At 46.6% G+C, this 41,214-nt stretch carries 37 protein-coding genes and 1 pseudogene; 22 read left to right on the plus strand and 16 right to left on the minus strand.

All coding sequences use genetic code 11. The features are described 5' to 3' along the window. Positions 1-225 precede the first annotated feature (225 nt). Entirely contained in the window at positions 226-768 is a 543-nt protein-coding gene (locus ACSTTG_RS23695; RefSeq protein ID WP_438476565.1) for a nuclear transport factor 2 family protein, read from the minus strand. Positions 769-902: 134 nt separating this feature from the next. Here ACSTTG_RS23695 and ACSTTG_RS23700 point away from each other — a divergent pair, with 134 nt between their 5' ends. Further along, complete coding sequence (locus ACSTTG_RS23700; protein ID WP_438460862.1) at positions 903-1,283, plus strand: winged helix-turn-helix transcriptional regulator; 381 nt, start codon at positions 903-905, stop codon at positions 1,281-1,283. Positions 1,284-1,584: 301 nt separating this feature from the next. On the opposite strand, the gene tkt is transcribed toward ACSTTG_RS23700, so the two are convergent. Both tkt and tal read right to left on the minus strand, forming a co-directional pair. Further along, entirely contained in the window at positions 1,585-3,576 is a 1,992-nt protein-coding gene (tkt, locus tag ACSTTG_RS23705; protein WP_438476566.1) for a transketolase, read from the minus strand. Positions 3,577-3,715: 139 nt separating this feature from the next. Then, entirely contained in the window at positions 3,716-4,666 is a 951-nt protein-coding gene (gene tal / locus ACSTTG_RS23710; protein ID WP_438476567.1) for a transaldolase, read from the minus strand. Positions 4,667-5,115: 449 nt separating this feature from the next. On the opposite strand from tal, the gene ACSTTG_RS23715 reads away from it, so the two are divergent. Further along, entirely contained in the window at positions 5,116-6,087 is a 972-nt protein-coding gene (locus tag ACSTTG_RS23715) for a sugar-binding transcriptional regulator (protein WP_438476568.1), read from the plus strand. A 242-nt stretch (positions 6,088-6,329) separates the two neighbouring features. On the opposite strand, the gene ACSTTG_RS23720 is transcribed toward ACSTTG_RS23715, so the two are convergent. From ACSTTG_RS23720 to moeA, 9 genes are all read right to left on the minus strand, one after another. Continuing rightward, on the minus strand, positions 6,330-7,850 hold the full coding sequence (locus ACSTTG_RS23720; protein WP_438476569.1) for a trypsin-like serine protease: 1,521 nt from the start codon (positions 7,848-7,850) through the stop codon (positions 6,330-6,332). A gap of 659 nt (positions 7,851-8,509) precedes the next feature. Further along, positions 8,510-8,755, minus strand: coding sequence for a hypothetical protein (locus ACSTTG_RS23725; protein WP_438476570.1), 246 nt, complete (start codon positions 8,753-8,755; stop codon positions 8,510-8,512). A gap of 289 nt (positions 8,756-9,044) precedes the next feature. Further along, a complete protein-coding gene (locus tag ACSTTG_RS23730; protein ID WP_438476571.1) occupies positions 9,045-9,821 on the minus strand; it encodes a carbon-nitrogen hydrolase family protein in 777 nt (258 codons plus the stop codon). A 378-nt stretch (positions 9,822-10,199) separates the two neighbouring features. After that, a complete protein-coding gene (locus ACSTTG_RS23735) occupies positions 10,200-10,676 on the minus strand; it encodes a hypothetical protein (protein WP_438476591.1) in 477 nt (158 codons plus the stop codon). A 189-nt stretch (positions 10,677-10,865) separates the two neighbouring features. Further along, complete coding sequence (locus ACSTTG_RS23740; protein ID WP_438476572.1) at positions 10,866-11,339, minus strand: GNAT family N-acetyltransferase; 474 nt, start codon at positions 11,337-11,339, stop codon at positions 10,866-10,868. 129 nt (positions 11,340-11,468) lie between these two features. Continuing rightward, on the minus strand, positions 11,469-11,894 hold the full coding sequence (locus tag ACSTTG_RS23745; protein ID WP_438476574.1) for an N-acetyltransferase: 426 nt from the start codon (positions 11,892-11,894) through the stop codon (positions 11,469-11,471). Between the two features lie 216 nt (positions 11,895-12,110). Beyond that, the gene (locus ACSTTG_RS23750; RefSeq protein ID WP_438476575.1) at positions 12,111-12,938 is read right to left on the minus strand and encodes a sulfurtransferase; all 828 of its coding nucleotides are present in this window, start codon (positions 12,936-12,938) and stop codon (positions 12,111-12,113) included. Positions 12,939-12,967: 29 nt separating this feature from the next. Then, on the minus strand, positions 12,968-13,726 hold the full coding sequence (gene moeB, locus ACSTTG_RS23755; protein ID WP_438476576.1) for a molybdopterin-synthase adenylyltransferase MoeB: 759 nt from the start codon (positions 13,724-13,726) through the stop codon (positions 12,968-12,970). Between the two features lie 9 nt (positions 13,727-13,735). Next, positions 13,736-14,971 (minus strand): molybdopterin molybdotransferase MoeA, encoded by a 1,236-nt coding sequence (gene moeA / locus ACSTTG_RS23760; protein ID WP_438476577.1) that lies wholly within the window; start codon positions 14,969-14,971, stop codon positions 13,736-13,738. Positions 14,972-15,205: 234 nt separating this feature from the next. Between moeA and folE the strand changes: the two genes are divergently transcribed. From folE to ACSTTG_RS23800, 8 genes are all read left to right on the plus strand, one after another. Continuing rightward, positions 15,206-15,859 carry a GTP cyclohydrolase I FolE gene (gene folE, locus ACSTTG_RS23765; RefSeq protein ID WP_438460872.1) on the plus strand — a complete coding sequence of 218 codons (654 nt, stop codon included), beginning with the start codon at positions 15,206-15,208 and terminating at the stop codon, positions 15,857-15,859. Positions 15,860-15,976: 117 nt separating this feature from the next. Further along, positions 15,977-17,362 carry an ATP-dependent RNA helicase DbpA gene (gene dbpA, locus ACSTTG_RS23770; protein ID WP_438476578.1) on the plus strand — a complete coding sequence of 462 codons (1,386 nt, stop codon included), beginning with the start codon at positions 15,977-15,979 and terminating at the stop codon, positions 17,360-17,362. 342 nt (positions 17,363-17,704) lie between these two features. Beyond that, entirely contained in the window at positions 17,705-18,970 is a 1,266-nt protein-coding gene (locus ACSTTG_RS23775) for a family 16 glycosylhydrolase (RefSeq protein WP_438476579.1), read from the plus strand. A gap of 159 nt (positions 18,971-19,129) precedes the next feature. Next, the gene (locus tag ACSTTG_RS23780) at positions 19,130-20,842 is read left to right on the plus strand and encodes a sodium:solute symporter family protein (protein ID WP_438476580.1); all 1,713 of its coding nucleotides are present in this window, start codon (positions 19,130-19,132) and stop codon (positions 20,840-20,842) included. Between the two features lie 433 nt (positions 20,843-21,275). Beyond that, positions 21,276-21,968, plus strand: coding sequence for an RNA polymerase sigma factor (locus tag ACSTTG_RS23785; protein WP_438476581.1), 693 nt, complete (start codon positions 21,276-21,278; stop codon positions 21,966-21,968). Beyond that, positions 21,965-23,542: a LamG-like jellyroll fold domain-containing protein gene (locus ACSTTG_RS23790; protein ID WP_438476582.1), complete on the plus strand. Its 1,578-nt coding sequence runs from the start codon at positions 21,965-21,967 to the stop codon at positions 23,540-23,542. The genes ACSTTG_RS23785 and ACSTTG_RS23790 overlap by 4 nt, the downstream gene beginning before the upstream one ends. 251 nt (positions 23,543-23,793) lie before the next feature. Beyond that, a complete protein-coding gene (locus ACSTTG_RS23795; protein ID WP_438476583.1) occupies positions 23,794-24,372 on the plus strand; it encodes a hypothetical protein in 579 nt (192 codons plus the stop codon). A gap of 284 nt (positions 24,373-24,656) precedes the next feature. Further along, positions 24,657-25,595 carry a DUF808 domain-containing protein gene (locus ACSTTG_RS23800; protein WP_438476584.1) on the plus strand — a complete coding sequence of 313 codons (939 nt, stop codon included), beginning with the start codon at positions 24,657-24,659 and terminating at the stop codon, positions 25,593-25,595. A 1-nt stretch (position 25,596) separates the two neighbouring features. Here the strand turns inward: ACSTTG_RS23800 and ACSTTG_RS23805 are convergent, their stop codons facing one another. Continuing rightward, a complete protein-coding gene (locus ACSTTG_RS23805; RefSeq protein WP_438460879.1) occupies positions 25,597-26,805 on the minus strand; it encodes a phosphoribosyltransferase family protein in 1,209 nt (402 codons plus the stop codon). 427 nt (positions 26,806-27,232) lie between these two features. Between ACSTTG_RS23805 and ACSTTG_RS23810 the strand changes: the two genes are divergently transcribed. From ACSTTG_RS23810 to ACSTTG_RS23825, 4 genes are all read left to right on the plus strand, one after another. Further along, positions 27,233-28,297, plus strand: a complete 1,065-nt coding sequence (locus ACSTTG_RS23810; RefSeq protein ID WP_438476585.1) for an extracellular solute-binding protein — start codon at positions 27,233-27,235, stop codon at positions 28,295-28,297. Positions 28,298-28,365: 68 nt separating this feature from the next. Next, complete coding sequence (locus ACSTTG_RS23815) at positions 28,366-29,436, plus strand: ABC transporter ATP-binding protein (RefSeq protein WP_438460881.1); 1,071 nt, start codon at positions 28,366-28,368, stop codon at positions 29,434-29,436. Further along, entirely contained in the window at positions 29,433-30,275 is an 843-nt protein-coding gene (locus tag ACSTTG_RS23820; protein ID WP_438460882.1) for an ABC transporter permease, read from the plus strand. The genes ACSTTG_RS23815 and ACSTTG_RS23820 overlap by 4 nt, the downstream gene beginning before the upstream one ends. Positions 30,276-30,279: 4 nt before the next feature. After that, positions 30,280-31,146: an ABC transporter permease gene (locus ACSTTG_RS23825; RefSeq protein ID WP_438460883.1), complete on the plus strand. Its 867-nt coding sequence runs from the start codon at positions 30,280-30,282 to the stop codon at positions 31,144-31,146. A 38-nt stretch (positions 31,147-31,184) separates the two neighbouring features. On the opposite strand, the gene ACSTTG_RS23830 is transcribed toward ACSTTG_RS23825, so the two are convergent. After that, positions 31,185-32,039: a tetratricopeptide repeat protein gene (locus ACSTTG_RS23830; protein ID WP_438460884.1), complete on the minus strand. Its 855-nt coding sequence runs from the start codon at positions 32,037-32,039 to the stop codon at positions 31,185-31,187. A gap of 229 nt (positions 32,040-32,268) precedes the next feature. Beyond that, entirely contained in the window at positions 32,269-33,306 is a 1,038-nt protein-coding gene (locus tag ACSTTG_RS23835) for a quinone oxidoreductase family protein (protein WP_438460886.1), read from the minus strand. A 119-nt stretch (positions 33,307-33,425) separates the two neighbouring features. Between ACSTTG_RS23835 and ACSTTG_RS23840 the strand changes: the two genes are divergently transcribed. Continuing rightward, entirely contained in the window at positions 33,426-34,301 is an 876-nt protein-coding gene (locus tag ACSTTG_RS23840; RefSeq protein WP_438460887.1) for a LysR family transcriptional regulator, read from the plus strand. A gap of 73 nt (positions 34,302-34,374) precedes the next feature. Here ACSTTG_RS23840 and gloA2 read toward each other — a convergent pair whose 3' ends face one another. Next, entirely contained in the window at positions 34,375-34,761 is a 387-nt protein-coding gene (gene gloA2, locus ACSTTG_RS23845; RefSeq protein WP_438476586.1) for an SMU1112c/YaeR family gloxylase I-like metalloprotein, read from the minus strand. Between the two features lie 228 nt (positions 34,762-34,989). Between gloA2 and ACSTTG_RS23850 the strand changes: the two genes are divergently transcribed. From ACSTTG_RS23850 to ACSTTG_RS23880, 7 genes and pseudogenes are all read left to right on the plus strand, one after another. Continuing rightward, a complete protein-coding gene (locus ACSTTG_RS23850; protein WP_438476587.1) occupies positions 34,990-35,523 on the plus strand; it encodes a P-loop NTPase family protein in 534 nt (177 codons plus the stop codon). A 109-nt stretch (positions 35,524-35,632) separates the two neighbouring features. Continuing rightward, positions 35,633-36,163, plus strand: coding sequence for a GNAT family N-acetyltransferase (locus tag ACSTTG_RS23855; protein ID WP_438460890.1), 531 nt, complete (start codon positions 35,633-35,635; stop codon positions 36,161-36,163). A 184-nt stretch (positions 36,164-36,347) separates the two neighbouring features. Then, a complete protein-coding gene (locus ACSTTG_RS23860) occupies positions 36,348-36,824 on the plus strand; it encodes a GyrI-like domain-containing protein (protein WP_438476588.1) in 477 nt (158 codons plus the stop codon). Between the two features lie 261 nt (positions 36,825-37,085). Beyond that, positions 37,086-38,063 (plus strand): serine hydrolase domain-containing protein, encoded by a 978-nt coding sequence (locus ACSTTG_RS23865; protein ID WP_438476589.1) that lies wholly within the window; start codon positions 37,086-37,088, stop codon positions 38,061-38,063. Positions 38,064-38,297: 234 nt separating this feature from the next. Continuing rightward, on the plus strand, positions 38,298-38,843 hold the full coding sequence (locus tag ACSTTG_RS23870; protein WP_438460893.1) for a chloramphenicol phosphotransferase CPT family protein: 546 nt from the start codon (positions 38,298-38,300) through the stop codon (positions 38,841-38,843). A gap of 92 nt (positions 38,844-38,935) precedes the next feature. Beyond that, complete coding sequence (locus ACSTTG_RS23875) at positions 38,936-39,733, plus strand: aminoglycoside phosphotransferase family protein (RefSeq protein WP_438476590.1); 798 nt, start codon at positions 38,936-38,938, stop codon at positions 39,731-39,733. A 936-nt stretch (positions 39,734-40,669) separates the two neighbouring features. Beyond that, positions 40,670-41,095 (plus strand): annotated as a pseudogene (locus tag ACSTTG_RS23880) (class I SAM-dependent methyltransferase); the annotation flags it as partial. Between the last annotated feature and the right edge of the window lie 119 nt (positions 41,096-41,214).

Raw genomic sequence — 41,214 nt, forward strand, 5'->3', positions numbered from 1 at the left:
GGTGGACAATGCCCATTAGAAACTGGCGACAAGCCCTGAACCGTTTTATGATTATGTTCGAAGAACGACTCTCTGAATATCAATAACCCCGTCAGTTACACAGAATTATTTACAGGGTCGGGTTGTGTGTACGTTTTAAACCTAATGAACCTACACCTTAAGGCTACTTGGGTGCCACTCCAACTCTATCATTAGTTGCCACTATCATATTTCGACTGAAATGAGTCAGAAAACGCCATTTGAATTGGCGATATTACCACCACTGATCAGAGAGTAGACTTTCATCGAGAAATCAAGAGCTTGGATTGAATCCCAGTGCTCTACGATTCTCCCTTCCTCGATACGCCAAACATCAATAATATTCATCCCTTTTTGATCATTTCCGCGGTCTTTCTTGTTAAGCGTTGCATGAGAATGAAAAATCACATAGTCGCCGTCGACTAGGATGTGTTTCACATCATAAGTGTAATCAGGATACTCCTCGACAAACTCCTTCAAAAAACCGACTAAGCCTGTCATTTTATCCGGTAGGTTACGGTTGTGTTGTAAATATGAACTGTCGTCATAGTTGTCCATGATGTAGTCAAAATTATGATCATTCATTAGGTTTTGAACGAAATCTGTTACCAACTCTGCATTACTTCGCTCTTGCTCTGTCCAGTTTTCCTTGGCCAGCGACAAGAAATCAATTCTCAATGTGTCTTCGGTTTGTGCATAGACTGCTTTGCTACATAGCAGAAGCATAGATAGCGCAATTGCTTTATACATAAGTCACTCCTTTGGTCGTCATACTTTCAAAGTATAGATTAATAACCTAAGTAATCAAAAGTAACTTGCAATTTAAAAGGGTACTAATATATTGGTAAGGCACATTGGGGTAACTGGGGCTTAGGAGAATTAAAATGGTGATAGCAAAGAAATCGGATAGACGGGTTTTTCACAATAGACAGGATTGCCCAGTTCGAAACATAGTGGCGCAGATCGGTGATAAGTGGTCACTACTCATTCTATTCGCCCTGGTCGACGGCTCTGATCGGTTCAATGCACTGAAATCAAGAATTGAGGGGATCTCTCAGCGTATGCTGACGCAAACCCTGCGTGATTTAGAACGAGAGGGTTATGTCACTCGGACGGTGTATCCTGAAGTACCGGTTCGAGTTGAATATGAACTAACGGAGTTGGGAAGAGACCTAGTTAAGCCCCTTTATCAGCTTGTTACATGGGCAGATGATCATCAGGAAGAAATCAAACAGGCACGCAAAGCCTACGATGAAAAAAGCTAGACAAGATTGTCTACAGGGCCTGACAGGTTACTAGTCGATACCAATAACGTGATCAAAGTTGTTGGTGCAGATCAATTCGGTTCAAGCCTTCAACCTGCTATCAGATTGGATTAGAGTCCCATCGAAGCAGCTAAGCGGACCCGATAAGTTATGGTTATCGCTGGCAGTATGTGATTAAGCAACATTGATCATCAGTGCAGCGGCCATTGCCACTTTGATGGCAAAAAAAAGCACACACTGTCAGGTGTGTGCTTTTTTAATACAATATTTGCTGGCGAGCGTTGCTACTAATAGATCAGCGCTAAGCTAACAGCTCTTGAGCAGTTTCAAGCACATTATCGACAGTAAAGCCAAACAGTTTAAACAGCTCGCCCGCTGGCGCCGACTCACCAAAGGTGGTCATGCCGATGATACGGCCATCGAAACCAACGTACTTATACCAGTAGTCAGCGATACCCGCTTCGACGGCAATACGGGCTGTCACGTCTGATGGCAGAACCTGTTCGCGGTAGGCGACATCTTGGGCATCAAAGGTATCGGTTGATGGCATGGATACGACGCGCACATTCTTGCCTTGAGCAGTTAGTTGTTCAGCGGCTTCAACCACCAGTGAGACCTCAGAGCCGGTTGCAATCAAGATAAGCTCTGGCTTGCCTGCGCAGTCTTTAAGTACATAACCACCTTTGGCAATATCAGCCACCTGCGCTTGATCACGCTCTTGTTGAGCCAGGTTTTGACGCGAGAAAATCAGAGCGGTAGGCGCATCTTTGCGCTCAATTGCTAGCTTCCATGCAACGGCAGATTCAACCTGATCACAAGGGCGCCACGTGCTCATATTTGGCGTTAGGCGCAGTGCGGCCATCTGCTCAACCGGCTGGTGGGTTGGACCATCTTCACCAAGACCTATGGAGTCGTGGGTGTAGACTTGAATGTTCTGCACCTTCATCAGCGCCGCCATACGCATCGCATTACGCGCGTATTCCATAAACATCAAGAAAGTCGCGCCGTAAGTGACAAAGCCACCGTGCAATGCGATACCGTTCATGATTGCGGTCATACCAAACTCACGCACACCGTAGTGGATATAGTTACCAGCAAAGTCATTGGCTTCGAGCGATTTTGAACCAGACCAAATCGTTAGGTTGGAAGGCGCAAGGTCAGCGGAGCCACCCATAAACTCAGGCAAAATTTTACCAAAGGCCTCTAGCGCATTTTGCGAGGCTTTACGCGAGGCGATGTTGGCTGGATTCGCTTGTAAGTCACTGATCACTTGGTCAGCATACTGTTGCCAGTTGTCAGGAAGCTCGCCATTGATGCGGCGTTTAAAGTCGGCGGCAAGTTCTGGGTAAGCAGCCTGATAAGCGGCCAACTTCTCTTCCCAAGCGGCTTCTTTTGCAGCGCCCGCTTCTTTTGCATCCCACTCAGCGTAAACATCCGCTGGGATCTCAAATGGACCATGCTCCCAACCAAGGAACTCGCGCGCGGCTGCCACCTCAGCATCACCTAATGGCGCGCCGTGACAGTCGTGTGAGCCAGATTTGTTCGGTGAGCCAAAGCCAATGATGGTTTTCGTACATACTAGAGTAGGGCGTGGGTCGGCTTTGGCCGCTTCAATCGCAGCGTGAACCGCTTGTGGATCGTGACCGTCTACCGCCGGGATCACATGCCATCCATAGGCTTCAAAGCGTTTTGGCGTATCGTCTGAGAACCAGCCTTCGACGTGACCATCAATCGAGATGCCGTTGTCATCCCAAAAGGCGATTAGCTTACCTAGTCCAAGAGTACCTGCCAGTGAACATGCTTCGTGAGAGATACCTTCCATTAAGCAGCCATCGCCTAAAAACGCATAGGTGTAGTGGTCGACGATATCGTGACCTGGCTGGTTGAACTGAGCGGCAAGGGCTTTCTCTGCGATGGCCATACCGACAGCGTTAGAGATCCCTTGACCGAGTGGGCCGGTGGTCGTCTCAATGCCCGGTGCATAGCCATACTCTGGGTGGCCCGGTGTTTTCGAGTGCAGCTGACGGAAGTTCTTCAGCTCTTCAATCGGCAGCTCATAGCCACTCAAATGCAGCAAAGAATAAAGCAGCATCGAGCCATGACCATTGGACAGCACAAAGCGGTCACGGTTAGCCCAATCAGGGTTTTGTGGGTTGTGATTGAGGTGCGAGCGCCACAGCACTTCGGCGATGTCCGCCATGCCCATTGGGGCACCTGGGTGACCAGAATTGGCCTTTTGTACGCCATCCATGCTCAGAGCGCGAATAGCATTTGCGAGATGTTTACGATCCATATTGTGATACCGATTTAGTAGAATAGGGGGAGTGCGGTTTGCTTATTGCAACTCTTGATAGCACTCTTTGTTATTCACCAAAGTGGTAGGCTTAAGTCATGCGTGCCTGCCACCTTGGTAGGTAATTTATGTAGCTGGCTTATAGCTTAGCCTCAATCATGGTTTCAAGCTTGCCTTGGTCAATCGCGAAGTTGCGGATACCTTCAGCCAATTTTTCAACAGCCATGGCGTCTTGGTTGTGCTCCCATAGGAACTCAGCATGCGTCATCGCAGCAGGGCGCGCTTGAGTGTCACCCGTTGGCGCAAGCTTGGTGTCGACCACACCCTCTGCCGCTTCTAGCTCCGCAAGCAGAGCCGGTGAGATAGTTAGGCGGTCACAGCCTGCTAGCTCAAGAATTTCGCCGATGTTACGGAAGCTAGCACCCATCACGACAGTGTTGTAGCCGTGCTGCTTGTAGTAGTTGTAGATGCTGGTTACAGACAGTACACCTGGGTCTTCTTGAGGCGCAAAATCACGGCCTTCTTTGGCTTTGTACCAGTCCATAATACGGCCAACGAATGGTGAGATAAGGAACACACCTGCTTCGGCACAAGCGCGCGCTTGAGCAAATGAGAACAGCAGCGTTAGATTACAGTTGATGCCTTCTTTCTCAAGGATCTCCGCCGCGCGAATACCTTCCCAGGTTGAGGCAAGCTTGATAAGGATGCGGTCGTTAGTGATGCCCGCGTCGTTGTACATTTTGATCAGTTGACGTGCTTTCGCCACGCTCGCGTCAGTATCATAAGACAAGCGTGCATCGACCTCGGTAGAAATGCGACCAGGGATAGTGGCAAGGATCTCTTTACCGATGTTGACGGCCAACATGTCACAGGCGGCTTCAACTTGCTGCGCCGTGTCACCGCCGATAGATTTAGCGTAGCTGATCGCTTGGTCAATCAGTGGGGCATACTCTTCTAGCTGCGCCGCTTTAAGGATCAATGAAGGGTTGGTGGTAGCATCTTGCGGTTGGTACTTCTTGATCGCGTCGATTTCACCCGTGTCCGCGACCACTGTTGTTAGTTTGCGTAGTTGCTCTAGCTTGTTCGTCATTTTCGTCATCCTATCTCTAATGCAGTTAACCACTTGCGGGCTTTAATTATTTTTATTGCAGCGGGCAGAAATTACTATGGTTAGCGCCCGTTTCTGCGATTACTTTCTCATTGTTCAATTGACTTTGAGCAATTGCTCGGTCAATGAGTATTTGATAAATCCATATTTATCCTAACCAGATTTAATGTCAATGCTTGACGTCGGAAACCAAAATAATTTTAGACTGAAACGAAAAAAAGTAAGCTGGCGTGATAAAAAGTGCGCAAAACTCAAGCGATCACAGTCGGTTGTCACTAAAAAGACATAAAATCCAGTCGTGAGCATTTGTAATGTCAGTGCGCAGATGTAATGATATCAACCCTGCGGGAACAAATGTATTCTTACTGAGCATTTGCTGCAGCACTAGGGAGTTTAAATAGAACAATGACGCGCTGAGGTTGAGAAATACTATGTCAACAATCGATTCCAATACGACTGACCTACTGACTGAGATTGCGGTGGCCTATTATCAAGATGGTGCAACGCAAGAAGAAATCTCTAAGAAGTTTTCTATTTCTAGAGCAAAAGTGGGTCGAATGCTCAAAATGGCGCGTGATGAAGGGATCGTCGAGATCACTGTTAAGTATCACCCGGTCTTCAGCGCCAAGATTGAGCAGCGCTTGATTGAACGATTTGGTATTAAACGTGCCTTGATTGCACTCGATCACCCACTGGAAGAGCAGCAACGAACGCTGGTGGCTGGTTTAGTGTCTGGTTATTTGGACGCGAGTTTGGCCAACGGCATGGTGGTAACCGTTGGGCAAGGGCGCAACGTGTCATCAATTGCTCATCATATTGGGGTGAACACCGAGAAAGACTGCAAGTTCGTCTGTGGTATTGGCGGTATTCACCCAAAAGGCGGGATGTATAATGCCGACCATATCTGTCGTCAATTTGCTAAGAAATATGGCGGCAGCTCAGAAACCCTTTATGCGCCAGCCTACGCTGAGAATCGAGAACAAAAAAATGCCTTTTTACAAAACTCGACCATCAAGCAAACACTAGACATCGCGCGCAGAGCCGATGTTGCCTTGGTGGGCATAGGTGATATGAGCGAAAACAGCTACATGGTGGACTTGGGCTGGTTTACGCCAGAAGAGGTAGTTCAGTCTCGCCTACACCAAGGTGTGGTGGGTGATTTTGCTGGCTATGACTTCTTTACTATCGATGGGCGAATTGCCGATACGGTGATGAACGATCGCGTGATTGGTTTGGGGATTGAGGAATATTCGGCAATCTCTGAGGTGATAGCGATTGCGGCGGAAAACAGCAAGCCTTTGGCGCTTCTTGGCGCTTTGCGAACAGGGGCGATCGATGTGATCGCCACCAGTGTGAGTAATGCGTTAACCGTGCTTAATCTAGACGAGCAAATGCCATCATAGTCTAATTAGGTGCAGTAATTCATACTCGAGCCTAAATGGCTCGCACAAAAAAAGCCACGGTGCAAGCCAGCAAAGTTTTGGACATAACCTTGTTAGGGCAAATACTTAATTCTGCGATTAACGAATTATCTATAGTATGGCAATGTGATGGATGATAGCGAAAATATCCGCTGAGAATGCTCTTTACCAGGGTGGAAACTGCCGCTAATAGAAGAAGGGAGTACAAGGCACTCCCTAACAAGTTATTTCTTAAACTTGAATCGTCTGATACTGAAAATTGCTAGCACAGTCAATAAACCGAATGACATAGAGCCACCTGATTTAGAACCGCTTGAGCTGCCACTGCTTCCGTTATTACCGTCACCAGGCGTGCCCGGCTTCAGATCTTCTTCTGGCTCTTCGTCGTCTTTGTCACTACCGTTATTAGCTCCATCGTCACCACCTTCTGGTGGAAGGATTGGCGTTCCAGGCTTACCTTGAACTGTACCAGTAAGATTAAGTTGAATGAAGTCACCATCGGTCAACTGAATAGCGTATGTTTGCATTGGATTATCAAGCTCAAAGTCACTTGAAACCTCAATTGTCACATGACAACCATCCTTTGAATTCAGGAAACCACAATCTTCAACAACTGTAAAAACACCACCAATACTCTCGCTATTTAGGTAAGTATCAACCGTCTCTTTGGTAAAGTTCTGCACAACAAAGGTCGCAGAATCAGCTTCATCGATGTCAATGTTAACAACAGAAGGAAACAAAAGACCATCAATTGCACGAACAAACCAATCAGTGTACGCATCGAAACTGATCACTTCACTACGAAGTTTTGTACCGTCTTGCGCGCCCATAGTGTTAGAACTAATCACACCGATAATCGCACCGTTGTGAACAAGTGGCGTACCAGAATCGCCAGGCTTAACAGAAACCTTTTCATTGTAGTAAAGGTTTTTGTGACCAGGGTTGTAGTAGCATTTTTCAGATTCAAGGGTGCATGGCTCAGGGACCTTTAATGGGTCACCCATAACATCCAAGTAACCGGTGTCCACCCACTCGTGGACAATATGAGGCTTCATTGTCAGTATTGAAGTGAACTCCATTAGTACATCAGGTGTCGTGCCGGTTGAATCCAGTGTGCCCCAACCACGGAAAGTGAACTCTTCGCCTAGTTGAAGATAATCTTCAACACCATCAAAGGTTCGGAACACAATGGCTGAATCTGAATGGTGAATAGACTCATCTAGTTTCAAAAGGCTAAGATCACGATGCACATCTTCACCCCAAGGCTCATCCCCGAAACTACGGTAATATTCGTAGTTAAAGTCGTTGTACATATTTGATTCGTTTGCATAGAAGTCACCAGTAAACTCGCCGTTCACCCATAACGGTTCAATGTCGGAATAGTAATAATCACCATGAAACTCTAAAGTATCCCCTACTGTATTTCCCGAATGTGAAGGGATATGAGTGATATCACGAACCCAAGTTCTAGTAGGGTTACTACGACTCAAGCCCTGAGTAATAGTGATAGCGTCACCAACCCAACCAGAACCAATACAATGTGTCGCAGTGAGAATGTAATTTTCACCTAACAACGCACCACCACAAGTTTTTGTACCATAACCTTGTTGCAATGGAATGCTCAAAGCGACCATAAAGTCCTTGTAGTCATCTTGACTAACAGGAGTACGAACTTCCTCAGCAACCACAGCGCCTGTGTAGAGTGTTGCCGCTGCAAATAGCGTAAATGTTGATTTAGTTTTCATAATCTTCACCTTTTATCCTTAAATTTGTTTCATCTCCGGCTGGAGCCTCGAACTCGCACCAGAGATGCAGTTCTCAGAGTTTCCCCAATGGGGTTTGTCTGATTTAAGGCGGCAAGGTGACTTAGCAAAGCGAGATGCACTTCATTTTTGCTGTTGTAGCCAGAATGGAGTGAGAGGTAGGTGATATCCCTTCAATACCATCTGCGCCTTCCTTGTCGCTTTGGGGCTCAAACATGAATACTACCAGTGGGATTAAAACCACCATTCCATGGCCTTCCTTGGTTACTACAACGAATAGTGTCTCACGACATCTTCTATCCACAACTAAACCCAACAGAAGGTCAGGTTAAGGAGATGTAATGATAACTTACAAACTTATACATTTGATTGCAGATAATATTATTGCGTATTAGTGATGTGACGCAGATCTACCTTTAAGACTAAAGCGCTTAAATATCAGTAAGTAACACATAATAGCCCCTCAATAATAGAGTTGTGAAAGATCTCAAGTCATATCGATTGGTGAGCGTCTTTTTGTGTGTTTTATCCATTAAAAAACCTTGGGCAAACACGACAGGCGCGTGCTAGTGATTTAAAGTCGATAAAACATAATGGGGCACTTCTGATTTATGAAGTGCCAACAGTGTAGTGCCTTTGTCTCACCCGCCCCATTCAATCCCGCCTTCATCCCCACCACCATAGGACGCAAAGACTTCGTCTAATACTTGGTGTAACTCTTTTTGTGTTGGGCTTTGCTGACAACACGCTTCAATTTGCGATATTAGCGCCTTGGCTTCGCTGCATTCTTTGGCGACTCGGCTTAACGTTTCTTTCGAACATGGTTCATTAGAGTTTAATTCGATATCTGTAATCTCTATCTTCATGAATTTATGTTTAGTATTCATAACTCCCCCTATGTGCTGAAACAATTAAAAATTGGAGTCCAACGGGAATAAGCAGAAGCATGCATCATCGATGCTACAAGCTCAATTCGACATGCTGAGTGGACGATCCATTGATTCGTGCAACCTAACAAGGCAAGCATATCCGTATGCGTAACTAAACACTGAGCCATCCTTCACGGATTAGAGAGGGTAAGGAAAAAGCAGGGTATCATCGCATGTAGAGCAATGAATCTAACGTATTTTGGGGCAAAGCCGTGGCATAGTCATTTGCAAGGTGAATAACCGTTTGTTATATGCCTAGCAACTCGTTTGAATATTTCCTAAGCCCTTGAGCACCAAAGCCTTGCTCTGGTTTTTCATAGTCATAGTAAGTTATCGATTTACTGTTTCGGTCAGCTTGAGCAATGAACTTCCCGTTTTGGTCAATTACAGCAGTAGGGGCAGTTTGCTCTAAGGTCGATGAGTTCACAGAGAACAACGTAACCACATTTTCAATAGCACGAGAGACTAGGTGAGACTTAATAATTGAAAGTCGGTTGTCATCTGCTTCGCGTTGAATGTCGCATAAACTTACGATAACAACATCGACCTTTTCCTTATACAGCTCTCGAAAGTATTCAGGAAAGCGAATTTCAAAGCAAATTCGAATACCTATCCTAACACCCTGAATGTCAACAACCCCATTATAATCACTATCTACAATGAAGTTATCAGTGTCCCACCCCCACAATGCCCTTTTATCATAAAACTGCACCTCACCTGTTGGTGCAATGACAGCGATGGAATTTGCAGCTTTTGTCGCTATCTTACGAATAAGACCAAGAAATAGGTAAATCTTCTTTTCCTTTACAAGTTCAATGATTTCATTGAAAACACTATCTTGTTGCGCAAAATCGATATCGGAAACTGAGTCAATTTCCACAGGTGGGTAGCCAGACAAAGCACATTCTTGAGTGACCAAAACCTGAGCATCATTATTTGCAGCTTCACAAATAGCCTCCTTTATCGCTTCGTAGTTACCTACCGGATCTTGGCTAAATGGAAACTGAAATAATGCAAACTTCATCGACTAATCTCCTATTTCGATATTGGCGTCTAATGCTAATTAGACGGCGAATAGCCGCCTGTAAGTCTCATATAATGTCATCGTTCGGTTGCTGGCTCAATTAACAATCAACAGCTTATCAACGATGCTAGGGAACTGTGCGGCATCAAAGGTGCATAGTTCCTAGCTGAGTAGAACTCGCATTACTTGTTGTAGTGAGAACTTACATTAACACAATGTGAGAGAGTATTTACCCTAAGTGGTTTTGGGGCAAAAGCTTGTTTTATGCGCGTCGTAACACCACTAGCTTTTTTTAATTTGAAATCTGCCCAATTTAGCGACCAACAGATCAGTCAGGTAAGGGGAAGTATCTGCCAAAGTCTGTTGTAATGTTCATTATCATTGGCCCTCCATTAACCCGAGTAACTCCAACACCTGCCTACCATCACTAGGCATACCCTCATAAGCACCGAAGAAGCTTGGGTAGTATATTGGTACGGATGTAAACAGAAACTGAAAGAGTGCAAAATACAGTCCGAAATTAACCAAGTAGTGGACTAGATAGGGTAGTTCATGACGGCTAATCATATATAAGGTGGCACATAAAACAAGAGATACAATAGGACCCATTAACAAAGAGGCAATTTGTAAATTTTTACTGACATCTCTTTTTATTGAAGCAAAGCCAATATTCATCGATAAAGGTGCTATTGAAATTTTCAGTTTGCCAGCCCGAAACTCTTTAAGATCACTTCCACTTCCCAAACGTATTTCTGCTGAATGGCCAGCGATTAATTGAGGTGTAACGTGACCTAACTCATGAAATAGCACAGCCAAAGGCATAACTAGCAAAAAACCTAGAGCTAAACCTATCATAGTTTTCAAAACCGACCTCCATACCATTGATATCACAGCAAAACAATCATATACCTAATTGATGCTTGTACCAAGGCCCGATTGGATTAGCGTGATTAGGGCAAACCCAGATTGAGGAGGAGTGAGTCAGCAAAGGTATAACGCATAAAGGGGCAGTTTTGATTTAGTCACCCTATACCTAATCGTTTGTTAGTCTTGCACGACCCAACGGAAGTACGGTCGTTTACCATCCATACGTTCGATCTTTGCGCCTAATTTCTTGTAGAACTCGTGTGCTTTAATGTTGTATGGGCTAGCAGTCCACGAAATGTGAGAAGTTAGAGTTTTTTTAGCTTCTATTTTGAGCGCCTGCATAAGCTCAGAACCATAACCTTTTGACTGATGTTGACCTATAACTAGCAGGTCATCAAGCCAAATAGACGGCTCTCCTCGAAAGGAGGAATAACGATAGTGAAATAAAGCAAACCCTTGAACTTCGCCATTGATTTCCAATAGCAAAGCATGAGCATATGGGTAATCTCCAAATAAGGTCTGTTCTATTTTCTCTTTAGTTGTTGAGAGTTCACCGTTAAACCCTTTCATAGATCGGTCGAAATCGGCTTTGTCTCCAATTAGCTCTAGCAGCTTACTTGAATCTTGTTTGATCGCCTTTCTTACGTTCACTTTGCTCGCTTAACTTACTAGTTTGTATACAGTTTTCTTAGATTACCCAAGTTAGCAAAATTTAGTCAAGTTTGAGGCAACTGAATGGAGGATTCTGCCTCGGCTTATGTGAAATGGGGTACTTCCAAGTTACTCAACTAAGCACATTGTGTACTCAGCTTGGCCGGTATGTTCATCAGCTTGCTCGCTTACGACCTCAAAACCCTGTGAAATATAGAAGCGGTGGCTTGATTCATTGGCTTTAAAGACATTTAGGGTTAGTGATGAACGACGCTGTTTTGCATCATTGATAAGCTGCTTACCAATACCTTTCCCTTGATCATTGGGGCTCACAAAAATTGCCGCTAGAAGGTTTTCGTAAAGTGAGTAAAAGCCGACTATTTTGGAGTCGACCTCATAAACAAAACTTTCTGACATTGGCAGGTAAACATTACGCATATTATCTACTTGAGACTGCCAAAAATCAGCAGCAACAAAATCATGTGCTCGAATAGATGCCTCTAGCCAAATGTCGAGAACACTTTCTATATCTTTTTCTGCGTATTTTCTGATCATTTAAAACTGTTAGCTCAAACTCTTCGGATTAAAGATAGTGTACCACCGAAGAAACTCATTGCCATATTAGGAATATCTATCGTAAGTAGTGACTAATACAAATCAGCGTTTAGTGCGAGACAATACAGCCTTGGGCAGAATCGATTTTGACGAACCTATCAGGTCCAGTCACATCAAGTTAACTGAACTGATAGGTTGCACTTAGACTCATTCAAATTAGGCGATAGGGCGGTTGTGGTCTTGTCCCCATTCGGTCCAAGAGCCATCGTAGACACGCAGGTCTTGATACCCGCATAACTGCGCGGCAACGGAAAGGATGCAGGCGGTGACGCCTGAGCCGCAGCTAAAGATGACCTGTTGATCGCGATCGGGCACCAAAGAGTGCAGCAAAGGTTCAATGTCACTCACAGGTTTGAACTTATAGCCATCAATAAGCTCAGCAAAGTGTAGGCAAATTGAATTGGGGATATGACCTGCGCGGACACCCTCGCGCGGCTCGGCCACGGTTCCCAAAAAGCGTGGCTTTCCTCGTGCATCGATGGTGGTACTGCTCTTAGAGTTAATCTGTTGTTCAACAAAGTCGGCATCAACGAACCACTGGTCCTGATATTGCCCCTCAAAGTCACCCGAAACGATATCAGAAGCATACGATTGAGTGACGGTGTAACCCTGCGCTTTCCATGCAGCCAAACCGCCATCAAGTATCACAACCTCTTGATGCCCCATAGCTTTAAACATCCAATAGGCGCGTGGCGAGGCAAAGGTGCCCGCGTTATCGTACACAACGATCAACGAGGAGTTATTGATTCCTAGCGCTTGTGCCAAAGTATTAAACCGCGCCTCGTTCGGCATCATATGAGGTAATGCTGACTTGGGGTCACAAAACTCACTGTCGTAGTCGAAGCGGCGAGAATTGGGGATTAGGTTGACCTTATCCTTTTCTGGCTCAGTCGGGATCTGAAAGTCAATGCTTGCATCAAGCAAGACTAGGTTAGGGTTATCGAGGTTATCCTTTAGCCATTTTGCACTAACCAGCGGGCTCATGGTGTCACTCCTTTGCTTTAAATTATTCGTTATTTTTGATTGCCACACACTGGGCAGTTGGGCATTTTATTTAGGTTAAGCTCGCGCCATGACATTGAAAGAGCATCGAGGATCAATAGTTTACCTTGCTTAACCTGCCCGTAATCGGCAATCACTTTGATTGCCTCCATCGCTTGCATTGCGCCAATGATGCCAACAACAGGCGCCATCACCCCCGTCTCGACACAGCTTAAGTTGGTGTCACCGAACAGCGCACTTAGACACTGATAGCAAGGCTGCTCATCATCTTGGTAGGTAAAGACGCTGATCTGACCTTCCATACGAATAGCCGCGCCTGATACTAGCGGTGTCTTGTTCGCATAACACAGCCGATTAAGCTGGTTACGCGTAGTTACGTTGTCACTGGCGTCAATCACCAGTTGGTGATGCTCGATAAGCTGTGCAAGCTCATCGTCATTTAGCCGCTTGGCAATAGTGGAGACTTGCGTGTGCGGGTTGAGTTGGGTCAACGACGCTTGAGCTGATTGGGTCTTAAGCACGCCAACATCTTGGTCTTGATGCAGTACTTGGCGCTGCAGGTTGGAGAGCTCAACCACATCATCGTCAACCAAAGTTAATTTGCCAACCCCTGCGGTGACCAAGTATTGGCTTGAGGCGCAGCCGAGGCCACCAGCGCCAATGATCAGGATACTGGCTTGTTTTAGCGCCTCTTGGCCATCAAAATCAAAATCACGCAGGATGATTTGACGGTTATAGCGGATAAGCTCTTGGTCAGACAGGATCTCCATTGCGTCTTCCTAATATAGGTTGGCGTTAAACAACTGAATTTGAACTGTCTCACCGGCCTCAACACGACCACGTTCGCGCTCTAACACCACAAAGCAGTTGGCGAGACTCATCGAGCGAAAGGCGCCGGAGCTTTGATTGCCAGTCGATTCAACCACAAACTGACCATCTTCAATCTTATAGATGCCGCGTTGGAACTCGGTACGCCCTGGGCTCTTTTTGAAGCCTTGTTTGGTGATCGCAGGAATAAATGGATCAGCCTGCCATTGGCTGTGACCTGACAATTTGGCGATCAGCGGCTGCACTAACACATAGAAGGTCAGCATCGCCGAGACTGGGTTGCCAGGTAGACCGCAAAATAGCGCATCGTCTATCTTACCGAACGCAAACGGCTTGCCGGGTTTCATCGCCAGTTTCCAAAAGTTGATCGTGCCCACTTGCTGGAGGATCTCCTTGGTATAGTCGGCTTCACCCACGCTCACACCGCCGGAGGTGACAACCAAGTCAGCTTGCGCTTGGGCTCGCTCAAAGGTGGCCTGAAGGGTTTGAGGGCAGTCTGGCACCACGCCAAGGTCAAGTGGCTCACAGCCAAACTTCTCAATCAAGGCCGCTAGACCATAGCGATTGCTGTCATAAATCTGGCCAGGCTCTAGGGGCTCACCGAGCGCGCGTAGCTCATCGCCAGTAGAGAAGAACGCGACCTTGGGTTTGCGTAGAACCTTGACTTCAGCAATCCCTAACGAGGCAATCATTGGAATATCTCGCGGGGTCAATCGAGCGCCTTTTGAGAGTACAATTGCGCCTTTCGCTATGTCTTCGCCAACGGGGCGAATATTTTGCTGTGCGCGGATATCTTGAGTGGTAAATACAATGCCTTGCTCAGTCACTTGCGTCTGTTCCTGCATCACAACCGCATCACATCCAGCCGGGATTTCACCGCCTGTCATGATCCTTACGCAAGAGCCCTTCGGCCACTCACCCTCAAAAGGCTGGCCGGCAAAGGATTTACCCGCCATTGGTAGGGTGTCGGTATCATTAAGGTCAGCAATACGTATCGCATAACCATCCATCGCCGAGTTGGCAAAAGGCGGCACAAAGATGGGCGAGAGGATATCCTCGGCGAGGACATAGCCGAGCGCTTGCGGGAGGGGCAGGCTCAGTGTGGTTGAGATTGGCGTAACCGCGTCGAGCATTTTGGTCACGGCTTCTTCGATAGGCATCAGGCCTGGTGCGTCACAGCATCCCATGAGACTTCCTATTTTTGTCGTTATTGTGGCACCAACTGTACCACTCGATAATACTTTGCACAAAGGCTGCATAATCCTTGCAAAACCTGCGTGACTTCAAGGGGCCATTTGCGCATGAATTACATGCAAGTCAGCATCTTGAGGTGGTTTGTCAATAAATAGTGGGTGTAATTGTGATTAAATGCGAGTATTCTTGTCAGCCATCCGCAATGGGCAACATCAGAAGGTAGTGGAATGACAGGTCTAAGTGAATCGGCAAAACTCGTAAAAGCAGCACTTGAGGAGCGAGGGCAAGAGACGCCAATGAACGCTAATTCGCTTGGCAGCGACGAAAAGAAAGAGCGCATTGAGCATCATATGCGTGAGATTCTATCCCTACTTGAGCTTGACCTTACCGATGACTCGTTAGAAGAGACTCCGCGCCGCGTAGCGAAAATGTTTGTCGATGAGATCTTCTCAGGTCTGGACTACCAGAACTTCCCTAAGATCACCGTCATCGAAAACAAGATGGACGTCAGCGAGATGGTGCGTGTCAAGGACATCACCCTGACTAGCACGTGTGAACACCACCTAGTCACGATTGACGGTAAAGCAGCGGTGGCTTACATCCCTCGCGGTAAGATCATTGGTTTGTCGAAGATCAATCGCATTGTGCGCTTCTTTGCTCAGCGTCCACAAGTGCAAGAGCGTATGACCCAGCAGATCTTAGTTGCGCTGCAAACCTTGCTTGAGTCGGATGATGTTGCCGTAACGATTGACGCGACGCACTTCTGCGTTAAATCACGTGGCGTAATGGATGCGACCAGCGTGACCACCACTACGGCACTGGGTGGTATCTTTAAGAGTAACTCTGCAACCCGCGCTGAGTTCCTCCACGGCTTACGTTAATCAGCGATTAAGCGATAAATTTTTCAAGCCGCTTCCTCTGAAGCGGCTTTTGTTTTCTATGCTAACTAGGTGCGTGATATCGCGCGCTTAATTTGTCTCCCGCGAAAGGACAAGACTTTGAGTACTTCATTTAAATCCCTGAACCTAAGACCTGAGCTGCTCAGCACGCTTGATAGCCTAGGTTATACCGATATGACTCCGATCCAGCAGCAGGCGTTGCCAGTGGTGCTAGAGGGGCAAGACGTGATTGGCCAAGGCAAAACTGGCTCGGGTAAAACCGCGACCTTCTCGCTTGGTCTGTTGAGTAACCTCAATGTCGCTCGCTTTCGCGTGCAGACCTTGGTGCTGTGCCCAACTCGTGAGCTTGCTGATCAAGTGGCCAAAGAGATCCGCACCCTAGCGCGCGGCATTCACAACATTAAAGTGCTGACCCTGTGTGGCGGTATGCCGATGGGGCCGCAAATTGGCTCGCTTGAACACGGCGCGCACATTCTGGTTGGCACGCCAGGGCGCATCTTGGATCACCTGTCTAAAGGTCGCATTAACCTAAACGAGCTCAACACCTTGGTGCTTGACGAAGCGGACCGAATGCTAGAGATGGGCTTTGAGGACGCGATTGATGCGATCATTGCGCAGGCTCCAGCTGAGCGTCAGACGCTGCTGTTCAGTGCGACCTTCCCAAACAACATTGAAGCGTTGTCAGCCAAAGTGCTAAAGCAGCCAGTGATGGTCAAGGTGGAGTCGACTCACCAAGGCTCAACCATCGAGCAGCGCTTCTATCAGCTCGATACGACTGAAGAGCGTGATGACGCGCTTGAGGCCCTGCTGCTGACGCATAAGCCGGAATCGTCAGTGGTGTTCTGTAATACCAAAAAAGAAGTGCAAAACGTCACAGATGAGCTTTCACACCGCGGCTTTAGCGTGGTTGAATTGCACGGCGATATGGAGCAGCGTGAGCGCGAGCGCGCCCTGACGATGTTTGCCAACAAGAGTACCTCTATTCTGGTTGCAACAGACGTCGCGGCACGTGGCCTCGATGTTGATAACCTTGATGCGGTATTTAACTTTGAGCTATCACGCGACCCTGAGGTTCACGTGCACCGTATTGGCCGTACTGGCCGTGCAGGCTCAAAGGGCTGCGCCTTTAGCTTCTATAGTGAAAAAGAAGCCTACCGCGTTGCACGTATCGATGAATACATGGACATCGCCATCTCACCAGCACAACTGCCGGAGAAGCCAGTCGAGCGTCCTTTCTATCCAAAGATGCAAACCATCCAAATCCTCGGCGGTAAAAAACAAAAAGTCCGCGCAGGCGATATCCTTGGCGCACTGACCAAGCAAGCGGGCATTGATGGCAAGCGTATCGGTAAGATCAATATTCTGGCGATGGTGTCTTACGTCGCAGTTGAGCACGATGTGGTTAAACCGGCGCTTAAGCAGCTGCAGACTGGTAAGATGAAAGGGCGTGCTTTTAAGGCCCGTGTGATGAAATCCGGCGTCTAAAGCGAAAAGCAGAGGCGAGAAACGAGTGAACATCACTCGCTTAAAACTCCTCGGATCAAATATCGCCTCTTTTTTGTAAAAACAAAACAAGAAACTACTGAGGGAAGTTAACCCCACACACAATCTGCTCGAACCTCGAACCTCGAACCTCGAACCTCGAACCTCGAACCTCGAACCTCGAACCTTAAGTCTCGGAACGAAGTGAAACCCGAACCCCGCCCCCTTCTTTTTGTGATAACGCTAACATTTTCAAATCCCCCACAAAAATAATCGCGTCGTCATGTGTCAACTCACCGATCCCGGAACACTTTGCTTGTAGTAATCAATGTTCAAGGAATTGAAATGAGAAAAGTAGTCTGTTTGGCTGTTGGGGCAGCCGCTTGTTTGTTGCAAATCACGCCGGTATTGGCTGAGTCGATCGATTTAAGTCAATGGCAATTGACCTGGAATGATGAGTTTGATTATCCAGATAGTCAGCTTGAGGAGAACTGGATCAGTCAAAATGGTCCGACTGAAAACCCTTATGTACTGAGTAGCCGCTGGCGAGAAAATGCGGAAGTTAAGGATGGGGTGCTTCATCTTCATGCTCGCAAGGAATCGCGTGGCGGTCAAGATTGGACCACAGGTAACGTGTGGACCAAGCGCACGTTTGGCTATGGCTATTTTGAGGCGCGGATGAAGTATGCCGCTGCGACTGGCACCAACAACTCATTTTGGTTCTGGCCAACGAACGGTGTGCCTGAAGGGCAAAAAGCCTGTGAGGTCGATGTAAACGAAGGCCATTACCCAAACATTATCAACACCAATGTGCATAACTGGACCGATAAATGGACCAATGCGCATGGGCGCACGGTTCACCATGATAACCAACTCCATCACACCCCCTTTGGTCAGCCTGACCACAACATTGTGTTTGACAAGGCCTTCACTACCAGCAAGTTAAGATTGCGCTCCAATAACCCAGCCTCGTTGCATATCAGTGATTTTCGTGTGTTAGCGCCGAGTCAGTCTGGTTATCCGGACGTGATGACTGCGGCGGCAGATAGTGGCCCAACAAACCACTCTCTGGCCAAAGACGTCAAGATCAGAACCAACGGGATCAATATTCGCGAGGGCTGGCCTTCGAAAGAAGAGTATGCGATTGATGGTAACCCCAAGACGCGCTGGGTATCGAAAAAAGATGGTGCCAAGTTCTTAGAGTTAACCTGGGATGAGCCAAAACAAATCGGCGCAGTGCAGTTAATCAATGGCTGGCTGCAAGAATTTGGTGCTGAAGAGGGTGGCTATCATAACTTGATGAGTGACTATGCCATCGAGTATTACGACGGCAAGAAATGGGTCAGTGTTGCCGACTACAGTGCCACGCAAGACGTCAACTTTGGTGAAGAGTGGCATACCTATGGCCTGCAATGGGACCAAGACTACTTCCGCTTCTACCTCAATGGCGAGCTGTTTTATGAGATGCGCAACGACGTATGTTTCAGCGAGACCACCATGCTGCTTAGCTTAGCGCTACTGAAATATAACATCGCTGGCCCAGTGACCGATGAGGTTGATGGTACCAGCATGAAGATTGACTACGTGCGTTACTACACGCCGAAACAGTAATCGGTATTGCATGCGGGAGCTGAGTGGGTGCGGCTCTCGCATCAATTTGCTTCGAAGTGAGTCTGTTTCAAAGTTAATCCGTTTCGAAGTGTTCATTAGCCAGTGTAGAGGGTGAGCACCTCGATGCGCTAAAGCAAAGATATAGGGATATAGATTACGATGAGTATGATTGATCTAGGGGTAATTTTACTGTTCACCATTTTGGTGGTGGGCTGCGGGCTGAGTTTTTCGAGCTCAGGAAAAAACATGAAGAGCTTCTATTCTGCCGGCGGTGCACTGCCCTGGTGGATGAGTGGCTTGTCACTGTTTATGAGCTTCTTCTCGGCAGGTACGTTCGTGGTGTGGGGCTCAATAGCCTACTCCGCAGGCTGGGTTGCCGTGATGATCCAGTGGACAATGTGTATTGCCGGTTTGATTGTCGGCTGCTTGATTGCGCCGCGCTGGCGACAAGCCAATGTGCTTACTGCAGCGCAATTTATTAAAGAACGAGTGGGCCTGCGAGTACAAAAGATCTATACCGCAATCTTTTTAACCATCGCAACGTTTTCTACCGGGGCATTTCTTTATCCAATCGGCAAGATGGTTGAGGTTTCAACCGGTATCTCGTTAAGCGCAGTGATCATCGGCATTGGCCTTTTGATCTTACTTTACACGGCCGTTGGTGGACTGTGGGCGGTGATCGTTACTGACATTCTGCAGTTTGTGGTGTTGACCGCTGCAGTGATCATCGTAGTGCCATTGGCGCTGGATCGCGTTGATGGGTTCAGCGGTTTTATTCAGGGCGCCCCCGAGGGCTTTTTCAACCTGACCAATGAAGAATACAGCTGGGGCTTCTTGTTTGCGTTTGGCTTGTATAACCTGTTTTTTATCGCGGGTAACTGGGCCTACGTTCAGCGCTACACGTGCGTTGAAAAAACGCGAGATGCGAAAAAGGTTGGCTGGCTATTTTCAATCCTCTACCTTGTCAGTCCACTAGTGTGGATGATTGCCCCGATGATCTATCGCACCATAAACCCGGAACTTGGCGGTAACGCCGATGAGGGTGCTTATCTATTGATGTGTAAAGAGGTGCTGCCGATGGGTATGCTGGGCTTGATGCTAGGCGGTATGATCTTCGCCACGTCTAGCTCGATCAACTCTGCGCTCAATATCACTTCCGGGGTTATTACCAATGATGTCTTCAAGGTGATTTATCCAAATAGTGAACAGAAAACCTTAGTCCGCTTTGGCAGAATCATCACTGTGTTACTCGGACTTATCACCATATCCATTGCGCTGCTTGTCCCTTATATGGGCGGCGTGGTTGAAGTCGTGATGACTCTCGCAGCGCTCACAGGCGGTGCACTGTACCTGCCACCGGTATGGCTGCTGTTCTCTAAGTATCAAACTGGCAAAAGTATATTGATCACCAGTGGGTTGAGTTTAACCATTAACTTAGTGTTTAAGTTTGTCACGCCGACTTTATTTGGCTTGTCACTTGGACGGGCAGAGGAGATGCTGCTTGGCGTATTGGGCCCAGTTGTTATCCTGAGCCTGTTCGAGATTAAAGGTCGTCTAACTGGTCGTGTCTCAGCAAGCTATGAGGCATACCAGCAGATCGTCAAGCAAAAAGCAGAGCAAGAGTCACAAGAAGCACCAGCGCCTGCAATGGCGGCAGAAAAGAGTGATAACCATCGAGGAATTATGGTGATCGGTCTCGGTGTTACCAGTATTGGTGCCATTATGCTCGGCCTGGCAATCATCGCTTCTCATGGACAATACGTTGTCGGTATCGTCGCGCTAATCACCACTTTGATTGGTGCTGCTATTACGCTTAATGGTCGCTCAAATGCTAAACGAGTTAAGCAACAAGTAGGCTTTGACCAAGCCTAATGAAACCACGCTTTTTGGGCTTGGCAGCTCGCTGAGCTCAAAAGGTGTATCTAGCAAAAAGGGTTGCATAGAAGTGTAAATTGGATGAGAAGTGCGGGGGAGTTCACATTCACGTCGATATGCTCAAAAAAGACGTCATGTGATGTGTCATTAACATGTGCTGATGACATCTAGCGTTAACGGTTGAAAAAACTTAGTGATTAACGGCGCTGACTTTCGCACGGCTATTATCGACTGAAATTATGTATTGCATTGAAATTATTCATGTTTGTGAGCTGGCTTCACTGTATACACTTGACGCAATATTGATGCTTTTGTTGTTATGAATGCCGTTAGTTTCTTGGATAGATCAACGAAGTAACACCCATTTGGTGTTGCGGGTGAGCGATTTGCGGTCACCAATCGAGGTTGGTGGAATGAGGTACAAAAACTAGTGGAATATTCATTGTCTTCGACTCAGTGCGTAAAAGATGAGCCTAGCCAACCGAGCAGGCAGACACGTTCTCCGGCCAATCTTGGTAGTATCCAAGATAGCGCCGATATGAGTATTAAGAGCGACCAAGACGCTCCAAAGGACTCGGAACAAGCACGGCTGATCAGTGCCTCTTGTAAGGGGGACACGAGTGCATTTAGCCAACTTGCTTATCGCCATCAGGGCTACTTGCGTGCCTTTATTGCGAGTCGCTGTCATAGCCCCCAAGATGTCGATGACTTGGCACAGGAGACGCTGATATTGGCGTATCAAAAACTCGCCTCACTGGAGGAGCCTGATGCTTTTCGCGGTTGGATATCGAGTATGGCGGTCAACTTAATTCGCAACCATCAACGCAAGCAACAGCGATTGCAAGTTGAACAGCCGGATCGAATTCAAGAGATGATACAGCAGCGACAGGTCCAGGAGAGTGAACCAACCGACCTGAGTTTATCCGCATTGCAAGGTTGCACACGTAAGCTAGACATTGATCTTCAAACACTACTACGAGCGCATTACACCGAGGGCTTATCTATCAAAGAGCTGTGCACACGCTTTTCATTGCGTCATTCCACTATCACCATGCGATTGTACCGGTGCCGTCAGTGGTTGAAAGAGTGTGTTATTGAGCAGATCAACGGAGCAAAGCGATGAAACGATCAGAACAACAGTTAATCGCGGATTACTTAGCCGGTGAGCAGGTTGAAGATCAGTTACTTGCAGCGGTCGAGCGTGACCCTGAGGTGCTCAGCACGCTAGCCGAGCAGCAGGCAATCGACCGGCAGATGCGTTATGCGCTACAAGCACAATCAAGTCAGGAGTTTATGGCTGGGTTAAACCAGCGACTTGAGCAACAACCAACCAAGGCTAAACCACGCAAGTTGGGACAGTGGTATCAATGGGCCAGTGTGGCTTGTCTGATGGTGATGATGCTAGTGCCACTAATGATTGGCTCTAGTACGGTGGGTGTGATCCAACGTATGGTGGCGGCGAATCAGGCTCAGCATAGTTGGAGTGAGGGTCAGGTGGTTCAAGTCGGCAAGTTTAACCTGCCAAGCGGTTACGCTGAGCTCGAGCTCAACAATGGGGTTCGGCTGCTACTCGAGGGGCCTGTCGATCTTGAAATCAAATCGACCAAACATGTGTTACTGCATCAGGGCAGCTTGGTGGCGCATGTGCCCCCTCAAGCCGTCGGGTTTAAGGTGTATACCCCAAGCTCTTATATCGTTGACCTTGGTACCGAGTTTGGCGTTAAGGTTGACCCTGATGGTCAGAGTGAGGTGCATGTGATGACTGGTGAGGTCAAGGTACGCGCGAGCACCGAGCATGAATTTGAACATCTGACTAAAGATCAAGCCCGCGCGTTTGATTTACAGCAGCAGGTGGCGATCATCCAAAGCCAGCCGCAACGATTTATGCGCAGCTTGCCGGGCAGGTCTGCTAGTAACCCAAACTACTTGCATTGGAACTTTGATCAGCGCGAACAGGGTGGTTTCACCTGCAGTGGCCCTGGTATGACAGGGCAGTGTTATGTCGCCAAAGATAAGCGCATGAGTGACCTGAGCCCAGTTCCAGAGCTCGTTGAGGGACCTTTTGGCAAAGCCATGTATTTCGATGGTGAGAACAACTGGCTCAGTACCGATTATCGAGGCATTGGTGGTAACAAACCGCGCACCATCGCGTTCTGGGTAAAAGCGCCGAAAGACTTCGATACGCTGCAGGGCTTTGGCATCTTGGGCTGGGGACTGCATGATGTGCTCTCAGCGTGGCAGATTTCACTGAACCCGCTGCCAGTCAGTGGCCCACTCGGACGAATCCGGATCGGGACCAATGAGGGTGAGATTGTTGGCAGTACCGATTTGCGCGATGACCAGTGGCACCATATTGCGATAGTGATGTTTGGCGGGGCAGAGGCGGACTTATCCACCCACGTGTTGCTTTATGTCGATGGTAAGCTTGAGCCCACCATGGGTAAGAGTTTGGCAAGGGTGTTTACTGAACTGGATGATCCACGCTCCAAGCCATTGATTATGGGGAGAAATCTTGCATATGATGATGGTGACATGGGCAAGCAAAAGCGCTTTTTCCGCGGAGCTCTAGATGAGCTTTACGTGTTTGATGCAGCACTTGAGCAGTCTCAGATTATGTCTCTGATGGAGAATAATCGCTTGCCAGACCGGCAAGAAAATTCAACAAGTAAAGTAAAAAATCAACTCCCTGTGCCATGAGTATTATGGACTAGGCGAGCGGTCTAAAGACTAAATTAATAAAAAATATTGAGTATTTTGGTTCCCGGCTACTCAAGCTAGGAACCTTATTATCAGCGCTAATTATTATATATTTATGGGATTATTATACACCTCTACTCAAGAGGAGGTATAAAACTCAAATTAATATAAATCAGCGCACTCGGCACCTGAATACCATGTAATAGAATGATTATTGTTTTAAATATTCACTAACTTAACAGGATGAAAAAATGATCAAAGCTAAACTTAAAATCGCTTTATTAGTTTCTACAGTTATATTTGCAGCCGGTATTGCAACCCATTCACAAGCCAATGATAAATTATCAGAGTTGGACTCTGAGGTATTTCTGTCAAATGTGAAGCCCAACAGCTTTGCTAAAGCAGAAATGGTGGATGAGGCCCTAAAAGTCAACTTTGAAAAAGTCACTGAGGCGCAAAAGTACTCTCGTTGGCCTGCTGCCAAATTTACGCCACAGAAAGGCTGGTGGAACTGGGAGGACAAAAAGAGCATCAAGTTTGATGTAGAAAACCCTACCAATAAATCAGCAAAAATCTACTTTAAGTTAATTGACAGCGTTGGCTTATCAGGACAACAAACTAACCAGCTTAATTACGGAGTTCAAGTCAACCCAGGTGAAACTAAAGAGGTCGAAATGTTACTTGATGGCAGTAAGAGGAAGCTGGCAGGTTATCAGGGTGGCACTGAAATCAACCTGAAAGGCATAATTGAACTTTCTGTCTTTGCTCGAGGTCCAGTTAGCGAGCAGACAGTATTACTTAAAAACTTTCAGGTTGTAAATAATAAATAAGGTTAACTTCAGGCTACTGTAGATTAATATATGGCCTAACAAGATACTGTTTCACTTAAATACAGCAACTAGGCGGCGCAATTCACTGGGCGCAGTGAATTGCGCCGCCTAGAGAATATATCAAAGCATCATGTAGCTCATCTCCCTCGCTTGTGGTTTCTATCCTTGTCACGATAGGATTGCTCAAAACTGCCCGATACATAAACTACACTAAGTCAAAGACAATGCTCTCAGCATTTGACAGCAGATGTCTGGTTAATGACACCTATTAAAGGAGCTGTATTATGGCAGGGGCAAGTTTGCTGACGCTGATCGATGACATCGCTACCTTGATGGACGATGTGGCAGTGATGTCAAAAGTGGCAGTTAAGAAAACCGCTGGAGTGTTAGGTGATGATTTGGCGGTCAATGCTGAGCAAGTGAGTGGCGTTTCGACTGAGCGAGAGCTACCTGTAGTGTGGGCAGTGGCGAAAGGTTCGCTGCTCAATAAGGTAATTTTGGTTCCTGCCGCTTTATTGATAAGCCTTGTGGCCCCCTGGCTGATTACCCCTCTATTGACACTCGGTGGGGCGTTTTTGTGTTTTGAGGGCTTTGAAAAGATTTATCACTGGTGGAGTCATCGAGGGCGGAGCGCAGAAAACCATCAGGATTTGCCGATAGCCACGCTAGATGCCAAACAACTCGCCGCATATGAGCAGCAGAAAATCAAGGGTGCTGTGCGCACCGATTTTATTCTTTCAGCCGAGATTGTAGTGATTGCCCTTGGGACTATGATGGCCCATTCTCTTACGACGCAAGCGGTCAGTTTGAGTGTGGTTGCGCTCTTGGTCACGGTTGCGGTGTACGGTTTAGTGGCACTGATCGTCAAGCTCGACGATGCCGGCCTGTGGCTGATTAACCACAATCCTGTACAGACCTCATTGAAGCACAAGCTAGGTATGGGTTTGTTAAACTTCGCCCCTTGGTTGATGAAAGCACTCGGCGTGGTGGGCACGATAGCCATGTTTCTTGTCGGGGGTGGGATTATTGCACATGCCTTGCCATGGCTTGAGCACCTGAGTGCAAGCCAGGCAGACACCTTTAATCACATACCGAGCCTTGATCTATTTTGGGAGAGTATTGGTGCGAGCGTGATCCACCTGTTAAGTGGAGCAGCCCTTGGCGCAGTGTGTTTTGCACTGCACCAAGCGTTTATCAAAATCAAAACGGGCCGTTCAGGCTGACCTACAGCTCTGAAAGTTGATCCGAGAACCAGATCTTGCGCTGAAAGCGCGGGTTCTTGGATGACATGTCGATCTTGTACGGGTTCTTCTCTTCCATTCGTTGCGGAATATCGAGGATCTTACACAGTTCTTGAGCTAGGTATTTCTCGATTTTTAACACCACCATCTTCTTGCGCAGACGGCCTTGCTCGTCGCGGTTAAGGATGGTTGGCATGGTGTTTAGGGTAAGGATCTCACCCAGTGCAGGGCTTGACATACGCTCACGACCCTCAGTGCTGGCGTAGAAGTGTGAGACAGTAAACAGCATTCGCTGCGGCTTCAATTTTTGCAGGAATTGACAAGATTTAACCACGGTTGAGCCCGTGCGTACCATGTCGTCAAACAGGACAATACTTGGGTTTTCTAGTCCCTCAAAGGTGTCCTCACTCTCTTTATGTAGGGTAATTTCTACTTGTCGCTCAGCGGTGCGCTCTTTGTCGAGCATAATAAACTTGGCTGAGGCTAGGCCGAGCTGGTTGTACATCGCTTTGACAAAATCACGCGCTCCTTTATCTGGCGCGCAGAGCACTAGCCCTTCGCCCTCAGGCCCGTAGTTGAGGATGTTTGAGTTCAACAAGTAGTGAGCATAAATCTCATATGGGATCAGGTTATAAAAGCGACCATCAAACACTTGGCTAAACATCTTTTGCACCGACACCGAGTGGTTATGCACCGTCATCACATCATCGACACCGGCCAGTTTGAGCATCTGTGCATAGAGTTTGGCGGTGAAAGGCTGACCATCGAACTTTTTGATATCGGAGACTGAGCGCTCGCTTGAGGTGTCACCCAGCTCAGCTCGAGGCCCACGGTCTTGCGCAGAGAAGAACAGGTCCGGCTCAACCAGAACCACACGGCTCGCGCCATTTTCTTTAGCGGCACGCGCGATAATCAGGTTGTGCATCGCCAACTCTTGGCGACTGGTCACTAGGTTACCTGTGCTCACAATGACGACAGTCTTGCCGTTTAAGCTATTACCGATATTGTCCATATCATCTTCATCAGAAATGAAGCGTGGACAAAACTCGGTATTCATAAACTGCTTCATGCTAATGACATCGGAGATGTCTTCGTGTTGTCCCATTGCGTAGGCGACGTCGATGGCAAAAGGGTTATCGGAAGAGTTGCTGACAATCACAACATCGTTGGATTGGGCGTTTTGGCTGCTCATGGCATTCCTCGTTGAAGGGAAGGGAACGGGTCTGAGCGTATTCTAGTCACAAACTGAGGAAAACGGCAGAAGAAAAGCTCAGTTTGTGAAAAGAAGATACGATTGTTGGATTGGAAGAGCTAATAGCTCGGTCAGGAGTAGCTACTGTGTTTGTAATTAATGTTTATTGGCCAATGAGAATATCGCTTGCTGGTGGAGTCAATCGAATCGATGGCTGGGTGCGATGAAAAACAAAACTACAAAGATGCGCCTTTTTTCTTTCATCTCAGTCGCAGTAAAGTCAATTACTATGATGAAGTTTATCATTATATCAAGCAGCATTTTTGATCGAGACGAATGTTGTGAAACGAGGCGGTCTTTGGTCATAAAACTGTCACTTGCCTGTATGACGATATTTTAATCGCATGTAAACATACAAGGCAGACTCATGACTATCAGTAAATCGGTTTTACCTGTTGTACTAGGCGGAGTTCTCGCATCAGCTAGTGTCAATGCAGAGACCCTTAGACTTCTTACTTGGGGTGGCTACGCTCCTGATGACGTTGTTGCGCAGTTTGAAAAAGAGACTGGCATTGAGGTTAAGATAACCATGTCGAATAACGAGGACATGATTTCGAAATTGAGAGCAACCAATGGCTCAGGATTTGATCTTGCTCAGCCAAGTCAAGACCGCGTTGCTGGGGCACAGCAGGAGTTCAACATTTATAAGCCTTTGGACCTGTCAAAAATAGACGCGTCTTTATTTATTCCCTCGATGTTGCAATCAACCAAGGATATAACCTCGGTCTCGGGCGAGGTGTACGGAGTGCCACATATTTGGGGCACCAGCGGATTGGTCGTTAACCAAGAATATGCGGCTAACGTCAGTGATTACACCGATCTTTGTGACGATGCATATCAAGGAAAGGTCAGTTACCGTTTGCTGCGACCAACCTTGATCGGTTTTGCCTTCGCGATGGGTGAAGACCCTTTTGCCGCCTACGGCGATTCGAAAGAGTACCAACGGATCCTCGATCGGGTCGAGGAAAAATTGGTGGAGTGCAAGCCGAATGTTAAGACCTACTGGAGTGGCAGTGATGCCCTGCTGAACCTGGTTCGCTCAGAGGAGGTTGTTGCGAGTATGGCCTGGGATGCAGGGGGCTGGAAGCTCAATCGTGACAATCAAAGTATTGAGTTTATCGCACCTCAATCAGGGGCTTTGGGTTGGATTGATACGTTCGCTTTGCCTAGAGGTACTCGTAACGAAATGGCGGCCTATAAGTGGATTAACTTTGTGATGCGTCCTGATATTGCAGCACGCATCACCGAGGCAGCAGGTAACTTTACTGCGTCTCAAGGCGCGGATGAGTTGGTGAATGAAACCGCTAAGAAGCAGTTCCAGAAGAGCTTTCCAACCGCTGCAATTGATAACATTAAGTGGTATCCGGCCGTACCTGCGGGCCTAGAAGAGATGGAAGGATTGACACTAGATCGCATTAAAGCGTCGCGCTAACACTTTGTCGTCTATCGAGCCCCTTTCTCAAGGGGCTCGCCTCAGTTTTTTCTCGTTTGAGCCTCAATATGCAAGAATGTCCCGATACATCAGTTTTACAATGCCACGACCTTTCTAAACACTTCCTCGGCGCATCTTCGGCGTCGTTCACCGCGGTCGATAGGGTCAACCTATCAGTCAGACAAGGCGAGTTTTTCTCAATCCTGGGTCCCTCAGGCTGTGGCAAAACCACCTTGTTGCGCATGCTTGCTGGATTTGAGCAGCCGAGCAGTGGCACGATCAACTTACGTGGCGAGGATCACACTTACACTGCACCGAACCAACGCCCACTCAACATGGTCTTTCAACATCTGGCGCTGTTTTCTAATATGTCGGTGCAAGAAAATATCGCTTATGGGCTAAAAAGGCGTAAAGAGTCAAACAGTGTAATTGACCATAAAGTGCAACAGATGCTAGCACGGGTCGACTTGCCGGGCAGTGGAAGCAAAGCGATTTCTCAGCTCTCTGGTGGGCAAAAACAGCGCGTTGCCTTGGCTCGATGCCTGGTATTAAATCCGAGTGTACTGCTTTTGGATGAGCCTTTAGGCGCTCTCGATCTAAAACTCAGAGAGCAAATGAAACTTGAACTCAAGCACTTGCAAAGGGAGTTCAACACCACCTTCATCTATATAACTCATGATCAAAGTGAAGCTATGGTGATGTCGGACAGAGTGGCGGTGATGAATCGAGGCCGATTTGAGCAGGTTGATACACCGCGAAACCTTTACCTTAATCCGAAGACCGAGTTCGTGGCGAACTTTGTCGGGATCAACAATCGCATCTTACCTGACGATGCTCTGCTAGCGACATTAAAGCAAACACACGCCGTTAGCGACACAACTCAATTTTTTGTTAGGCCTGAATCGATAGTCATTGGTCACCATCACCCCTTTGCAATGGAGGTGACACTCAAGGAGTTAATCTTTGATGCGGCTAACAGTGCTGTTATGGTTGATAGCCCAGCCGGCGTAGTGCGTGTCGCAGTGTCGCCGAATCAATTAGACGCGCTCATTGAGCAGCAAACAAAGCCCTTTGTGATTAGTTGGGCAGCCAGTGATGTGATTGTGGTTAAAGCGAATATGGATAGTGGCAGTCAATGAAAAAAAACATCTACTTATGGGTATTTTTAACGCCACTGCTCGTCTGGTTGGGCGTGCTGATCTTTCTGCCTCATCTAGCCTTGGTTGAGGTCTCGCTAAGTGACCGGCGGGGTGGGAGCACACTTAATAACTATCTGGTCTTTTTTGAACAACCCCTGTATTGGAACACCTTCTTACGCACGGCGTGGATGTCTGGTTTAGCAACCCTGTTGACCTTAATCATTAGCTTTCCGGTGGCGTATTATGTTGCCAAGGTTGCAACAGGAAAATCTAAACTAGCGTTACTGCTGCTGTGCATCTTGCCCTTTTGGTTGAGTGAACTGGTGCGGGCCTACGGTTGGATCATCATACTGAGAGAGTCAGGCTTACTAAGCAATCTATTACTCAGCGTGGGATTAACCAGCTCCCGCATCGAGTTTCTCTATAACGATGTCACCATCTTGATGGGGTTGGTTTATAACGGCATGTTGTTTATGGTTGTGCCTTTGGTCAGCGCACTAGAAAGCCTGGACGATAGTCAGGTCGAGGCGGGCTTCGATCTTGGCGGTGATCGATTGGACGTGCTTAGGGAAATAGTTATCCCTCATGCAGTACCTGGTATGGTCTCGGGCTGCATTATTGTATTTATGCTTAGTTTGGGGAACTATTTGGTGCCAAACCTTTTAGGCGGTAAAGACAGTCTATGGTTTACTGAGCAAATCTTCACTCAGTTTATCCTGCGCTTTAACTGGGAGCAGGGGGGAGCGCTGGGTATCTTACTCTTGGTGTTGTCCTCAGCCATGGTTTGGCTGGTGCTTAAGCTATCTGGTACCAGTCTTCAATCAACGGTGGGGAGATAAGCGTATGATCCAATCTGTACCATTTTCACCCCTGCAACGCCGATTGCTTCGGGCTTATTTAAGTGTATTTGCCCTGTTTTTACTTCTTCCTCTCACGGTTGTGGTCATTTTCTCGTTCAATAATAGCGCCTTTGCAGCCTTGCCTTGGCAGGGCTTTAGCTGGCAATGGTACCTTGGCGATACCCAGCCAAATATTGGTCTGTTTAACGACTCAAACTTATTGTCTAGTGTTGGACACAGCGCCCTCGTGGCTATTGGGGTAACTGGAGTATCCGTCGCGTTGGGTTTGAGTAACGCACATCTAATGACCCGGTTTCGCTTTCGCGGCCAGCAATTTTTGTCAATTGCTATGCTGCTTCCTCTTGTCATTCCGGGCGTGATACTCGGTGTGACGATATTAGTTGCATCGAGTCAGGTTGCTAATGCCGTAGATCAATGGTTTTACTGGGAGTGGTTGTGGTTTCGACCAGGACTGGTGTTGGTTGTAGTGGGGCAGTCCGCCTTCATTACCTCTATCAGTACTTTAATGCTTTTAGCCAGATACAAGAAGTTTGATATCAGTGTTGAGGAGGCGGCACTCAATCTCGGTGCGTCGCCATGGCAAGCGTTTAGTAGCGTCACTTTGCCATTTTTAAGACCTTCGATTTGGAGTGCAGCCATCGTGAGTTTCCTCATGTCATTTGAAAACTTTAACACAACCCTAATGCTGGTCGGCTCAGATGCTCCGTTGACAATAGAGATGTACCAGCGCATGAGGCAGGGTTCAACGCCAGTGATCAATGCGGTTTCGGTTTGCTTAATGATCTTAAGTGGCGGACTGGCGCTCGTTTACCTCTGGTTATCAAAAGCTGGTGAGGACAAAAGGCGTTAAGCTTAGCACTCCACACTAATCAGATGGCAACGATAATGTTAAGACTCCGTGGGAAGTTTCTCTAACAGTCCATCAAAGCGAGGGTTGCCGTGCAAGCCCTCGAGATCAGGTTCAGTATTGATCAAGTCTCTGATTGAGGGGCTTGCCTCGATTGCGAGCTCCAAATCCTCTATGGCTTGCTCTTCCGCGCCTAATCGAGAGTATGCGCATGCTCGTTGGTATAGGGCTGGTCCATTTGTGTTATCAAGGGATAAAACGCGGTTACACAAGCTCAGCGCCCAGTGGTATTCCTGAATTTCCATCGCTGCGTCGGCTTTATAGGTCAAGGCCTCGAGGTCACCTGGGCGAATGGTTAGAATCTCGTCATAAACATCGATACGCTGATCTGCGGTAGGCATGCTTTGGGCGCGCAGCCAGAGATTGTGGATCTCGTTGATCCGTTCGATCTCTTTGTTGTTCTCGCTGATCACCCGGGTTTTACGCTTGAGATCCAGCTCTAGTGCGCGGAACTTTCTCTCGTACTCTTTAGCAATAGCATCCAAGCGCTTGTCGGCCATCTCTTTGGTATTGTGCTTAAACTCGCGCAATGACTGCCAGCCAACGAAGGCAATAAGGGACGCGACACCCGCGATAATATAAAAAAAGTAGGTGACGGTGACATTGGCGTAGTTGAGGGATTTGTCCGCGACCTCAAGTTCGCGGTCAGTGATCTGCAACACCATCCGTCTCTCCAAGTCCTGCTGCTCTTGGCGAAGTGACTTCAACTCATCAAGGATATAACGCTCCATCAGTGGTCGATCAAGCAGCTCAGACTCTGAGTACTTCTCCGTTTGCGCCCAGCTCGTTTGGTGAAACAATGCACTGACAAAAAGAGTAAAAATCAACAATCTCATACAATAGCCTCAATAATTCCCTGCGGTTCCATTCTCAATAGGCAAGCCTAGCACGCGAGTGCAATATCCATAGTCATTATCAGAAATAGTTATCGATAGAATATAAACCATGAATGCCCTTGTAAGCCATTAATAATTGGGCTTTTAGGGGAGTGAGTAACTCACAAAACTCCATCATTGATGATTTTGTCTTAGTTGTTTAACCTACTGATAAGTATAAATTTTAATTCTATCCAGCCGTTTCATCATAAGGGTTATCACTACAGCGTATCAAAATTTTACCAACGCTTGTGCCACTCTCCAGCTTTTGATGTGCTTTGTGTACTTGAGCCAGTGGTATAACGTCTGAGATGACTGGGTCTATGTCCTTTTTCTCTAGCATGTTAATAAGGTCTGCAAGGGTTTCGTGATACCAAGTTTTGTTGTTATCAACCTCAGAAGGTAATGCACAAAAAACAACCGACTTCCCGTTTGGGAGCATGTTTAATAGAGAGAGTTGTATGACTCCTGTGAGCATTTTGAACAAGCCGCCAAAGCTTTCTCCTGAAAAACCGTAGCTCACGGTAATTCCACCTTTTTTTACAGTTCGCATAGTGCGATATAGGTGTGCACCTCCAACCGAGTCAAAAGCTGCATCAACACCATCGGGGCAGTAGGAGTAGACTTGGTGAACAAAATCTTTGCAGCCAGAATCGATAGGCCTTGCCCCGAGTTCTTTGACAGCTCCGTACTTTGCTGAAGATGCGCTTCCAATCACCTTAACTCCAAAATGTTTGGCTAGTTGAGTGACGGCAGAGCCAACGCCGCCAGCCGCTGAGTGTACCAATATGGTTTGCTGGGGTTGGACATTTGCCTTGGCAAATAGCATGCAGTGTGCGGTTAAATAATTTAGGGATAAAGCGCAAACTTTAGCGGCATCGAGGTGTTTGGGATACCTGACGAGTAAGTCGGTTGTAATGCACAAGTATTGTGTGTAGCAGCCGTAACTTGGGTTCAATCCAACCACATGATCGCCAACTTTTAACTCAGGGGCTTCATCACCCACCGCATCGATAATGCCTGCAAAATCGTAGCCGGGCACGAATGGTAATCTTGGAGCAAGCGGATAACCCCCTCTGCGCGCCATGACATCAGCCCATCCAACGCCTGCAATGACGATTTTGACTCTTGCCTCTTTTGGCCCAGGTTTGGGTATATCACTTTGAACAAGTCTTAAGGTGTGTGGGGCACCATTAGCAAACACCATAGCACTAATATTGTTTTCCATTTTTCTGCCTCCTTTGAGTTACGCCTGGGTTTCAGTGTTTCTAATAAACAGGTTGCAATCAGTTTAATATCCATGTTTGATATAAAGAACCGAGTAAACTGTAAGGCGGGTATGCAAAATTGAATATTGACTGGCGTGCTTGGCATTTGTTTTTAGCCGTAGCTGAGAGTGGGAGCCTGACTAAAGCGGCTGCCATGATCGATACCTCTCAGCCGACGTTAAGTAGGCAGCTTCACCAACTTGAGAGGCAGCTTGGGCGTTCCTTATTTGATAGAAGTACACGTGGTCTTGTATTGACTAGCTTCGGGCAAACGCTGTTAGAAGAAAGCAGAAAAATGGCAGCGTCAGCGAACAAGCTCGAGAGGTTGATTCAAGGGCAGGACATTACATTGTCTGGTAGTGTGAGATTGTCGGTCAATGAGATGATTGCGCAATATTACCTTCCAGCAATTTTGCCTGCATTCTTGGATTTATATCCTAATCTGCAAGTGCAAGTTGTTGTAACCAATCAAATCACAAGCCTTGATAAACGCGATGCAGATATCGCGATAAGAATGCTTAGGCCTCAGCAGCAAGATCTTGTGATAAAGCATCTTTTTGACATTGAACTTGGCGGTTATGCCAGTGAGGCATATCTATCAAAATCAGGTGTGCCCAAGACACCCGAAGATCTTTCAAATCATAGGGTACTGGGGTATGACCGAGATAAACAGCTAGAAGAAGGTGCCGCGGCGTTGGGGTGGGAGATAAAAAACGAAGATCTCTCCTTTCGTACAGACAATATGCCGCTTCTTGTCGAGTTGGCAAGTCACGGGGGAGGTATTGTATTTACTCACAGAGATGTTGCTGAAAAAGCGACTCTAAAGTACGTAGAGTGTGGTCTGGTTATTCCAGCCCTGCCTGTTTATATTGCCTGTCACCGGGACGTTCAGCATAACAGCAAGATACGTCTACTCATGAACTTCCTTGCTGAGCATTTAGGGAGAGTAACTTGACCACAAAGATGTATGCTTTTCCTAATCGATACTAGTTTGTCAGCGATGTTACTAACCTGATAAGTTAGGAATATTATTGTTCGTATAGTTCTAGCGGCAAACCGTCAGGATCTTTGAAAAAGCTAAACTTCTTTCCGGTCAAATTATCTACACGAACAGGTTCTACATCGATGCCGGATGACTCGAGGAAACCAACCAGTTTTTCGATCTCTCTAACTGAAAAAGCTAAGTGCCGCAACCCTCTTGCTTCTGGGTTATCAACACGTAGAGGAGGTTCAGGAAAGGAAAAAAGTTCTATTTGGCCACCATTAGGTAGTGCTAGGTCAAGTTTATGTGAGTTGCGTTCTTTTCTATAGGTTTCTGCAATGATCTTTAATCCGAGGGTATCAGTGTAGAATGACTTAGAACGTTCGTAGTCTGAACAAATAATGGCTACATGATGAAATCCATTAAGAAACACAATAACTCCTTATTTGTTATATTGTTGATAACTACCTAGCACGTGTAACGTACAGCTTGAAGTATTCAGTATATATGGTTGTAGTGGTTGAGTGAACCGGCCATCTAAGGGTAGAGTAGCTATGTGGTTTCATATTTTTCTTACAATGGAGCGAAGCACACTGTAGTCGGTGCACACCAGTTCTGAACAACCGGACGTGCTATCGAAATGACATGCTAAGTAATGGTTATGAAGAGAATTAACGTAGTTGGCACCAGCGGCAGTGGTAAAAGTACATTTAGCCGTCAATTAGCCTCATCACTCGGCTATCAGTATATTGAGATGGATGCCATTTATTGGAAACCCAATTGGCAAGAGCCTACCGATGAAGAGTTTTTCTCAGCTTTGGAGGGCAAACTCGCTAGTGATACTTGGGTTCTAGATGGTAATTATAATCGTACTGGCGCAGTTAAGTGGTCTAGAGTCGACACTGTGATATGGATTGATTACTCATTTGCAAGAACGATATATCAAGCGGTTAAAAGAGCTTTGGTTCGGTCCATAAATCAACAAGAATTATGGGAAAACACTGGGAATGTTGAGTCTTTCAAGAAATCCTTTTTTAGTAAGGACTCAATAATTCTATGGACACTGAAAACATACAAATCTAATCGTGCTCGATATCAAAGGCTATTGGCGAATGCTGATTACGGCCACATTAAATTTGTTCGTATTACTAGTCCAAAAGAGGCAAGGGCATACATAAAGGCGCTCGGTGTTTAGTCGGCTAAGATAAAATGTCAGGATTAATCGTCCCTGATTTTACTTACTTGACTTGTAATTTATTCAGCCTGTATCGTCGTAACTAATAGACGACGAAGTGTACATCCAAATGGAAACTAAAAGACTGAGACTTGAGCCACCCTCAATGCGTTATCAGCCATTGATGCTTCAGGCGATCATAGAAAGTAAAAATCAACTTGGTGAATATCTTCCATGGGTGCGCCATGCCTTGACCGAAGAAGAATCTAAACAAGACACCATACGTTCTATTCGCGATTTTGAATGTTTTGAAAATGAACAGCGTTACTCTCTTATCGAGAAGGAATCAGGTAGTTTCGTTGGTGTCATTGGTCTCATGATTAGGGATAAAACAGTACCTTTCTTTGAAGTGGGATATTGGTTACGGAGTTCTTTTGTTGGGCGCGGGTTTGCGACTGAAGCGGTTAAAGCACTTGAAACTCACGCTTTCAATGAGCTCAGTGCCAATCGTTTAGAGATAAGAGTTGCAGAGCGCAATGTGAAAAGCAGAGCGGTTGCTGAGTCCTGCGGTTACATGCTTGAAGGTGTATTACTCAATGAGCGAAGGCTTCCTTCGGGGGAGCTAGACAACACAATTATTTATGCCAAATCGACTCTATAAACTGACTGGCAAGGAAATGATATATCGATATCAAAGGTTAATAGCGTGAGCGAAAATTCCATTGGAGTAACATGGCATGCATCGGTACACCACTGCATTGCATGAAAAAAGTTTTATATTGAGTGACAGGTAAATAGGAAAATAGCTGCCTTTATAGGCACTTTTTATAACTAAAGGAGTAGTTATGGAATTAAAGAATACGGATGTTGGTAGCGTCTTACGTATTAGACGTAATGTAACTATCCCAGAAGTCGGCCCACAGAGCGTTGAGTGCTGCGGTAAAATTTATCAAAAAGCGGAAGAAATAGGGTTGTCTGTGAACGGCCCTTGGCACTTTGTTTCATACGGGCTTCCAAGAGATACTGAAACCAGCTTTACCGTGGATTTTTGTCTTCCTGTTTCTGGTGTTAGTCAGCTAGTGGATGGTGATGATATTCAATTAGTTACACTTGATGAATTCTATTGTGCAAGTCGTAGTTTTGAAGGGGGGTTACATCAGCTGTTCGAACATGGTTATCAACCACTATTGGCAGAGATTAATGCTGTCAACGGCGAGTACACGGGGGAAAGCCGTGAGATATACCACCAATGGGTGGGGCCGGAATCAGATGACAATGTCGTAGAAATACAGTTTGGTCTGGTGGCAACTCAAACAGGCTGAAAACGGTTATGGTGAGAGTGTCTGTGGGGGCGGCAACTCACCAAAGGCTCCTCAATAAATAAGTCGCTTCAAGGCAAAATCAAGACATGCCGACTCGGGTCCCCTCAGCTGTTAGGTATCCAATATTAGATTTCATTTTCAAATTACTGTGATCGCCTCCTTTGGTATTAAAATAAACGCGACGGCATCTGGATTTGTTTTTCCAATTTTAAATTGTTTTAGTTAGCCTCAACCTCATTAGTCACCCAATGAGGCATTACGATGAGCGACATCAATAAATCTGTAGCAGAGTTAATTAGCACGCAATACCAAAACATTACAGGACTGATTGCCACTCGACGCGGTAACGAGGAGCTTCACTATTTTGCCCCCGGTTTTTCAAGCCAAACACCTGTACACCTCTCCTCTGTAACCAAAAGCATCACCTCGATGCTGGTTGGCGTTGCGCTTGAACATGGGCATATTAAAAGTATAGAGCAGCCAATTTTGGATTTTTTCCCTGACTACTCACTAAAACGTGGCGAGAAAACACTGCCGCATCTCCGGCTCAAACACCTGCTAAGCATGACCGCGCCTTATAAGTTTCGAAGTGAGCCTTATACTCGGGTTTACTCAAGCAATGATTGGACACTCGCATCCCTAGATCTTCTCGGGGGGAAGGGCGAAATAGGGCAGTTTAAATACACGACACCTGCACTGCATGTCTTATCAGGCGTGTTGAGCGTCGCCACTGGACAGAGCGTGGCGGACTTTGCAAATCAGCAGTTGTTTGCGCCGCTTGGGATCGCACCAGTTGAGAATATTACTTTACGTGATCGCCAGCAGCACCTTCAGTTTATTCGAGGTACTGATGAGCGCGGTTGGGTGACAGACCCTTGCGGGATAAATACGCCAGGTTGGGGGCTGGTTTTAAGCACATCAGACCTCATTAAGCTGGCTCATCTGTACCTTGCTCACGGATGTTGGGATGGGCAATCCTTGCTGTCAAAGGAATGGATACAGCAGAGCACTTCTGAGCATAGCTGCTGGGGGGAGAGGCGATATGGCTACCTTTGGTGGCTGATGCCTGGTACGGCAAACAATGGCTATTGCGCTTTGGGTGATGGCGGGAATGCATTATTTTTATCGCCAAAACAAGAGATTGCAGTGGCGATAACATCGCGCTTTATGCCGCGACCAAAAGACAGGGTTACTCTGTTCACGGAGCATCTGCTGCCTTTGCTCTCCGTCAAGAGCTAATCCTTGATGTGCGATAAATTGCCAATTAATAATGATTCACTCGCTGCATTGGAACCGAGCTTCGTGGCAAGCCCAGATCTTGCGGTTAATAAGCCCAAGCTAGTTGGTGCCTATTTCTGAGGCCTAGCAAGGATCGCGGTAACACTTTTAAGTTCTGGTTTGGATTGTAATGTCCTACGCACATAGAATGTAGGTCACAAGATTATTTTTTTTCTGCTCAAGAACAGGAAGTTAATGGCCAAAGTAATATTTATTCATGGCACTAGTAGTAGTGGTAAATCAACGTTAGCCAAAGCAATTCAATCACAAATCGACAGCCCATTCTGGCATTTTGCATCAGACCAGTTTGTTGAGGCGGGGATGCTTCCAAAGCGTGTAAATGATGGAGGAGAATTTGATTGGAGGATTAACCGGCCGAAGTTCTTTAAAGCTTTTCACTTGTGTATAAAAGCAGTCTTGGACTCGGGGAATAACGTCATCCTAGATCACATCATCGAATCAGATCAATGGTATCAAGAGCTAAAGGTCCTACTAGCAGAGCATGATTTGTTTTATGTGGGTGTCCACTGCCCAATCGAAGTTCTCAGGACACGAGAGATAGAGCGCGAAGATAGCAACATCGGAAGCCGTTATCAAGGAGAAGCAGAATACCACTTAAAGCACGTGCACACATACTCTGAGTATGATTTCGAGATCAATAGTCACGAGAAATCTGTTGAAGAAAACGCCGCAGAGATTATTGAGGCTTGGTTAAATAGAACTGAATCACGCTTTTTTTAACCAGTTCTGACACGGTAAACGGGGTATCGATACTAACTCATACCCAGAGGTGTCAAATCTTAATCCGACTATTATTAGATACGAGAAGCAAAATGGAACAACTTCATGGTGGGCGAGTAAACTCTATTTACCGCTCTGGAGAGAATGTGATCCGCCCCAGTGGTGCATGGTCTTTTTCTGTACATCAGCTTTTAAAGCACTTGAGAGATAATGGATTTGAAGCGGCACCAAAGTGTTATGGGTTTGATAGCTGTGGGAATGAAGTATTATCTTTCGTTGACGGAGAGGTATATAACTACCCATTAGAAGGCAACATAGCCTCAAATCAAGCTCTTGTTTCAGCAGCGCAATTGCTGCGCGAATACCATGATACGACAGTCTCATTACTCTCGAGTCCTAAGTTTAACGATATGCACTGGCAACTCCCAAGCCGTGAGCCAATAGAAGTTATTTGTCATGGCGATTACGCTCCATACAATGTCGCTCTCAAAGGGCTTCAGACGGTAGGCGTATTCGATTTTGATACCGCCCACCCGGCTTCAAGATTATGGGACATCGCTTATGCGGTCTATTGCTGGGCTCCATTCAAAACGAACGAGTGTGATCGTATGGGTGACTTGGACTCCCAAACTGATAGAGCGAAGCTATTTTGTGAGGCGTATGGCTTGAGTAATGAGCAACGCCAAAATCTGGTCGTGACCATGATAGATAGGGTTAGTTCGTTAGTAGACTTCATGCATCAAGAAGCGGAGCGTGGCAATGATGCCTTGGTAGCAAACATCCGTGATGGCCATCATTTAGCTTATCTTGCTGATATAGAGTACATGAAGAGCAATCAAGGTCATATCACGAATAGTCTACTGTCTGATGAGATCTCGCTAGGCGACTAGATTGGCGCAGTTTTTCCCTTGATCCGCCTTCTACTCTCTCGGCATCTAAGCCAAGAGGGTAGAATCGACGTCGTAAAAGTATAACTGGTATGCGCTAGACCTTGATATCACCTTTATAGTAAGGTGCCCTCGAAAAGCTCTATAGATTATGTCGGTAACGTTACGAGCTTTATCAATAAAATAACAATGTATCAAGTTAAGGGATAATGATCGGATGTGGAGTGGTCAGATCATGATAGTAAACAAGACAGTAATATTTGTAACTCTAGCGTTGTGCTCTTTTTTAGCAACCGCTAAGGAAGTAATAACGATAGACACGTCTCATAGCCCAATTTATTCGCTAACGTTTGAAATTGAAAGGACGATAAACGACCAAAACTCGACAACGGTGTATGTAATAAATATGGATGAATCAGCAGTGTTTAAGCTAGATAGTAGCTCAGCATACAGTAAGGTTGACATCGCCCCAATATCTTCAGGCAGTAACAATTATAATATTGCTCTAGACTTATCGTTCAAACTCGATGGTCTCTCCAATCGTAGATCTTCTAACAGTGTAATGATTGGGGGCAAACGGCACAAAACAAAGGAGGGGCATTCCGTACGAGAAGGAAATGGTGTGACGACCGAGGAAACCAGAGTGGAGTGGCTTACTCTTGAGAAGTATTGAGTCAGAAAAGGCTATTTTTAAACTAACCGAGCCTAGAAGTTCATTTCAGCATCGCAATACGATTGCTGTGTGTTGGATTTATTAAATTATCCATGCACTGACCGACTTTAATCTTGCTACTAGCCTGAACCAGTTGCTTACGCAGCACTGCAGCTCATAATTTGACTTGCCTTTCATTGAGCTCTTACTATAAGTGACTGAGTGAAAGGTTACTCCCGCAATTTACTTGTTTCGTAAAGTAGTAATAATGAGGATATTCTGAGTTCATGGATGAAAACGCAGAGATTTGGCGCCAGTATTACGAAGTCGCACTATCTCGCCAGCACTCAAAACGAACTGAGTTTGCCGTGCGATTGAATGAATCTAACCTACGCGTTGCTGTGGATTGCGGCTGTGGTGTTGGTAGCGATATCCAATATCTAGAGCGGCAAGGGTATAAAGTCTATGGCTTTGATATCAATCAAGACTCAATCGCTATTTGTAGAGAGCGATTTTGTTTTAACTCATCAGTTGAACTATCGAAGTCTTCTTTTGAGTCTTTTCACTACCCCAGAGCGGGTATCGTGATCGCGAACTCTAGCTTGTTTTTTGCCGAACCACATCAATTTAAAGCAACGTGGAACAAACTTCGCTCTTCCATTCAAATTGGAGGGGTGTTTGCTGGTGATTTCATGGGTGAGAGGGATAGCTGGTGGTAAGACCCCAGAACTCTATACACTCTCAAGCTCCTGAAAATACTGTCTTTCATAGTCATTTGGTGACAGTCCACCATTAGTACCATGATTTCGTCTGGGATTGTAGAAACACTCGA

Source organism: Vibrio glycogenivorans (assembly GCF_051660965.1).
In the GTDB taxonomy this organism is placed as follows: domain Bacteria; phylum Pseudomonadota; class Gammaproteobacteria; order Enterobacterales; family Vibrionaceae; genus Vibrio.

Bases quoted from the DNA above. Each gene is read 5' to 3' on its own strand.
- ACSTTG_RS23860 (WP_438476588.1), top strand. From the start codon at position 36,348: ATGGAATTAAAGAATACGGATGTTGGTAGCGTCTTACGTATTAGACGT.
- ACSTTG_RS23780 (WP_438476580.1), top strand. From the start codon at position 19,130: ATGAGTATGATTGATCTAGGGGTAATTTTACTGTTCACCATTTTGGTG.
- tal (WP_438476567.1), bottom strand. From the start codon at position 4,666: ATGACGAACAAGCTAGAGCAACTACGCAAACTAACAACAGTGGTCGCG.
- ACSTTG_RS23750 (WP_438476575.1), bottom strand. From the start codon at position 12,938: ATGAGCCCGCTGGTTAGTGCAAAATGGCTAAAGGATAACCTCGATAAC.
- ACSTTG_RS23815 (WP_438460881.1), top strand. From the start codon at position 28,366: ATGCAAGAATGTCCCGATACATCAGTTTTACAATGCCACGACCTTTCT.
- ACSTTG_RS23855 (WP_438460890.1), top strand. From the start codon at position 35,633: ATGGAAACTAAAAGACTGAGACTTGAGCCACCCTCAATGCGTTATCAG.
- ACSTTG_RS23720 (WP_438476569.1), bottom strand. From the start codon at position 7,850: ATGAAAACTAAATCAACATTTACGCTATTTGCAGCGGCAACACTCTAC.
- ACSTTG_RS23865 (WP_438476589.1), top strand. From the start codon at position 37,086: ATGAGCGACATCAATAAATCTGTAGCAGAGTTAATTAGCACGCAATAC.
- ACSTTG_RS23715 (WP_438476568.1), top strand. From the start codon at position 5,116: ATGTCAACAATCGATTCCAATACGACTGACCTACTGACTGAGATTGCG.
- tkt (WP_438476566.1), bottom strand. From the start codon at position 3,576: ATGGATCGTAAACATCTCGCAAATGCTATTCGCGCTCTGAGCATGGAT.
- ACSTTG_RS23805 (WP_438460879.1), bottom strand. From the start codon at position 26,805: ATGAGCAGCCAAAACGCCCAATCCAACGATGTTGTGATTGTCAGCAAC.
- ACSTTG_RS23810 (WP_438476585.1), top strand. From the start codon at position 27,233: ATGACTATCAGTAAATCGGTTTTACCTGTTGTACTAGGCGGAGTTCTC.
- ACSTTG_RS23795 (WP_438476583.1), top strand. From the start codon at position 23,794: ATGATCAAAGCTAAACTTAAAATCGCTTTATTAGTTTCTACAGTTATA.
- moeB (WP_438476576.1), bottom strand. From the start codon at position 13,726: ATGGAGATCCTGTCTGACCAAGAGCTTATCCGCTATAACCGTCAAATC.
- ACSTTG_RS23695 (WP_438476565.1), bottom strand. From the start codon at position 768: ATGTATAAAGCAATTGCGCTATCTATGCTTCTGCTATGTAGCAAAGCA.
- ACSTTG_RS23735 (WP_438476591.1), bottom strand. From the start codon at position 10,676: ATGATAGGTTTAGCTCTAGGTTTTTTGCTAGTTATGCCTTTGGCTGTG.
- ACSTTG_RS23875 (WP_438476590.1), top strand. From the start codon at position 38,936: ATGGAACAACTTCATGGTGGGCGAGTAAACTCTATTTACCGCTCTGGA.
- ACSTTG_RS23730 (WP_438476571.1), bottom strand. From the start codon at position 9,821: ATGAAGTTTGCATTATTTCAGTTTCCATTTAGCCAAGATCCGGTAGGT.
- ACSTTG_RS23870 (WP_438460893.1), top strand. From the start codon at position 38,298: ATGGCCAAAGTAATATTTATTCATGGCACTAGTAGTAGTGGTAAATCA.
- ACSTTG_RS23775 (WP_438476579.1), top strand. From the start codon at position 17,705: ATGAGAAAAGTAGTCTGTTTGGCTGTTGGGGCAGCCGCTTGTTTGTTG.
- moeA (WP_438476577.1), bottom strand. From the start codon at position 14,971: ATGGGATGCTGTGACGCACCAGGCCTGATGCCTATCGAAGAAGCCGTG.
- ACSTTG_RS23790 (WP_438476582.1), top strand. From the start codon at position 21,965: ATGAAACGATCAGAACAACAGTTAATCGCGGATTACTTAGCCGGTGAG.
- ACSTTG_RS23800 (WP_438476584.1), top strand. From the start codon at position 24,657: ATGGCAGGGGCAAGTTTGCTGACGCTGATCGATGACATCGCTACCTTG.
- folE (WP_438460872.1), top strand. From the start codon at position 15,206: ATGACAGGTCTAAGTGAATCGGCAAAACTCGTAAAAGCAGCACTTGAG.
- ACSTTG_RS23700 (WP_438460862.1), top strand. From the start codon at position 903: ATGGTGATAGCAAAGAAATCGGATAGACGGGTTTTTCACAATAGACAG.
- ACSTTG_RS23820 (WP_438460882.1), top strand. From the start codon at position 29,433: ATGAAAAAAAACATCTACTTATGGGTATTTTTAACGCCACTGCTCGTC.
- ACSTTG_RS23830 (WP_438460884.1), bottom strand. From the start codon at position 32,039: ATGAGATTGTTGATTTTTACTCTTTTTGTCAGTGCATTGTTTCACCAA.
- ACSTTG_RS23825 (WP_438460883.1), top strand. From the start codon at position 30,280: ATGATCCAATCTGTACCATTTTCACCCCTGCAACGCCGATTGCTTCGG.
- ACSTTG_RS23745 (WP_438476574.1), bottom strand. From the start codon at position 11,894: ATGATCAGAAAATACGCAGAAAAAGATATAGAAAGTGTTCTCGACATT.
- ACSTTG_RS23835 (WP_438460886.1), bottom strand. From the start codon at position 33,306: ATGGAAAACAATATTAGTGCTATGGTGTTTGCTAATGGTGCCCCACAC.
- ACSTTG_RS23725 (WP_438476570.1), bottom strand. From the start codon at position 8,755: ATGAATACTAAACATAAATTCATGAAGATAGAGATTACAGATATCGAA.
- ACSTTG_RS23850 (WP_438476587.1), top strand. From the start codon at position 34,990: ATGAAGAGAATTAACGTAGTTGGCACCAGCGGCAGTGGTAAAAGTACA.